This is a genomic window from Streptomyces sp. IBSNAI002, assembly GCF_052244475.1.
Lineage (GTDB): Bacteria > Actinomycetota > Actinomycetes > Streptomycetales > Streptomycetaceae > Streptomyces.
In genome coordinates this window covers 7,248,432-7,306,102 of the sequence record NZ_JBQPXG010000002.1, presented here as the reverse complement: position 1 = coordinate 7,306,102, position 57,671 = coordinate 7,248,432, and the positions used below count along the sequence as shown (strand labels likewise).

General features: G+C 73.1%; 41 protein-coding genes, 3 pseudogenes and 1 riboswitch (2 of these 45 cut by a window edge). Of the genes and pseudogenes, 21 read left to right on the top strand and 23 right to left on the bottom strand.

Translation table 11 applies throughout. The features are described from left to right. The 4 genes in view from egtA to egtD are tightly spaced (each overlapping or abutting the next) and all read left to right on the top strand, a layout consistent with a single transcriptional unit that may run on beyond the window. Window positions 1–58 carry the final stretch of an ergothioneine biosynthesis glutamate--cysteine ligase EgtA gene (gene egtA / locus ACTVZO_RS34125; protein ID WP_443302000.1) on the top strand. 1,253 nt of this gene lie to the left of the window's left edge, so the window shows 58 of its 1,311 coding nt (coding positions 1,254–1,311); its start codon lies beyond the left edge, outside the window; the stop codon is at window positions 56–58. Further along, window positions 55–1,359 (top strand): ergothioneine biosynthesis protein EgtB, encoded by a 1,305-nt coding sequence (gene egtB / locus ACTVZO_RS34120; protein WP_443301999.1) that lies wholly within the window; start codon window positions 55–57, stop codon window positions 1,357–1,359. Before egtA ends, egtB begins: the two co-directional genes overlap by 4 nt. After that, the gene (gene egtC / locus ACTVZO_RS34115; RefSeq protein ID WP_443301998.1) at window positions 1,359–2,135 is read left to right on the top strand and encodes an ergothioneine biosynthesis protein EgtC; all 777 of its coding nucleotides are present in this window, start codon (window positions 1,359–1,361) and stop codon (window positions 2,133–2,135) included. Before egtB ends, egtC begins: the two co-directional genes overlap by 1 nt. Further along, window positions 2,132–3,106: an L-histidine N(alpha)-methyltransferase gene (gene egtD, locus ACTVZO_RS34110; RefSeq protein WP_443301997.1), complete on the top strand. Its 975-nt coding sequence runs from the start codon at window positions 2,132–2,134 to the stop codon at window positions 3,104–3,106. The genes egtC and egtD overlap by 4 nt, the downstream gene beginning before the upstream one ends. On the opposite strand, the gene ACTVZO_RS34105 is transcribed toward egtD, so the two are convergent. From ACTVZO_RS34105 to ACTVZO_RS34095, 3 genes are all read right to left on the bottom strand, one after another. After that, a complete protein-coding gene (locus ACTVZO_RS34105; RefSeq protein WP_443301996.1) occupies window positions 2,989–3,918 on the bottom strand; it encodes a lysophospholipid acyltransferase family protein in 930 nt (309 codons plus the stop codon). The two genes, egtD and ACTVZO_RS34105, sit on opposite strands and share 118 nt — an antisense overlap. Beyond that, on the bottom strand, window positions 3,915–4,766 hold the full coding sequence (locus ACTVZO_RS34100) for a GNAT family N-acetyltransferase (RefSeq protein ID WP_443301995.1): 852 nt from the start codon (window positions 4,764–4,766) through the stop codon (window positions 3,915–3,917). The genes ACTVZO_RS34105 and ACTVZO_RS34100 overlap by 4 nt, the downstream gene beginning before the upstream one ends. Window positions 4,767–5,066: 300 nt before the next feature. Beyond that, on the bottom strand, window positions 5,067–5,840 hold the full coding sequence (locus ACTVZO_RS34095) for a response regulator (RefSeq protein WP_443301994.1): 774 nt from the start codon (window positions 5,838–5,840) through the stop codon (window positions 5,067–5,069). Window positions 5,841–5,951: 111 nt separating this feature from the next. Here ACTVZO_RS34095 and ACTVZO_RS34090 point away from each other — a divergent pair, with 111 nt between their 5' ends. Together ACTVZO_RS34090 and ACTVZO_RS34085 are read left to right on the top strand one after the other, a co-directional pair. Further along, window positions 5,952–7,553, top strand: a complete 1,602-nt coding sequence (locus ACTVZO_RS34090; protein ID WP_443301993.1) for a sensor histidine kinase — start codon at window positions 5,952–5,954, stop codon at window positions 7,551–7,553. Then, window positions 7,550–8,782 carry a PP2C family protein-serine/threonine phosphatase gene (locus ACTVZO_RS34085; RefSeq protein WP_443301992.1) on the top strand — a complete coding sequence of 411 codons (1,233 nt, stop codon included), beginning with the start codon at window positions 7,550–7,552 and terminating at the stop codon, window positions 8,780–8,782. Before ACTVZO_RS34090 ends, ACTVZO_RS34085 begins: the two co-directional genes overlap by 4 nt. Here ACTVZO_RS34085 and ACTVZO_RS34080 read toward each other — a convergent pair. Continuing rightward, the gene (locus tag ACTVZO_RS34080) at window positions 8,736–8,867 is read right to left on the bottom strand and encodes a hypothetical protein (protein ID WP_443301991.1); all 132 of its coding nucleotides are present in this window, start codon (window positions 8,865–8,867) and stop codon (window positions 8,736–8,738) included. The two genes, ACTVZO_RS34085 and ACTVZO_RS34080, sit on opposite strands and share 47 nt — an antisense overlap. A gap of 23 nt (window positions 8,868–8,890) precedes the next feature. Then, window positions 8,891–9,286, bottom strand: a pseudogene (locus ACTVZO_RS34075) (hypothetical protein); the annotation flags it as partial. Between the two features lie 291 nt (window positions 9,287–9,577). Here ACTVZO_RS34075 and ACTVZO_RS34070 point away from each other — a divergent pair. After that, on the top strand, window positions 9,578–9,973 hold the full coding sequence (locus ACTVZO_RS34070; protein ID WP_443301990.1) for an ATP-binding protein: 396 nt from the start codon (window positions 9,578–9,580) through the stop codon (window positions 9,971–9,973). A gap of 145 nt (window positions 9,974–10,118) precedes the next feature. Then, window positions 10,119–10,487, top strand: coding sequence for a PRC-barrel domain-containing protein (locus tag ACTVZO_RS34065; protein ID WP_443301989.1), 369 nt, complete (start codon window positions 10,119–10,121; stop codon window positions 10,485–10,487). Window positions 10,488–10,566: 79 nt separating this feature from the next. Here ACTVZO_RS34065 and ACTVZO_RS34060 read toward each other — a convergent pair whose 3' ends face one another. From ACTVZO_RS34060 to ACTVZO_RS34050, 3 genes and pseudogenes are all read right to left on the bottom strand, one after another. After that, the gene (locus ACTVZO_RS34060) at window positions 10,567–11,532 is read right to left on the bottom strand and encodes a pirin family protein (RefSeq protein WP_443301988.1); all 966 of its coding nucleotides are present in this window, start codon (window positions 11,530–11,532) and stop codon (window positions 10,567–10,569) included. Window positions 11,533–11,722: 190 nt separating this feature from the next. Continuing rightward, window positions 11,723–11,803 (bottom strand): annotated as a pseudogene (locus tag ACTVZO_RS34055) (tetratricopeptide repeat protein); the annotation flags it as partial. After that, window positions 11,799–11,993 (bottom strand): annotated as a pseudogene (locus ACTVZO_RS34050) (DUF6243 family protein); the annotation flags it as partial. The pseudogenes ACTVZO_RS34050 and ACTVZO_RS34055, both read right to left, overlap by 5 nt. A gap of 191 nt (window positions 11,994–12,184) precedes the next feature. Here ACTVZO_RS34050 and ACTVZO_RS34045 point away from each other — a divergent pair. Beyond that, window positions 12,185–13,621 (top strand): carotenoid oxygenase family protein, encoded by a 1,437-nt coding sequence (locus ACTVZO_RS34045; RefSeq protein WP_443301987.1) that lies wholly within the window; start codon window positions 12,185–12,187, stop codon window positions 13,619–13,621. 44 nt (window positions 13,622–13,665) lie between these two features. On the opposite strand, the gene ACTVZO_RS34040 is transcribed toward ACTVZO_RS34045, so the two are convergent. The 6 genes from ACTVZO_RS34040 to ACTVZO_RS34015 form a co-directional block, all read right to left on the bottom strand. Further along, a complete protein-coding gene (locus ACTVZO_RS34040; RefSeq protein ID WP_443301986.1) occupies window positions 13,666–15,033 on the bottom strand; it encodes a pyridoxal phosphate-dependent decarboxylase family protein in 1,368 nt (455 codons plus the stop codon). 52 nt (window positions 15,034–15,085) lie between these two features. Continuing rightward, window positions 15,086–17,530 (bottom strand): SpoIIE family protein phosphatase, encoded by a 2,445-nt coding sequence (locus ACTVZO_RS34035; RefSeq protein WP_443301985.1) that lies wholly within the window; start codon window positions 17,528–17,530, stop codon window positions 15,086–15,088. A 91-nt stretch (window positions 17,531–17,621) separates the two neighbouring features. Continuing rightward, window positions 17,622–18,476: a xanthine dehydrogenase accessory protein XdhC gene (gene xdhC / locus ACTVZO_RS34030; protein ID WP_443301984.1), complete on the bottom strand. Its 855-nt coding sequence runs from the start codon at window positions 18,474–18,476 to the stop codon at window positions 17,622–17,624. A gap of 1 nt (window position 18,477) precedes the next feature. Further along, window positions 18,478–20,853 carry a xanthine dehydrogenase molybdopterin binding subunit gene (gene xdhB, locus ACTVZO_RS34025; RefSeq protein WP_443301983.1) on the bottom strand — a complete coding sequence of 792 codons (2,376 nt, stop codon included), beginning with the start codon at window positions 20,851–20,853 and terminating at the stop codon, window positions 18,478–18,480. Next, window positions 20,850–22,337 (bottom strand): xanthine dehydrogenase small subunit, encoded by a 1,488-nt coding sequence (locus ACTVZO_RS34020; protein ID WP_443301982.1) that lies wholly within the window; start codon window positions 22,335–22,337, stop codon window positions 20,850–20,852. The genes xdhB and ACTVZO_RS34020 overlap by 4 nt, the downstream gene beginning before the upstream one ends. A gap of 417 nt (window positions 22,338–22,754) precedes the next feature. After that, window positions 22,755–23,192: a hypothetical protein gene (locus tag ACTVZO_RS34015; protein ID WP_443301981.1), complete on the bottom strand. Its 438-nt coding sequence runs from the start codon at window positions 23,190–23,192 to the stop codon at window positions 22,755–22,757. Window positions 23,193–23,378: 186 nt separating this feature from the next. Between ACTVZO_RS34015 and tsaD the strand changes: the two genes are divergently transcribed. Further along, window positions 23,379–24,437: a tRNA (adenosine(37)-N6)-threonylcarbamoyltransferase complex transferase subunit TsaD gene (gene tsaD / locus ACTVZO_RS34010; RefSeq protein ID WP_443303356.1), complete on the top strand. Its 1,059-nt coding sequence runs from the start codon at window positions 23,379–23,381 to the stop codon at window positions 24,435–24,437. Between the two features lie 6 nt (window positions 24,438–24,443). Here the strand turns inward: tsaD and ACTVZO_RS34005 are convergent, their stop codons facing one another. From ACTVZO_RS34005 to ACTVZO_RS33990, 4 genes are all read right to left on the bottom strand, one after another. Continuing rightward, entirely contained in the window at window positions 24,444–25,313 is an 870-nt protein-coding gene (locus tag ACTVZO_RS34005) for an ABC transporter ATP-binding protein (protein ID WP_443301980.1), read from the bottom strand. Further along, the gene (locus ACTVZO_RS34000; protein WP_443301979.1) at window positions 25,310–26,428 is read right to left on the bottom strand and encodes a FecCD family ABC transporter permease; all 1,119 of its coding nucleotides are present in this window, start codon (window positions 26,426–26,428) and stop codon (window positions 25,310–25,312) included. Before ACTVZO_RS34000 ends, ACTVZO_RS34005 begins: the two co-directional genes overlap by 4 nt. Beyond that, window positions 26,425–27,414: an ABC transporter substrate-binding protein gene (locus ACTVZO_RS33995; RefSeq protein WP_443301978.1), complete on the bottom strand. Its 990-nt coding sequence runs from the start codon at window positions 27,412–27,414 to the stop codon at window positions 26,425–26,427. The genes ACTVZO_RS34000 and ACTVZO_RS33995 overlap by 4 nt, the downstream gene beginning before the upstream one ends. A gap of 256 nt (window positions 27,415–27,670) precedes the next feature. Then, entirely contained in the window at window positions 27,671–28,114 is a 444-nt protein-coding gene (locus ACTVZO_RS33990) for an acyl-CoA thioesterase (protein WP_443301977.1), read from the bottom strand. Between the two features lie 68 nt (window positions 28,115–28,182). Further along, a riboswitch (cobalamin riboswitch) is annotated at window positions 28,183–28,408 on the bottom strand. Window positions 28,409–28,680: 272 nt separating this feature from the next. On the opposite strand from ACTVZO_RS33990, the gene ACTVZO_RS33985 reads away from it, so the two are divergent. Then, window positions 28,681–29,448 (top strand): 2OG-Fe(II) oxygenase, encoded by a 768-nt coding sequence (locus tag ACTVZO_RS33985; RefSeq protein ID WP_443301976.1) that lies wholly within the window; start codon window positions 28,681–28,683, stop codon window positions 29,446–29,448. Between the two features lie 53 nt (window positions 29,449–29,501). Here ACTVZO_RS33985 and ACTVZO_RS33980 read toward each other — a convergent pair whose 3' ends face one another. Further along, entirely contained in the window at window positions 29,502–30,449 is a 948-nt protein-coding gene (locus tag ACTVZO_RS33980) for a methionyl-tRNA formyltransferase (protein WP_443301975.1), read from the bottom strand. A gap of 306 nt (window positions 30,450–30,755) precedes the next feature. Here ACTVZO_RS33980 and ACTVZO_RS33975 point away from each other — a divergent pair, with 306 nt between their 5' ends. The 8 genes from ACTVZO_RS33975 (at window position 30,756) to ACTVZO_RS33940 (ending at window position 50,778) form a co-directional block, all read left to right on the top strand. Beyond that, window positions 30,756–32,111, top strand: a complete 1,356-nt coding sequence (locus tag ACTVZO_RS33975) for a lysine N(6)-hydroxylase/L-ornithine N(5)-oxygenase family protein (protein WP_443301974.1) — start codon at window positions 30,756–30,758, stop codon at window positions 32,109–32,111. A gap of 53 nt (window positions 32,112–32,164) precedes the next feature. Further along, window positions 32,165–33,223: a FecCD family ABC transporter permease gene (locus tag ACTVZO_RS33970; RefSeq protein WP_443301973.1), complete on the top strand. Its 1,059-nt coding sequence runs from the start codon at window positions 32,165–32,167 to the stop codon at window positions 33,221–33,223. Further along, entirely contained in the window at window positions 33,220–34,284 is a 1,065-nt protein-coding gene (locus ACTVZO_RS33965) for a FecCD family ABC transporter permease (RefSeq protein WP_443301972.1), read from the top strand. The genes ACTVZO_RS33970 and ACTVZO_RS33965 overlap by 4 nt, the downstream gene beginning before the upstream one ends. A 38-nt stretch (window positions 34,285–34,322) precedes the next feature. Continuing rightward, entirely contained in the window at window positions 34,323–35,162 is an 840-nt protein-coding gene (locus tag ACTVZO_RS33960) for an ABC transporter ATP-binding protein (protein ID WP_443301971.1), read from the top strand. Between the two features lie 113 nt (window positions 35,163–35,275). Beyond that, a complete protein-coding gene (locus ACTVZO_RS33955) occupies window positions 35,276–36,331 on the top strand; it encodes an iron-siderophore ABC transporter substrate-binding protein (protein WP_443301970.1) in 1,056 nt (351 codons plus the stop codon). Window positions 36,332–36,333: 2 nt separating this feature from the next. Next, complete coding sequence (locus ACTVZO_RS33950; protein WP_443301969.1) at window positions 36,334–38,121, top strand: ABC transporter ATP-binding protein; 1,788 nt, start codon at window positions 36,334–36,336, stop codon at window positions 38,119–38,121. Between the two features lie 59 nt (window positions 38,122–38,180). Continuing rightward, on the top strand, window positions 38,181–49,088 hold the full coding sequence (locus ACTVZO_RS33945) for an amino acid adenylation domain-containing protein (RefSeq protein ID WP_443301968.1): 10,908 nt from the start codon (window positions 38,181–38,183) through the stop codon (window positions 49,086–49,088). Continuing rightward, window positions 49,075–50,778 (top strand): ABC transporter transmembrane domain-containing protein, encoded by a 1,704-nt coding sequence (locus ACTVZO_RS33940; protein ID WP_443301967.1) that lies wholly within the window; start codon window positions 49,075–49,077, stop codon window positions 50,776–50,778. Before ACTVZO_RS33945 ends, ACTVZO_RS33940 begins: the two co-directional genes overlap by 14 nt. Window positions 50,779–50,837: 59 nt before the next feature. Here ACTVZO_RS33940 and ACTVZO_RS33935 read toward each other — a convergent pair whose 3' ends face one another. Continuing rightward, a complete protein-coding gene (locus ACTVZO_RS33935; protein WP_443301966.1) occupies window positions 50,838–51,956 on the bottom strand; it encodes an alpha/beta hydrolase-fold protein in 1,119 nt (372 codons plus the stop codon). 94 nt (window positions 51,957–52,050) lie between these two features. Here ACTVZO_RS33935 and ACTVZO_RS33930 point away from each other — a divergent pair, with 94 nt between their 5' ends. Both ACTVZO_RS33930 and ACTVZO_RS33925 read left to right on the top strand, forming a co-directional pair. Further along, on the top strand, window positions 52,051–52,263 hold the full coding sequence (locus ACTVZO_RS33930; RefSeq protein ID WP_443301965.1) for an MbtH family protein: 213 nt from the start codon (window positions 52,051–52,053) through the stop codon (window positions 52,261–52,263). A gap of 38 nt (window positions 52,264–52,301) precedes the next feature. Then, complete coding sequence (locus tag ACTVZO_RS33925) at window positions 52,302–53,879, top strand: amidohydrolase (RefSeq protein ID WP_443301964.1); 1,578 nt, start codon at window positions 52,302–52,304, stop codon at window positions 53,877–53,879. Between the two features lie 202 nt (window positions 53,880–54,081). Here the strand turns inward: ACTVZO_RS33925 and ACTVZO_RS33920 are convergent, their stop codons facing one another. The 3 genes from ACTVZO_RS33920 to ACTVZO_RS33910 form a co-directional block, all read right to left on the bottom strand. Further along, window positions 54,082–55,926 (bottom strand): SIP domain-containing protein, encoded by a 1,845-nt coding sequence (locus ACTVZO_RS33920; protein WP_443301963.1) that lies wholly within the window; start codon window positions 55,924–55,926, stop codon window positions 54,082–54,084. Between the two features lie 171 nt (window positions 55,927–56,097). Next, window positions 56,098–57,150 carry an ABC transporter substrate-binding protein gene (locus ACTVZO_RS33915; RefSeq protein ID WP_443301962.1) on the bottom strand — a complete coding sequence of 351 codons (1,053 nt, stop codon included), beginning with the start codon at window positions 57,148–57,150 and terminating at the stop codon, window positions 56,098–56,100. 12 nt (window positions 57,151–57,162) lie between these two features. After that, window positions 57,163–57,671: the 3' portion of an ABC transporter ATP-binding protein gene (locus ACTVZO_RS33910; RefSeq protein ID WP_443301961.1), read on the bottom strand. It continues 319 nt past the right edge of the window; 509 of the gene's 828 nt are visible here — the last part of the coding sequence; its start codon lies beyond the right edge, outside the window; the stop codon is at window positions 57,163–57,165.

The following is a 57,671-nucleotide window of genomic DNA, read 5'->3' as shown; positions in this document are numbered from 1 at the left end:
GGCCGACGACCCGCCCCGGCCACTGGCCGCGGCCGCCGGCAAGGAGGCCCGCCGATGACCCCCGGATCCCCTCCCGGCCTGCGGGAACGGGCTGCGGCCGCGCTGACCGCCGCGCGCGCCCGGACGGCCGCGCTCACCGACCCGGTGACCGACCGGGACCTCACCGCCCAGCACTCCCCCCTGATGTCGCCCCTGGTCTGGGACCTGGCGCACATCGGAAACCAGGAGGAGCTGTGGCTGCTCGGCCGCGTCGCCGGACGCGAGTCGCTGCACCCCGAGATCAACCCGCTCTACGACGCGTTCCAGCACCCCCGCTCCGAACGGCCGCGGCTGCCGCTGCTCGGTCCCGCCGAGGCCCGCCGGTACGCCGCCGAGGTCCGCGGCCGGGTGTTCGACCTGCTGGAGCGCACCCCGCTGGAGGGCAGCGCGCTCCTCGACGACGGCTTCGCCTTCGGGATGATCGCCCAGCACGAGCAGCAGCACGACGAGACGATGCTGATCACCCACCAGCTCCGGCAGGGCGAGCCCGTACTGACGGCCCCCGAGCCCGATCCCCCGTACGAGGCGCCGCTGGTGGCCGAAGTCCTGGTGCCGGGCGGTCCGTTCACGATGGGCACCTCCGCCGAGCCGTGGTCGCTGGACAACGAGCGGCCCGCGCACGCCCGGGACACGGAGCCGTTCTGGATCGACACGGTGCCGGTGAGCAATGCGGCGTACCAGGCGTTCATGGCGGACGGCGGCTACGGCGAGCCCCGCTGGTGGGCCCCGGCCGGCTGGGCCCAGATCCGCGAACACGGCATCGAGGCACCGCTGTTCTGGCGCCGCGAGGGCGGCCAGTGGCTGCGCCGCCGGTTCGGGGTGACCGAGCCGGTTCCCGGTGACGAACCGGTCCTGCACGTCAGCTGGTACGAGGCGGACGCCTACGCCCGCTGGGCGGGCCGCCGGCTGCCCACCGAGGCCGAGTGGGAGAAGGCCGCCCGGCACGACCCCGCCACCGGCCGCTCGCGCCGCTACCCGTGGGGCGACGCGGATCCGGACCCGGTCCACGCCAACCTCGGCCAGCGCCACCTGCGCCCGGCCCGCGTCGGCAGCTATCCGGCCGGCGCCTCGCCCCTCGGGGTGCGCCAGCTGATCGGCGACGTGTGGGAGTGGACGGCGTCCGATTTCCTGCCGTACCCGGGGTTCCGGGCCTTCCCCTACCGGGAGTACTCGGAGGTGTTCTTCGGCCCCGAGCACAAGGTGCTGCGCGGGGGCTCCTTCGCGGTGGACCAGGTGGCCTGCCGGGGCACCTTCCGCAACTGGGACCTTCCGGTGCGACGGCAGATCTTCTCGGGCTTCCGCACCGCGAGGAACGTCTGATGTGCCGTCATCTCGCCTATCTGGGACCGATGGTGGCACTGGGGCGGCTGCTGAGCGAACCCGAGCACTCGCTGGTGCGCCAGTCCTGGGAGCCGCGCCGCCAGCGCAGCGGCACCGTCAACGCCGACGGCTTCGGCGTCGGCTGGTACGCGGAGGACGACCCGGTCCCCGCCCGCTACCGCCGGGCCGGGCCGATCTGGTCCGACCTGGCCTTCGCCGACCTCGCCCGGGTGGTGCGCAGCGAGGCGGCGCTGGCCGCCGTACGCGATGCCACCCGGCCGGGGGCCGACGGGGAGGCCGCGGCGGCCCCGTTCGCGGACGGGCCCTGGCTGTTCAGTCACAACGGGGCGATACGGGACTGGCCGGACGCGGCGGCCCCGCTGGCGCTCGGCCTGCCGCCCGCGGACCTGCTCCAGCTGGCCGCGCGCACCGATTCGGCCCTGGTCTGGGCGCTGGTCCTGCACCGGCTGCGGGCCGGGGCCGGCCTGGGCGCGGCGCTGGCCGGGACGGTCCTGGAGCTGGCCGGGGCCGCTCCCGGCTCGCGGCTGAACCTGCTGCTGACGGACGGCACGGCCATCGCCGCGACGGCCTGGGGCGATTCGCTGTGGTACCTGCCGGATCCGCGGAGCGAGCGGATGGTGGTGGCCTCCGAGCCGTACGACGGGGACACCCGCTGGTGCGAGGTGCCCGACCGGACCCTGCTGACCGCCACCCGTACCCGGGTCGAGCTGACCCCCCTCAAGGAGACCCCGCTGGGGGAGAAGGAGCGAGCGTGAGTGACTTCCAGATGACCCGGACCCTCGACGAGCACACCGCGGAGACGGCGCTGCGCGCGGACGTCCTGCACGGGCTGACCCGGACCCCGAAGGTGCTGCCGCCCAAGTGGTTCTACGACGCGCGGGGCAGTGAACTCTTCGAGGAGATCACCCGGTTGCCCGAGTACTACCCCACGCGTGCGGAGCGGGAGATCCTGCTGGAGCGGGCGCAGGAGATCGCCTCGGCGAGCGGGGCGCGGACCCTGGTGGAGCTGGGCTCCGGCTCCTCGGAGAAGACCCGGCACCTGATCGAGGCCATGCCGGCACTGGACACCTACATCCCGGTGGACGTGAGCGAGAGCGCCCTGGAGGGCGCCTCGCGGACGCTGCTGGCGGCGCACCCGGGGCTGCGGGTGCACGCCCTGCTGGCCGACTTCACCAGGGCCCTGCGGCTGCCGGAGTCCCCGGGGCCCCGGCTGGTGGTGTTCCTGGGCGGCACGATCGGGAACCTGCTGCCGCCGGAGCGGGCGGTGTTCCTGGCGTCCGTACGGGCGATGCTCTCGCCCGGGGACACGCTGCTGATCGGCACGGACCTGGTCAAGGACGAGGCCGTGCTGGTGGCGGCGTACGACGACGCCCAGGGGGTGACGGCCGAGTTCAACCAGAACGTACTGGCCGTGATCAACAGGGAGTTGGGGGCGGACTTCCACCCCGCCGACTTCGCCCACGTGGCGGTGTGGAACCGGGAGCGGGAGTGGATCGAGATGCGGCTGCGGGCCCGGTCGGAGCTGCTGGTGAAGGTCCGCGCACTGGACCTGGTGGTGCCGTTCGCGGCGGGTGAGGAGATTCTGACGGAGGTGTCCGCGAAGTTCCGTCAGGAGGGCGTGCGCAAGGAACTGGCATCCGCCGGGCTCGAGCTGGTCCAGTGGTGGACGGATGCGGCGGGCCGCTTCGCCCTGTCCTTGTCGGTCGCCGACGGCGCGGAGCGCTGAGCGGGGATGCCGGGAAGGAATGAGGCGGAGGTGATCGCCGTCTGAGCCGCGGCCGCGAGGTCCCGCCGGTGCGCGTACCGGCCCGGCGGGATCCGCGGCAGCAGGGTGACCTCGGCCCGCACCCCGCGGGCCCGGGCGATCCGCCAGAGCGAGGCGGTCAGCGGGTCGTCCCCGACGAAGGCGGGTTCCCCGGCCGGCTCCCCGTCGCAGCGCAGGTAGGCGAGCCGGACGGGCTGTACGGGGACCCGCGCGTCCAGGGCCGACTGGAAGGCCGCCCTGCGGAAGGCGCCCTGGGCCCGCCCGCACCAGGTGGAGCCCTCGGGGAAGACGGTGACCCGGTCGCCGTCCAGCAGCGCGCGGGTGATGGTCTCGACGGTCGCGGGCAGGGCGCGGATCCGCTCGCGTTCGATGAACAGGGTCCCGGCCCGGCCGGCGAGGCGGCCGAGGACCGGCCAGGCCCGGATGTCGCTCTTGGCGAGCATCCGGCAGGGCAGGACGGCGGCGACCAGCGGGATGTCCAGCCAGGAGATGTGGTTGGCGACGACCAGGCGGCCGCCGCCCCGCCCGGGGCTTCCGTGCACGGTGATCCGGATGCCGAACGCCCGGACCAGCGCGGCCGACCAGCCCCGTACCACCGCGTGCCGGGGCCGGGCCGGCAGCAGCCGTACCGGCGGGGCGCCGAGGATCCCGGCGAGGATCAGCAGGACGGCTGCGGTGAGCCGGAGCACCGCGAGCGGGACGCTCGCCGTGCGCCCCTGGTGGCCGGCGCAGGCCTCGGGGGTGCAGGGCGAGGTGGGCAGCCAGACGCTCATGCGCCCGGGACGAGCGAGAGGAAGTGCTTGAGGTAGCGCGGGTTGGTGCGGCGCAGGGAGAGCAGCACGTACAGGTCGGCGCAGCCGAACTCGGCGTCGAGCGCGGGCTCGCCGCAGACCCAGGCGCCCAGGCGCAGGTAGCCGCGCAGCAGCGGGGGCAGCTCCATGCGGGCGGGGTAGGTGATGCCCTCGGGGTTCCAGGGGATGTGCGGGGTGACCCGGTACTCCTGGGGGGCGAAGGCCCGGGCCAGGGCCGCCTCGCGGGTGGCGGCGGCCAGCACCCCGCCGTCGGCGAGCGGTATCGAACAGCAGCCGGCGAGCCAGTTGTGCCCGGAGCGGTCCATGTAGCGGGCGAGGCCGGCCCAGATCAGGGCGATGACGGCGCCGTTGCGGTGGTCGGGGTGGACGCAGGAGCGGCCCTCCACCAGGTCCGGGCGGATGGGGGCGAGGGCGGAGAGGTCGAACTCGCCCTCGGAGTAGAGACGGCCGGCGACGGCCGCGCGCTCCGGGGGAAGCAGCCGGTAGGTGCCGACGACCTGCTCGGTCTCCTCGTCGAGGACCAGGAGGTGGTCGCAGTAGGCGTCGAAGGAGTCGATGTCGAGTCCGGGCTCGGGCCCGTCGAGGCGGGCGCCGAGCTCGCCGGCGAAGACCTGGTGGCGCAGCCGCTGGGCGGCGCGGACCTCGGCCTCGTCGCGGGCGAGGCGTACGGCGTAGCGGGGGGCGGGGAGGGCGCCGGCTCCGGCGGTGGGGGCGGGAGCGGGGGCGGCTCCGGCGGTGGGGGCGGGAGCGGGGGCGGCAGCCGGGGCCGCCGCGGGGAGGGGGGACGGGGACAGGGGTGCGATGGTCATGGCGGCTCCTGATCCGGGCGCGGAGGGCCTGGCCGGCAGGTGTGCGGCCTGGCTCCTTTACTTCTTCCGTGACCGGCTGGATTCGACATGACCGCTCAGCGGCACGCGGATGTGCGGACGCTGAACTCGGACGGGGACACGCCCCAGAGCTGACGCACGACCGCCGCCGCAGGGTGGCGCCGCGAGGGCAGGGCCCGGACCGAGATGCACGGTCCGGGCCCTGCCGCTCTCGGCCGGTTCGGAGAAGGTGCCCCCTGGACGGCCGGGGCGAGCGGAATCTGCTTCCAGGGCCGGTCCGTGTCACGTACGGGGCGGGTGGGTGGCGGTGTCCAGGTAGAAGGAGTCGATGCTCTGGACGGCCCGCTCGAACTCCTCCAGGTTGACCGGTTTGGTCACGTAGGCGTTGGCGTGGCTGCTGTACGCGCCGGCCACGTCATCGGGCGCCGAGGACGTGGTCAGGACGACCACGGGAATGGTCTGCAGGGACTCGTCGCTCTTCAGGACCCGGAGCAGGTCGCGGCCGTTCATCCGGGGCATGTTCAGGTCCAGCACGATGAGGTCGGGGCGCGCTGTGCCCGGGGTCCGGAGGTGTTCGAGGGCGGCCAGTCCGTCGGTGACCTGGACCAGGTTGCGGGCGCCGCGCCCGGAGAGGGCCTCCTCGATGAGCATGGCGTCGGCGGCGTCGTCCTCCACGAGCAGCACGTCGAAAGGGCGGGCGGGGCCGGTCATCATCGGATGCTCCGTGGGTGCGTCGTCGGTGTGGTGGAAGATTCCGGGCCAGCGGCGCCGGGCGCCCTGACGGGTCATGCCGCATGCCCGGCCGATCTGCGGGTATCCGGCACCCGCACGCGCTGCGTCCAGGGCCGCGTCCCGCTGGAGCCGTCCGGCTGCCTGCTGGAGCTGATCCAGCAGGTGCAGCCGGGCCAGGGCGCGGGCCCGGCCGTCGGCCGCCGGGTCCGCGAGGTCCTCCTGCAGATGGAGGGCCAGGCGCCGTGCGAGGTCGGAGACGGCCGCGTCCGCGACGGCGGCCGTCTCCGGCACCGTGGTCCGCAAAACGAAGTTCTTGCCTGGCATGGACCGCAGCTTAGGACGCAAACCGGAACGCGACAACAAACGTTGTCCGAAGCCCTCTACAGTGTGCGCTGCGCTTCCTTTCGAGGCGACGACCCAGGGGAGGGACTCACGATGACCGGCAACGCGGGGCGGCCACAGGGGCGGGGACTTCCCCCCTGGACGACCCGGCGATGGCTGCGGGTCGGGGTGGCCACCGCACTGTCCGTGCTGGCCCTCCTCGGGGTGACGGGGACGTGGATGCTGGGGCGCACGGCGTCCCTCAGCGAAGACCTCGTGGACGTGAAGTCCCCCGCACTGTCCACCGCGATACGCCTGGAGTCGGCCTTGCTGAACCAGGAGACCGGCATCCGCGGCTACGGCCTGACCGGCACCGCGGAGTTCCTCGGTCCCTACCGGCAGGGCCTGGCCGATCAGGAGAGGGACGGCGCCCGGCTTTCGGAGCTGCTGCGCGCCGACCCCGCGGGCCTCAGGGACCTCGGGTCGGTACAGGACGCCGCGAAAGCCTGGCAGGAGAGGATCGCCGGGCCGGTCGCCGCCGCTCCGGCCGGCGCCCCCTCGCCCCTGGCCGCGGAGCGCTCGGCGGAGGGCAAGAAGGCCTTCGACGAGGTCCGCGCGGCCCTGACCGCCCAGCAGGAACGGCTGCTCGCGGAGCGGGCCCGGGCCCGGGACGACCTCATGGCCACGATGAGGCTGCGCAACTGGGCCTTCGGGGCGATCGCCGTGGTCATCGCCCTTCTCGCGGGCCTGGTCTTCGAAGCCCTGCGCCGCGGCATCACCACGCCCCTGGAGCAGCTCGGCGCAGACGCGCGCGCCATCGCCGGCGGCGACTTCGACCGCCCCATCACCCCTACGGGCCCCGCGGACCTGCGGCGGCTGAGCGACGAGATCGACTCCATGCGCCGACGCCTCGTCAGGGAGCTCGCCTTCAGCGAAGAGGCCCGGCGGCACCTCGACGCGCAGACCGCCGACCTCCAGCGTTCCAACGCGGAGCTGGAGCAGTTCGCGTACGTGGCCTCCCACGACCTGCAGGAGCCGCTGCGCAAGGTCTCCAGCTTCACCCAGCTTCTCCAGCGGCGCTACGGAGGGCAGCTCGACGCCAAGGCGGACCAGTACATCGCCATCGCGGTCGACGGCGCCAACCGTATGCAGACCCTCATCAACGACCTTCTCGACTTCTCCCGGGTGGGCCGTGTCCACCACGACCACGAGAGCGTGGACCTCGAAGCGGTCATGGAGCAGACCGCGTCCGCCCTGAGCCTCGGCATCGAAGAGGCCGGGGCGACCCTCACCCACGACCCGCTGCCGACCCTGGTCGCCAACCCCACCCAGATGGGCATGCTCTGGCAGAACCTGATCGGCAACGCGGTCAAGTTCCACCGCCCGGACCGAACCCCGGACATTCACGTGACAGCCGAACGTGCCGGGGAGCTCTGGCGGTTCACGGTGACCGACAACGGCATCGGCATCGCTCCCGAGTACGCCGAGAAGGTATTCGTGATCTTCCAGCGGCTCCACACCAAGGACGCCTATCCCGGAAGCGGCATCGGCCTGGCCATGTGCAAGAAGATCGTCGAGTTCCACGGCGGCACCATCGCCGTCGACCCGGAGTACCGCGACGGAACGCGCATCGGCTTCACCCTCGCCGCCGCACCTCCCCCGGCCCCGGCGGCCACCGCGGAGACGGCCCGGGCCACCTCGGAGCCGACGCCATGACCGCAACCCTCACCCACGCCGACGGCATCGCCGCGGACGAGCCGGTCTACCGCATCCTCCTCATCGAGGACGACGCCGCCGACGCCCTGCTCGTGGAGGAGCTCCTCCACGACACCGAGCTGCGCTTCGAGCTCACCACCACCGTCTCGCTGGCCGGAGCCCGCTCGGAACTCGCGTCCCGCGCCGTCGACTGCATCCTCCTCGACCTGCACCTGCCCGACGTGTCGGGCACCGATGCGGTCACCACCGTCCGCGCAATGGCCCCGCACACCGCGGTGGTCGTCCTGACCGGCCTGTCCGAGAAGCAGGCGGGCTCCGAAGCGATGGCCGCCGGGGCCCAGGACTACCTCGTCAAGGGCAAGGTCGAAGCCGAACTGCTGCGCCGCACGGTCCGCTACGCCGTCTACCGGAGCCACACCGAGCGCGCGGCGGCCGAAGCCCAGGCGGCCCGGCAGCGCGCGGCGGAGAACGCCCGGCTGGAACGCGGACTCCTGCCCCGGCCCCTCCTCGACACCTCCACCGTCACGGTGACCACCCGCTACCTGCCCGGGGCCGAACAGGCCCTGCTCGGGGGTGACTTCCTCGATGTCGTCGAGGGCGACGGCGGCCTGCTGTACGCCGTCGTCGGCGACGTCAGCGGACACGGTCCCGACGCCGCCGCCCTCGGCGTCTGCCTGCGCATCGCCTGGCGCTCGCTCGTCCTGGCCGGACACCACGGCACCGAACTGCTGCACCTCATGGAACGCCTGCTGGTCGCGGAGCGCGGCACCCAGCCCCTGTTCGCCACCTGCACGCTCCTCACCCTCGACCAGAAGGCCGCCGCTGCCACCCTCTACCTGGCGGGCCACCACGAACCCCTGCTCACCACCTCGGAGAAGACCCTCCAGGTGGCCGCCGAGCACGGGATCGCCCTCGGCATCGACCCCGGCCAACACGACTGGCGCGCGACGGTCCTGCCCCTCCCCGACGCCGGAGCGCTCACCCTCTACACCGACGGCCTCACCGAAGGGCACAACGGCGACGCCGGCGGCCGGCTCGGGATCGAGGGGCTCCTGCCCCTGATCAACACGACGCCGTCCGCGGATCCCGCGGCGCACCTGGACAGCCTCATCCGCCAGACCAGAGCGCTCAACGCCGGCAGGCACACGGACGACCTCGCGGTGCTCCGCCTCAACTGGTCCTTCAGCCCGCCCCGGCCGCCGTGCGGGCCCGTACCTCCTCCGGGGTGAGGTACTGGTCCGTGTACTCGAAGTCGCGCAGCGTCCCCGGCTTGTGCGTCTGGAAGCCGGTGCGGACGAACTCGTCCCCGGCCACGGCGTTCAGGAGCCGTCCGTCATCACCCGGGTCTTGGCGGTCTCGGCACCCAGCGCGGCGATGAGGGGCTCGCGGCGACACCGGCCGTCCAGACGAGGGTGCGGCTGGGCAGCACGCGGCCGTCGGTGAGGGTGACGGCCTCGGGGCCCGCCTTGGCGACGGAGGCACCGAGCGGGACCTCGATGCCGCGGCGGCGCAGCACCTCCAGGGCTGCGCGGCCCGGCCGGTCGCCCGGCTCGGGCATCAGCTCAGGGATGTCGAGGGATGTCGAAGGTGCGGGTCACGCTCCCCGGCGCGAGCACCAGGTGGTCGTACGGCTGGTCCACCAGCTCCCCGGTGATCTTCCGGATGACGCAGATCTCGGCCCGGGTATCGACGCCCACGGCGCCGCCGGGCACGATCCGGGTCCGGTCGCGCCGTCGAAGAACGCGGCCTCGACGGCGTGCGGGGCCTCGGCGTCGTACGCGAACCGGGCGGGGAGCGGAACACCGCCGCTCGCCGCGTCGAGGCGGACGGCGATCAGAGCGGACGCGGACACACGGGACATCGGCAGGCCTCCGGGGTGGGCGCCACCTGTGCACGCGTCTGCCCTTCCCCACCCCTTCCACACCGGCCTGTTCGAGGGGGCCTGGCACGGCATGGGGACGGAACGGGTCGTTTGCCGCGGAGGGGGCAGGCGCGGTACAGGCCCATCAGCGGAAGGAGGCTCCATGCCCGCCCCCGTCCTCGATCAGCCCGTGCCCCGCGCCGGGCAGCCCGCCAAAGCCGCACGCGATGCCACCCGTGCCTTCCTGTCCCGCGCCGCCCAGGTCAGACCTCCGGTCCGGTCCTCGAACGCGGACAGCGTCCTCCTGGTGGTCAGCGAGCTCGTCACCAACGCCCTCCGCTACACCCGTGGACCCTGCGCCCTGCGCCTGGAGCTGCACGGAGATCACCTCGAGATCTGCGTCACGGACACCAGCCCGTGCCCGCCCCGGCCCCGGCCGCCCCACACGGACGGAACCGGCGGATGGGGGTGGCTGCTGATCAGCCACCTCACCACCCACGTCCGCATCGAACCGACCCCGGAGGGCGGCAAGGCCATCTGCGCCCGCTCCCCTTGGTAGCCTGTGTGTGTGAAGCCGGGAGGGCGGGGCAGGCGAAGTTCAGGCGGAGCGCGGCATTTCCGCCGAGCACGACGTACGGAACAAGGAGGACCGGGCGGGGAGTTCATTCCTGCCGGCCTCCGTTGACCGGAGGAGTTGTTTTCGCGTGACTGAGCATGTGTGGAGTTACCAGCCGACCTCGGGCCACCTGGCCGGTACGGATCTGACCGGCTACAAGGTCGAGGCGACCGACGGCAGCATCGGCAAGGTCGACAAGCACTCCGACGAGGTCGGTGACGCCTACCTGGTGGTCGACACCGGGGTGTGGATCTTCGGCAAGGAGGTCCTGCTGCCGGCGAGCACCGTCGTCCGGATCGACCCGGACGACGAGAAGGTCTACGTCGACCGCACCAAGGAGCAGATCAAGAACGCCCCCGAGTTCCACCGCGACAAGCACCTCGGCGACGCCGGGTACCGCGAGGAACTGGGCACGTACTACGGCACCGGCGCCCCCTTCGGCGGCCGCCCCGCCTGATCCCGCTCCCGCAGGACGACGCCGGTCCCGGCACCCGGAAGGGTGCCGGGACCGGCGTCGTCACGTGCTCAACGGCACCTCAGCGCACCCGACCCCGTGCCTTCAGCGGCCCCGGCGGGAGCTGTGGGGCCGGGATCGGGGGGCCGTCGTAGCCCTTCACCTCACCGAACCGGGTGCCGTTCGTCCAGTCCTCGCGGGCTTTGACGATGTCCTCGTTGGAGCGGCCGATCCAGTTCCAGAACATCACGATCTCCTCCTCGAACGGTTCGCCGCCCAGGAGCATCAGGCTCGCGTCCGAAGCCGCCCGCAGGGGGAGTTCGGTGCGGCCGCAGCCGAGGTAGAGCATGGAGCCCGGGAGGACGGGTACGTCGTCCACGTGGGCCTCGCCCGACATCGACAGGACCGCGTACTCGAAGTCCGGGTCGAGCGGGAGGCGGGTTTCGGTGCCCGCCGCGAGGGTCAGGTCCGCGCCGACGATCGGGCTGTACGTCGTGCCCGGCGAGGCCGCCGTGTCCAGGGTGCCCAGGATGACCGTCGCGGTCAGGCCCGGGGCCGTCACCCTCGGGAGTTCCCCGTGGTGCTCGAAGTGCGGGTCCACGTCGCGGTGGGCGTCCGGCAGGGCCACCCACAGCTGGGCGCCGTGCAGGAAGCGGGCGTGCGGGCGCGGGCTCTCCTCCGAGTGGCTGATGCCCCGGCCCGAGGTCATCAGGCCCAGCTCGCGCGGGCGGATGGTCGCCAGGCTGCCCACGCTGTCCCGGTGCAGCACCTCGCCCTCGTGGAGCCAGCTCACGGTCTGGAGCCCGGTGTGCGGATGCGGAGCGACCTGCATGCCGGGCTCGTCCGCGATGTCGTCCGGGCCGTAGTGGTCCACGAAGCACCAGGCGCCCACCATGCGGCGGCCCAGGTTCGGCAGGAGTCGTCGGACCTCGGTGGACTCACCGAGCTTGACCGTGCGCGGGCTGAGGAGCTCGCGAACCGGTTCGGCCACGACGAAGCCGCGGCCGCCGCAGACGGAGAGTGCGGGCTGGCGATCGAGATTGCTCATGCGGACAACCTAGCGGCGGCGGGGCGGCCTCGGTCAGTGGAATGTTCCCCCGGCCCTGCGTGTTGGAGGAGCGGACAGCGATGCGGACAGCGGGAAGGCGGGCGTGATGAGTTCGGTGGGGACGGCGTACATCGAGCACGGGACGGCGGCCGAGCGCTGGGAGCGGGCCCGGCTCTTCTTCGAGGCCTAGGTAGGCCCGGGCCAGCAGCAGGCGCGGCGCCAGCTGCTCCGGGGCCTCGGCCGCCAGCGTGTCCAGGATGCGGGCGGCCGTCGTGTCCGGTGGTCTCGGCCGCGCGGGCCTTCTCGCGCATCTTGCGGACCAGCTCCGCCTTCTTGTCGGCGGCGCCCTGGCGGTCGAGGTTGCGGTGCGGGCCGTTGTTCTGCCGTTCCGCGCGGGACAGCCTCTTGCGCTGGCCGCCGCCCTGGCCGACGGGGTTGTTGATGTTCTTGCTGTCGGTCACGGGTTCTCCCGGTGGTGATGTGAGGTGATCTGCGTCTGGAAGAACATGACAACGACGGTACCCGCTTCCCCCGGCCCCTCGCACCAGCCCGTCCGCCGCCCCGGCCCCGGCCGACGGCTGGCACCGGCCCGGACACCGCGTTTCACTGGGAAGTGCCGGTACGACCGAAGCCGGCACGCCGGGAGGTCCCCGTGAACACGCACACGCCGCCGCGCTTCGACCCCACCCGGGTTCCCCACCTGCTGGGCTCGTTCGCGCCGGTGAGCGAGGAGGTCGACGTCGGCGGCCTCGAGGTGACCGGCGAGATCCCGCCGGCGCTGGACGGGCTGTACCTGCGCAACGGTCCCAATCCCCGTTTCCCCCCGATCGGCTCGTACCTGTACCCCATCGACGGGGACGGCATGCTGCACGGGGTCTGGCTCTCCGAGGGCCGCGCCCGCTACCGCAACCGGTTCGTACGCACCCCGGCGCTGCGGGCAGAGGAACGGGCCGGGCGGGCCCTGTGGGGCGGCCTGGAGTCGATGATCATGCCGGACGCCGAACAGGTAGGGCCCGAACTCGCGGGCACTTTCCGGGAGATGCCGGACATCAACGTCGTACGGCACGGCGGCCGGCTGCTGGCCCTCGCCGAGTCCGCGTGCCCCTACCGGGTCGGCGCCGGCCTGGAGACGCTCGGCCGGGAGGACTTCGACGGCGCCCTGCCGAGGGGCATCACCGCCCACCCCAAGATCGATCCGGTCACCGGTGAGATGGTGGTCTTCTGCTACGGCCTGGAGGCCCCGTACCTGACCTGGTCGGTCATCGGGCGCGACGGTACGGTCACGCGGGGTCCCACGCCGGTCGACGGCGTGGACGAGCCGATGATGATCCACGACATGGCCCTGACCGAGCGCTACGCGGTCATCGTCCTCGCGCCCGCATTCTTCGACTTGGCCCAGGCCATGGCGGGCGGCTCGTTCCTCGCCTGGCGGCCCGAGCGCGGGACCCGCGTGGTGCTCGTCCCGCGCGACGGCGGAACGCCGCGCTGGGCCGCCGACGAGGCGTTCTGGCTCTGGCACACGGTGAACGCGTACGACGACGGACCCGGCCCGGACGCCCCGGTGGTCCTGGACTACGTGCAGTGGAGCCGGCTGACCGTCGGCGGGGAACCGGAGCCCGGCGCGGCCCCCGTGACCGGCGGACTCGTCCGGGCGCGCATCGACCCGGTGGCGGGCGGCATGGCCCGGACCCCGCTGGACGACGCCCGGGTGGAGTTCCCCCGCATCGACGACCGGCGCATCGGCCGGCGCCACCGCCACGTCGCGCTGGCCACCGGGACCGGCCGGACGGATCTGCTGACCGGCGAGTACGACGCCGTGCGGTTCCATGACACCGAGACCGGCACCGGCCGCGTCTGGGACGCCGGGGACCTGTCCGTCGGGGAGCCGGTCTTCGCACCGGTGCCCGGCGAGGACTCCGAGGAGCGCGGCTACTGGCTGACCTTCGCCACCGACCGCACCGACGGGTCCGCGTGGTTCCTGGTCGTCCCGGCCGAGGACCCTGCCGCCGGCCCCGTGGCCCGCGTCCGCATCCCGGTCCGGGTCCCGCTCGGCCTGCACGGCTGCTGGCTGCCGACGGGCGGCGGCTGAGCCACGCGGCGCCGGCCGGGTCTTCCCGGCAGGCGCTCAGGCGCTCAGGCGCCGGCGGACGCGCGGCGGATCGCCGTCAGGGAGCGCGTGACGTCGGCGTCGGTCGTCGACCAGTTGCTCACCGAGATGCGCATGACGCGGCGCCCGTGCCAGGTGGATCCGCTGATCCATGCCGTGCCGTCGTCGAGCAGCCGGGCGAGGACCCGGTCCGTGCGGTCGTCGTCGCCGAACCCGGCGCAGACCTGGGTGAACACCACGTCGTTGAGTACGGTCGCACCGTCCGTCGCGGCGAGCCCGGCCGCGAACGCGGTGGCGTGCCGGCACAGCCGGTCCACGAGGTCGCCCACGCCCGAGCGGCCGAGGGACCTGAGCGCCGCCCACACGGTGAACGCCCTGCCGCGCCGGGAGAGCTCGGGGACCTTGTCGACGGGGTCGCCCTGCTCGTCGTGGATGAGGTAGTCGCCGCGCAGCCCCATCGCCGCCCGGACCGCGGACGGGTCGCGCACGAGGGCGAGGCCGCAGTCGTACGGGACGTTCAGGGTCTTGTGGGCGTCCGTCGCCCAGGAGTCGGCGTCCGCGCAGCCCGCCGTCAGGTGCGCGTACCGGGGGGACGCGGCCGCCCACAGGCCGAAGGCGCCGTCGACGTGCACCCACGCCCCGGCCTCGCGAGCCGCACCGACCGCCTCGGCGAAGGGGTCGAAGGCCCCGGAGTGGATGTCTCCGGCCTGCAGGACCACGATCGTGGGCCCGCCCTCGCCGGCCGCCAGGGCCTGCCGCAGGGCGGCCGGGTCGATGCGTCCCTGTCCGTCCGCCGTCACCAGCTCGGGCCGGCCCAGGCCCAGGTAGCGCAGGGCCAGGTCGACGGCCATGTGGCGGTCCTCGCCGGCGAGGACGCGTACGGCGGGGCCGCCGGTGAGCCCGTCGCGGGCGGCGTTCCAGCCGGCGCGCCGCAGCTCCGCGTCGCGCGCGGCGGCGAGGCAGGTGAAGTTGGCCATCGTCGCGCCCGTGGTGAAGCCGACGGCGCTGTCGCCCGGCAGGCCGAGCAGGTCCAGCAGCCAGGCGCCGGCGACCTCCTCCACCGCGGCGTACGCGGGTGACGCGGCACGCATCACGGAGTTCTGGTCCCAGGCGCTGACCAGCCAGTCCGCGGCGAGCGCGGCCGGTTCGGTGCCGCCGACCACGAACCCGTAGAAGCGGCCGCAGGGGAACGCGGTGAGCCCCGGCTCGCAGGCCGAGGCGAGCAGGTCGACGACATCGGCGGGTGCGCTGGGGGCGTCGGGCAGCTCGCGGCCGAGCGCGCGCACGATCTCGTCGACCGAAGCGCGGGCGGGAACCCGGCGGTCGTCCAGGCTGGCCAGCCAGCGGACGGCATGGCCGTGAGCCTGTCGGAGCGCTGCCTCGCGCGCGTCCATACCTCGGACTATGCGCCGGGGGCCACCGCCCCGCAAGCCGCCCCGGGCGGGCTCACGCGAGGGGCAGGCTCTGTTCGGACCAGACGGTCTTGCCCCCCGCGGTGTAGCGGCTGCCCCAGCGGTGCGAGAGCTGGGCGACGATGTACAGGCCGCGGCCGCCCTCCTCGGAGTTCCGCGCCCGCCGCATCCTCGGCTGCGTATTGCTGGAGTCCGAGACCTCGCAGGTCAGGGTGTCCGCCCGGATCAGCCGGAGGCGGACCGGGCCGCCCGCGTGGCGGATGGCGTTGGTGACCAGCTCGCTGACGATGAGCTCCGTGCTGAAGGCGAGCTCGTCGAGGTCCCAGGCCGTCAGCTGGTCCAGCACGAGATGGCGCGCTTCGGCGACGACCGCCGGGTCGGCGGCCAGGTGCCAGGTCGCGAGGGCGTCCTCCGCCACCATGCGGGTACGGGCCAGCAGCAGGGTGACGTCGTCCCTCAGCCTGCCCGGAGGCAGCCCTTCCACGATGTCGTGCCGGGCCTGGCGCAGCGGGCGGCCGAGTACGTCCGCGCGCAGCAGCCGCGCCGCCAGGTCCTCCATGCCCTGGTCGATGTCCCCCTCCCCGCGTTCGATCAGGCCGTCGGTGTACAGGGCGAGGACGCTGCCCGCCGGCAGTTCGCGTTCGACCGGCTCGAAGGGCCAGCCGCCGACGCCCAGGGGTGGGCCGGGGCTCAGTTCCACGTACTCCACGGTTCCGTCCGGGCTGACCACGGCCGGCGGCGGGTGTCCGGCGCTCGCCATGACGCAGTTGCGGGTGACCGGGTCGTAGACGGCGTACAGGCAGGTGGCCCCGGCCGGTCCGCCGGGCACCGGCGGGCCGGGGTCGCCGTCCTCCGCGTCGTCGCTCTCGGCCTCGGCGACGACCTGCAGGACCATGTCGTCCACGTGCGCCAGCAGTTCCTCCGGCTCCAGTTCGAGGTCCGCCATGGCGCGTACGGCACTGCGCAGGCGGCCCATCATGGCCGTGGCGTGCAGCCCGTGCCCGGCGACGTCCCCGACGACCAGGGCGACCCGGGCCGACGACAGGGGGATGACGTCGAACCAGTCGCCGCCCACCCCGCTCTCCGCGTCGGCGGGCAGGTAGACGCTGGCGGCTTCCAGCGCGGGCGTCTCCGCGGTGGCCGGCGGCAGGAGGCTCCGCTGCAGCCCCACGGCGGTGCGCCGCTCCTTGGTGTAGCGGCGTGCGTTGTCCACGGCGACGGCGGCGCGGGCGGCGATCTCCTCCAGGAGCGCCAGGTCGTCCTCGTCCAGCGGGGGAGCGTCCCCCGTGCGCCAGAGCGTGAGCCGCCCGAACCTGATGCCCCGGGCGCACAGCGGCGCCGTCATCGCCGAATGCGCCCCCGGGACGGCGCCGGCCCACTCGGGGGCCTCGTCGTGCCCGGGCCCCGCGGGCCGGTCGCCGAGGCCGGTGGCCAGCTCCCCCCGGCACTCCCGCGCCGCGGGCGCGGCCGGGGACGCCGGGAAGTGGGCCGTACCCGTACGGAGCGCGTCCGCTTCCGCCCCGGCGACGGCCATCCGGATCAGCGGCAGCGTGAGGGGGGCGCCGGCGGGTGGTTCGCCGCCGGTCAGCACGGTCTCCGCGACATCCACCGCGGCGCAGTCGCCGAACGCCGGAGCCAGTACGGCGACCAGGTCCTCGACGGTGCGCGGTACGGACAGCGAACCGCCCAGCGCCCCGGTCGCCCGGTACAGCAGGTCGAGGCGCCCGCGGGCCCGCTCGTGGTCGGTGACGTCGGTGAACACCGTCGCGACACCCATCGGATGCCCGTCGGGTTCCTGGAGCCGGAACGCCTGGATGGTGACCACCCGGCCGCCCCTGGGATCGTCCAGGGTGCGCGCGGTCGTGTTGAAGCCGATCAGCGGGTTGCCGCCGTGCAGCACCTCCCGCAGCCGGTCGTCGATGATCCGGGCGTCCTCGGCCCACAGGAAGTCGCCCAGGCGCCGGCCCTTCAGGTCGACGGGGACCCCGGTGTACGGCAGCAGGTGCGTGTTCGTCCGCAGCAGGCGCAGGTCGGCGCCGAAGACGGCCAGTCCCACCCGGCCCTGCAGGAACAGTTCATGGGTGAAGGCGTGGTCCTGCCGCCACTGGGCGACCAGCTCCAGGGGCGCGCCCAGCACGAGGCAGCGGGCCGGGCCCCCGCACGCGCCGTCGTCCAGCGGCACGGCGCGGAAGCCGATCTCCAGCTCGCTCCCCGAGCCGCGGCGCAGCGTGGCCCGGCCCTCCCACCCCTCCTGACCGTCCTGCCCGCCGTGCCCGCCCTGGGCCAGGACCGCTTCCCAGCTGCCCGCGTCCGCCAGGAGCTGCCGGGCGGGGCGGCCGCACACGTCCGCCGACCGGCGTTCGAGCAGGGCCTCGGCCGCCGGGGTCCAGCCGACGACCGTCCCGGCATCGTCGAGCAGTGCCGCGGCCGTGTTCGTGACAGCGAAGGGATAGTCCTGGTTGCTCTCGGTGGCGCGCATGCGTGCCCATCTCGTCCGCCGGTCCCGCTGACCCCCATGCTGGTCGATGTCCGGAGCGGGAGCCAGAGGCGTTGCGCCATCCGGCACCGCTTCAGGCGTCAGTCACAGTGTCCCGCGCGCGGGCCCCGGACGGGGGGTCGTACGCCTCGCTCTCGAAGGTGCGCAGCAGGTCCGCGGCGACGCTCACGGCGATGGTCGCCGGTTCCTTGCCGGTGATCTCGGCCAGCCCGATCGGGGTCTTGATCCGGCCGAGGGCGGCCTCGTCGTGACCGCCCTCGGTGATGAGGCGCCCCCGGAACCGGACCCATTTGGCCGCCGACCCGATCAGCCCGATGGAGCCGAGATGGGAGGTGCGCAGGGCGGTGTCGCACAGCGCGGCGTCCTCGGCGTGGTCATGGGTCATGATCAGGACGTGCGTGCCGTGCGGCAGCTCCTCCAGCACCTCCTCGGGCAGCAGCGGCGTGTGGTGCACGTGCACCTGCGCCACCGCGTCCGACAGCACGTCGAGCCGTTTCCCGGTGAGGACGTCGGAGCGGGTGTCGACCAGATGGAGGTCGAGGTCCTGACGTGCCAGGATCCGCGCCAGCTCCAGCCCGACGTGCCCGACGCCGAAGATCGCGACCGCCTGGACCACCGGCAGCGCTTCGAGCAGCACCGAGACCGTGCCGCCGCAGCACTGCACGCCGTGCCGGTTGGCCACCTTGTCGTTCAGGGCGAAATCGATCAGCTCCGGCTCCGGCTTGGACGCGGCGATCATCTCCCGGGCCCGGTCGATCGCGACGGCCTCCACGTTGCCGCCGCCGATCGAGCCCCAGGTCTCGGTCCGCCCGACGACCAGCTTCGCACCGGCGTCGCGCGGGGCGTGGCCGCGCACGGTCGCGACGGTCACCAGCACGCCGGACTCCCGCCGTGCCCGCAGCCGTGCGACCGCGGTGACCCACGTCATGTCAGGCACCGCTCAGCGCTTCCGCCCCGGTACGGGCGCTCCGGGGGGCTTCGCCCCGGCGCGCCGCCTCGATCGCCCAGTACACCGCCTCCGGCGTCGCGGGCGAGGCCAGCTCGACGCCGACCCCGCTCGGCCCGAACGCGGCGGCGGCCTGCCGCAGCGCCTCGCGCACCGAGAACGCCAGCATCAGCGGGGGCTCGCCGACCGCCTTGGACCCGTAGACGGCGCCCTCCTCGGTGGCGTTCTCCATCAGCCTGACGTTGAACTCCTCGGGCATCTCCGAGAAGCTCGGCAGCTTGTAGGTGCTCGCCGCCTGGGTCAGCAGACGCCCGCGGTCCGGGCCGTCTCCGGCGTCCCACCGCAGGTCCTCCAGGGTCAGCCAGCCCGCGCCCTGCACGAAGCCGCCCTCGACCTGGCCGATGTCGATCAGCGGGGAGAGGCTGTCGCCGACATCGTGCACGATGTCCACCCGCCGGATCCGGTACGCGCCGGTGAAACCGTCCACCTCGACCTCCGCCGCGGCGGCGCCGTACGAGAAGTATTTGAACGGGGAGCCCTGGAAGGCCTTCGCGTCCCAGTGCAGACCCTCCGTCCGGTAGAAGCCGGCCGCCGACAGCTGGACCCGCTGGAAGTACGCGGTGCGCACCAGCTCGTCCCAGGCCAGCTCCTGGTCGTTGCCGAGGACACGTGCGACGCCCTCGACGATCCGCACGTCCGAGGCGTTCGCGCCGAGCCGGGTGCCGGCCACCCGGAGCAGCCGCTCGCGGATCTGCTCGCAGGCGTTCTTCACCGCCGCGCCGTTGAGGTCCGCGCCCGCGCTGGCGGCGGTGGCGGAGGTGTTGGGCACCTTGTCGGTGCGCGTCGGGGCCAGCCGCACCCGGTGCAGCGGGATGCCGAGCGTCGTCGCGGCCACCTGCAGCATCTTGGTGTGCAGGCCCTGGCCCATCTCGGTGCCGCCGTGGTTGATCAGGACGGAGCCGTCCTTGTAGACCAGTACCAGCGCGCCGGCCTGGTTGAAGGCGGTGAGGTTGAACGAGATGCCGAACTTGATCCCGGTGAGCGCGAGCGCCCGCCTGGTGTGCGGGTGCGCGGCGTTGAAGGCCGCGATCTCGCGCGTGCGGGCGGCGATCCCGGCGTCCTCCTTGACCTGCTGCCAGACGGCGGAGATCCGCTCGGCGTGGAGGACCGGCTGTCCGTACGGGGTCGACTGGCCCGGCCGGTAGAAGTTGCGTTCGCGCAACTCCATGGGGTCCAGGCCGAGCAGCGGCGCGCACCGCCCCATGATGTCCTCGATCACCAGCATGCCCTGCGGGCCGCCGAAGCCGCGGAAGGCGGTGTTGGAGACCTTGTTGGTCCTGGCGATGCGGCCGGTGATGCGCGCGTTGGGAAGCCAGTAGGTGTTGTCGATGTGGCACAGCGCGCGGGCCACCACCGGCTCGGACAGGTCCAGGCTCCAGCCGCCGTCCGCGGTCAGAGTGGCGTCCAGGGCCCGGATGCGGCCGTCGGCGTCGAAGCCGATCCTCCACGTGGCGTGGAACCCGTGCCGCTTGCCGGACATGGTGAGGTCCTGGGTCCGGTTGAGCCGTACCCGCACGGGCCGCCCGGTCAGCCTGGCGCCGAGCGCGGCGATGGCCGCGAACCCGTGCGGCTGCATCTCCTTGCCGCCGAAGCCGCCGCCCATCCGCAGGCACTGCACGGTCACCTCGTGGCTGTGCAGGCCGAGGACGTGCGCGACGATCTCCTGTGTCTCCGAGGGGTGCTGGGTGCTGCTCTGGACGAACATCTGCCCGTTCTCGTCGACGAGGGCCAGCGCCGCGTGCGTCTCGAGGTAGAAGTGCTCCTGGTCGGAGAACTGGAACTCGCCCTCGAACACGTGCGTCGAGTCCTCGAAGCCCGCGTCGACGTCTCCGGTGAGCATCACGGGCCGGGCGCCGTGGAAGCTGTCCGCCTCGATCGCCTCCCGCAGCGTGATCACGGAGGGCTTCTCGTCGAGTTCCACCTCGACGGCCGCCGCACCGAGCCGGGCCGCCTCCAGGGTCTCGGCGAGCACCCAGGCGACCGCGTGGCCGTGGAACATGACCTCGTCGGGGAACAGGGGTTCGTCGTGCTTCATCCCGGCGTCGTTGACACCGGGTACGTCGGCACCCGTCAGCACGCGGACCACACCGGGCACGGCGAGCGCGGGCCCGGTGCGCAGCGCGGTGATCGTGCCGTGGGCCCGCATCACCTGGACCGGGTGGGCGTGCAGCACGTCCTTGGTGCGGTGGACCAGGTCGTCGGTGTAGAGCGCCGTGCCGGTGACGTGCAGGGCCGCGCTCTCGTGCGGCATCGCCACGCCGACGACCGGCTTTTCGGGACGTTCGGACAGCTGGCTCATGACGGCACCGCCTCGGTGGTTCGCGCGTACAGCTTCAGCAGGCTCTGGCCGAGCATCGCGGAGCGGTAGCCGGCGCTGGCGCGGTGGTCGTTCATCGGAGTGCCCTCGGCCCGCAGGACAGCGGCCGCGGCTGCGACGGTCTCGGCCGCCCACGGCCTGCCCTCCAGGGCCGCCTCGGTGGTGAGGGCGCGGATCGGGGTGGCGGCCACGCCGCCCAGGCCGATCCGCGCCGTGCGGACGGTCCCGTCCTCGATGTCGAGGGCGAAGGCGACCGCGACACTGGAGATGTCGTCGAAACGCCGCTTGGCGATCTTGTGGAAGGCCGTGACCGGCGACAGCGGCAGCGGGACGCGGACCGCGCGGATCAGCTCGCCGGGGCGGCGCACGCTCTGCCGGTAGCCGGTGAAGTAGTCGGCGAGGGGGACCTCGCGCTCACCGTCGGCGTCGGCGAGCACCACCGACGCGTCCAGTGCGAGCAGCACCGGTGGGCTGTCACCGATGGGGGAGCCGGTGCCCAGGTTGCCGCCGAGGGTGGCGCCGTTGCGGATGAGGCGGGACGCGAACTGCGGGAACAGCTCGGCCAGCAGCGGGACTTGGCCGTCGAGACGGCGTTCGATCTCGGTGAGCGTCAGCGCCGCCCCGATCTCGATGTGGCCGGGTGCGACGCGCAGCTCCCGCAGTTCGGGCAGCCGGTCGACGGCGACCACGCAATCCGCCCGCCGGGAACGGATGTTCACCTCGACGCCCCAGTCCGTGGAGCCGGCGACGACCACCGCGTCGGGCCGTTCACGCAGCAGTCGCAGCGTCTCGGCGAGGGTGCTCCTGCGGAGGAACGTGCTGTCGTCCCGGGTGTACTGGGTGGCGACCGGTGGGGGCGGGTCCTGCTCGCGGCGCCGCGCCAGCGGGTCCTCGTCGGTGGGCGTGCCGACGGCGTACGCGGCATCGCGAATCGGCCGGTAGCCGGTGCAGCGGCACAGGTTCCCGCTGAGCGCGTGCAGGTCGAAGCCGTTCGGACCGTGCTCGGCGTCGGTGCCCTCCGCCGCGCCCGTGCCCGTGCGCGAGTCCGGGGCCGCGTGCGCGCAGCGGTCGGGCCGGTAGTACTCGGCGGCCATGCTGCAGATGAACCCCGGTGTGCAGTAACCGCACTGGGAGCCGCCGCGGACCGCCATCTCCTCCTGCACCGGGTGCAGGGAGGGAGGCGTGCCGGGCTCGCCGGGGGTGGCGAAGCCCTCGGAGGTGACGACCTCCTGGCCGTCGAGCGCCGCGACCGGGACCAGGCAGGCGTTGACCGCCACCCAGTCGGTGGGCTTGTTCACCCCGGGTCGGGCGACCAGGACCGAACAGGCGCCGCATTCACCCTCGGCGCAGCCCTCCTTGGTGCCGGTCAGCCCGCGCTCGCGCAGGAAGTCGAGCGCCGTGGTGTGGGGCGCGGCCGGGGCGATCGGTGTTTCCCGTCCGTTGACCGTGATCCTCGCCGCCGCCATCACAGGCCTTCGTTTCGGAGCGTGACGGGTCGGTGCATCATGTTCGCCAATGTCAGGCAGCTTTCTGTGTTCGGGCGCGCCACAGGGCAGGAGCGGGCGCAGCCGGCACGCGAGAGCGACGTGCCGGCAGATGGTGACGAATCAACGCGGAACGCGCCACGAAGGGCACGTCAGGGCGGCGTGTCAGCAGCCGTGTGCGATACGACCCGAAACCCACACCGTGCAGTGGGCGAGGCGGGCCAGGTCGGAGCAGGTGGACATCCGGTGGTCGCCTCCTTCGGTGGTCACGGGTCGATGTCCACGCAAAGTAATGGCTGGGGGAACCGCGGTCAAGCGTCCGGCCCCGGCCATGGGCCGGGGCAGGCTGCCGGTCACCTGGGGGACCGCCACCCTGCCCCGCACCGTACGCGCCGCGGTCTAGCCGCAGTTCAGGCCGGAGCGCGCCTCGGTGACGGCGGTGTCGAGCTTCTCGGTGTGCTGCTGCAGCGCAGCCACCGTCTCCCGGCCGGTGGTGTCGCCCGGCAGGGCCTCGTACGCGGTCTTCATGTTCTCGGCCGCCGTCTTCACGGCGTCCTTGTGGGACGCCTTCCAGGTGGCGGTGGACTCCGCCACGTCCTTCCAGTCGTCCTGGACGTCCGAGTGTGCCTCCTGGATCTGGTCCTTGGTCGCGTTCGCGGGATCCAGCGCCCTCAACTTGGCGATGTCCGCCTTGAGTTCGTTCAGGTTCGTGCACAGCTCCGCGGCGGCCGCGGTCGGATCGTCCGTGGGTCCCGCGGCCAGGGCGACGGAGGCGCCACCGGCGGACAGCACCAGCGCGGAGACGGTGCCGACTGCGGCTGAAAGAACACGGTTCATAGGATTTCACCCTTCCGGGGAAGTGACCCCCACTCGCTCCAAGCTGGCACACCATCCCGTGACGCGCACATCGATTCGCACACATATGCGATTCAGGTGTCACGGAACCGCCTTCGGCCGCGTACCTTGTTGCATGTATTTAGCAATTGCAGATCAGGTGCGAAAGGGGTCGTAGTGGCTTCTCCTGTGGTGTTGGGCATCGAGTCCTCCTGCGACGAGACCGGGGCCGGGATCGTCTCCGGCGGGCGGCTGCTCGCGCACGTGGTGGCGTCGAGCATGGACGAGCACGCGCGGTTCGGCGGGGTGGTGCCGGAGATCGCCGCGCGGGCGCACGTCCAGGCCTTCAACCCGGTCGTGCGGGAGGCCCTCGCGCAGGCGGGGATGCGGATCTCGGACATCGACGCGGTCGCCGTGACGACCGGTCCGGGGCTGTCGGGTGCGCTCCAGGTGGGCCTGGCCGGGGCGAAGACGCTGGCCTACGCGGCCGGCGTACCGCTGTACGGGGTCCACCACCTGGCCGGGCACGTCGCCGCCGACACCCTGGAGCACGGGCCGCTGCCCGACCCGTGCATGGTGCTGATCGTGTCGGGCGGGCACACGTCCCTGCTGTTCGTACGGGACCTGGTCCGCGATCCGATCCTGCACCTCGGCGACACCGTCGACGACGCGGCGGGGGAGTGCTTCGACAAGGTGGCCCGGGTCTTCGGCCTGCCCTACCCGGGCGGGCCGGCCATCGACCGGGCGGCCCGCGGCGGGAACGGCCGCGCGGTGGCGTTCCCGCGCCCCCTGACCCGGCCGGGCGACGCCCCGTACGCCTTCTCCTTCTCCGGGCTGAAGACCGCGGCCGCCCGCTGGGCCGAGCAGCACCGCATCCAGGGCGAGGAGATCCCGCTGGCCGACGGGGCCGCCTCGCTCCAGGAGGCCGTGGCGGACGTGCTCACGCGCAAGGCCCTGGCCGCCTGCCGCGAGTACGGAGTGCGGACGCTCGTCGTCGTGGGCGGGGTCGCCGCCAACTCCCGGGTGCGGGCGCTGGCGGAGGAGCGGTGCGCCGCCGCCGGTGTCGAACTGCGCGTGCCTCCGCTGACGTTGTGCACCGACAACGGGGCGATGATCGCCGCGGTCGGCGACCTGCTGGTGCGCGCGGGAGCGGATCCCGCCGGGCTCGAGGTGTCCATCGACCCTTCGGCGCCGCTGGAGTACGCCGCCCTGCGCCCGGTCGCCCGCCCCGCCGTCGGAGTCGCGTGAGCCGGTTCAGCCGCGTGAGCCGCGAACGGCCGGTCCGCCCCCTCCCTCCAGCACCCCGGCGCCGGACGGCCGTTCGCGCCCGGGCAGGACGCTGACGAAGGGGACCCCTGTGCGGGGATGCCCGATGACCTCCGCCTCGACCTCGTACACCTCGGACAGGAGCGCGGTCGTCAGGACCTCCTCGGGCCTTCCGGTGGCGACGACGCGGCCGCCGGCCATGACGCAGATCCGGTCGCAGAAGGCCGCGGCGAGGTTCAGGTCGTGCAGCGCGACGACGGCGGTGACGCCCAGCCCCCGCACCAGCCGCAGCGCGTCGAGCTGATGGCGCAGGTCCAGGTGGTTGGTCGGCTCGTCCAGGACCATGGTCCCCGTGCGCTGCGCGAGGGCCCGGGCGATCAGCACCCGCTGCTTCTCCCCGCCCGACAGGCGGTCGAACGGCGCGTGGGCGAGGGCGTCGACGTGGAGCTCCGCCAGCGACCGCGTGATGATGTCCCGGTCGTCGGCGTCGTCACCGGCGAAGGCCCGCTTGTGCGGGGTGCGGCCCATGGCGACCACGTCGTACACGGTCAGTTCGAAGTCCCCGGAGGTCTCCTGCAGTACCGCCGCGAGCCGCCCGGCGAGCCGCTTTCCGGGCATGCGCCAGACGTCCTCGCCGTCCAGCAGCACCCGGCCGGACGTGGGCCGCAGCGCCCGGTAGAAGGTGCGCAGCAGGGTGGACTTGCCGGCGCCGTTGGGGCCGACCAGGCCCATCACCTCGCCGGGCGCCACCTGCAACGAGGCCTCGTGGACGAGGGCCTTGCCGTTCACGACGACGCTGACGCCCTCCGCCGCGAGGGTCGCGGGCCCGTCGGCCGGCCGGTTCTTCGTCTTCGTCACCGGGCGGCCTTCCGTCGCATCAGCCAGAGGAAGAAGGGTCCGCCGACCAGGGCGGTGAGGATGCCCACGGGAATCTCCTCCGGGCTCATGAGCGTGCGCGCGGCCAGGTCCGCGGTGATCAGGAAGGCCGCTCCCAGGAGGGCCGCGGCGGGCAGCGCGCGGCGGTGGTCGGCGCCCACGAGCAGCCGCACCACGTGCGGCATGATCAGCCCGACGAACCCGATCTGCCCGCTGACCGCGACGATCGTGCCGATCATCAGGGCCACCAGCGTGAACAGGGCGCCGCGGAAGCGGTGGACGTCGAGACCGAGGGCCGCGGCGGCCTCCTCGCCGGCCAGCAGGAGGTTGAGCGGACGGCTGACGCCCAGCAGGACGGCCGTACCGGCCAGGACCGCGCCGACCGGGATCCACACCGTGGTCCAGGTGGTGCCGGCCAGTCCGCCCAGCATCCAGCGCAGCGCGGACTGCGTCTTGTGGGGATCGTTGGAGGTGACGACCAGGAAGCTGGCCACCGCCGACAGCACCTCGGCCGTGGCCACGCCCGCCAGCACCAGCCGGACCGTCGTCATCCGCCCGCCGGAGCGGGCCAGGAAGTAGACGGCGACCAGGGCGGCGAGGGCGCCGCAGAAGGCCGCGACGGGGAGCGTGAACAGACCGAACACGGTCAGGTTCAGGACCAGGACCAGCACCGCGCCGACCGACGCGCCCGAGGACACGCCCAGCAGCATCGGGTCGGCCAGCGGATTGCGGACCAGCGCCTGGAGTGCCATCCCGGCCACCGACAGACCGGCTCCGACCACGCCGGCCAGCAGCACCCGCGGCAGCCGGACGTCGACGACGATCGTCTCGCGCACCGGGGTCCACGTCGGCTCGGCGAGGGCCGGGTGCACGCGGTGCAGCAGGATGCTCCACACCTGGTCGGCCGGGACGCTGATCGAGCCCACCGCGATCGCGGCCGTCGCGGCCCCGGCCACGAGGACTCCGAGGAAGGCCAGCACCAGGCCGTACGGGATCCCGGGGCGGCGCGCGGAGACCGGCGGCCGGCCCTCCCCCTGAGGGCCGGCCGCCTCACGAGGGCCCGCCTCCTCGGCCGCCGGGGCTTTCGCCCCGGTCACCGGACGCGGCCGGGGTGGAGCTGCTGCGCGAGCGACTCGACGGCCGCGGGCATCCGTACGCCGAGCACCGTGGAGGACAGGGGCAGTACCGCGAACCGCTGGTTCTTGATCGCGGGCACGTCCTTCAGCGCCGGGTGGGCGAGCAGGAACTTCTTCTTGTCCTCGACGGACTGGTCGCCGTAGTCGTAGATGACGATGGCCTCGGGGGCGCGCTGGGCGACCTGCTCGAAGGAGACGTCACCGAAGGCCTTGTCCAGGTCGGCGAAGAGGTTCTCGCCGCCGGCCCGCCGGATCATGTCGTTGCCGATGCCCTTGCCGCCCGCGGTGAAGGCCGTCTTGTCGCCGCTGTCGTACACGAAGAGCTTGACCGGGGTGACGCCGGCCAGCTGCGTCTCGACCTTGTCGAGGGTGGCGTGCAGGGCCGCCAGCCGCTCCTCGGCCCGCTCGGGCACGGCGAAGATCTTGCCGAGGGTGCGGATCTCCTCGTCCATGGAGGCCGCGTTCACCGGGCCGGTGGGGCATTCCTCGGTGTTGAGGTGGGTGTTGATCCCGGCCTTGGTGAAGGCGGCCCGGCTGCGCCCCTCCTTCTCGTCGAAGGTGGACTTCCAGCCGCCGTAGACGAAGTCGGGCTCGGCCTCCAGGAGCGCCTCGAAGGAGGGGTACTCCTTGGAGAGGACCTTCACGCTGTCGTAGGCGCCCTGGTACTCGGGGAGGATCTTGTCGTCGAGGTAGCCCGTGCCCACCATCGACTTCTCCAGGCCGAGCGCCAGCATGACCTCGGTCGCGTGCTGGTTCAGCGAGACCGCACGCTGCGGCGGGCGCTGATAGGTGGTGCTCACGCCGCAGTTGTCGACCGTGAGCGGAAAGCCCTTGGCGGCCGCGTCCGCCTGCGGGGCGGCGGAGGGCGTCGCGGCGCCCCCGCAGCCGGATATCAACAGGGCTGTGGCGAGGGCGGACAGCAGGGATTTCGAGGGAATGCGGGGCATGGGTGGTGGTCCTCTCACCGCGGGTGGGTCGGATGCGCCGGCCGGCTCGGGAAGGAGCGTGCGGCCGGGCAGTGGGGAACTGCGGGGAACCGAGGGGAAGTCGGTGTGGGGTGGGGAGGGCTCGCGGGGGCGCACGGGGGGCGCGTACGGCGGCTCGTGCCACTCGGTCCCGGGGCGACGGGGCACGTCGGTCCCCGGCCCCCGGCCCGTCGGCGGGCCGGTGGTGTCACGCGTCGCCGGGCTCGCGGCCCCCGGCCTACGGGGCGAGCGCCCCGGGGGTGTCGAGGGCCGGTACCGGACGCGGCTCGCCCTCGGCGTTTATCGCGACGAAGGTCAGTCGTGCGGTGGCCACTTCCGTGGTGGGGCCCGAGGCGTTCCAGCGCTCGGCCCGGACGCGTACGCCGACCGTCATCGACGTCCGGCCGGCGCGTTCCAACTCGGCGTCGACGCTGAGCAGGTCGCCGGCGCGCACCGGTGCCAGGAACGCCATCCGGTCCACGGCCACGGTGACGGCGGGGCCGTCGGCGTGGCGTCCGGCCGCGGCAGCGGCGGCGTCGTCGATGAGCTTCATCACCACACCGCCGTGGATGGTGCCGTAGAGGTTGGTGTCGTGCTCGCTCATGATGTGGGCGAGGGTCACCCGGGAGTCGCCCGGATTCTTGGGAACGCACTCCACGGTGGCAGCGGTCGGGTCGGCCACGTCAACTCTCCTTCGCGAGTCGCGGCAGAAAGGCCCCGCAGAGTGTTCTTCGGGACCCCGCATGACGTACCGGCATGCGGGCAGTGGCAGGTCTTCGGACTCGCGGACACGCCTGCCGGTCTCCCGGCGGGCACCTAGTGGCCGTCGCTTCCCGGAACCGGTTCCGGTTCCAGTGCGTATGACGGCGGTCGTTCCCGCTCACCGCTGCGGGGCAGTCCCGGATTCCCACCGGGTTCCCTCTTACGACGCATCCCGCCTGGCGGACGGGGCGAACCAGCTGCGCTCACAGCCTACCCGGGCGCATGAGGGCTCTGACCAGCCCCGGGTCCGGGTGGTGCGCGCACGGACCGGTCCGTGCGCTCCCGGCGGGCGGATCCCCGGCGGGACGGCCGTCCACCGGGGCGGGGCACGGGCGCAGGGGCGTACTCCGGTGCGCCCCGTGCGCTCCTTCGACGGCCCCGCGTACGGTTCCGGGCCATGAGCGGATACGCGAGGAACCGGCCGCGTCCAGGGAAATCGGTACCGAGGCACTGCCTCCGCACGACCAGTGGTCCACCGCGCCTGTGGTGGCGGCGCCGGTCTGCCGTTTCGAGAACTTCCTCGGCGCGGAACGCGCCGGCACCCTGCTGGAGTACGCGATTTCCCGGCAGGCCGACTTCAACGCGGGAACGGTCCTGGACCCGCTCTCGGGCCAGGTCTCCCACAAGGGCCGCAGCTCGCTGGTGCTCCCCGTGACCAGTGCCGTGTTCAGCGCGCACCTGGCGGACTGCCTGCCGCTCGTGCAGGAGGTCCTCGGACACCGGGCCGCGCTCACGCACACCCGGACGGTCCTGACGGCGCACGGTGAAGGGGGCCACTACGGCATGCACACCGACGCCTCACGGGTGCGCGACGTCAGCACGGCCGTGTCCGCCGTGTACTACCTGCACCGCCGGCCGCGCGGCTTCGACGGCGGCCGGCTGAGGCTGTACGACACCCTGCTCCACGAGGGCGGGGCCCGGCCGGCGGAGTCGTACCGCACGATCGAGCCCGAGCACGACACCATCGTGTTCTTCCCGGCCAGCGCCTTTCACGAGGTCGTCGCGTCCACGTGCCCCAGCGGGCTGTTCGCCGATAGCCGGTTCACCCTGACGACGTGGATCAGCGGTACCGGGTCCGCGCCGGAGCCGCCCGCCGCGCCGTTCGGGATCTGGCCGTGGATGGCCCGCGCCGCCGAACGCACCCGCCCGCTCGCGGACGCCGAGCGCGATCACGACGGGGCCCGCCCGATCGCCCTGCCGCTCGCCGACCCCGCGACCAGGCTCACCCTGCCCGAACCCCGCACGACACCGTGACGGCGTGACCGCCGCGTGCGCGCGGGGCGCTCGGCCGGGGAACCGGCAGGCGGTCAGGGGCGCTGGGTCAGGTATCCGCCCATGGAGGTGAAGTACTCGGCCGCGGGCAGCTCCCGGCCTTCCTCGGTCCGCACCCGGGTGATGGCCAGCCCGTGGTTGCGGCCGGTGCGGGCGTCGGCGCCCGCGACGATCACCACTCCGTCGCCCTCGCGGTAGAAGATGCGGCCCGGAGTGCCGCCGTAGCGGCCCTCGGACACCACCGCGGCCAGTACTTCGAGCCGCTTGCCCTTGTGGAAGGTGTAGGCGCTCGGGTACGGCTCGGACTGGGCGCGGACCAGGCGGTCCAGGTCGGCCGCGGGCCAGGACCAGTCGATGCGGCTGTCCTCGACGGACCGCTTGTGGTAGAAGCTCGCCTGGGAACGGTCCTGGTCGGTGAACTCGGCCCGGCCGGAGGCGATGCTGTCCAGCGCGCCGACGACGACCGGGGCGATGAGGTCGACGGTCCGGTGGAAGAGGTCCGTGGCGGTGTCCCGCGGTCCCACCGGCACGGCCTCCTGCCGCACGATGGCGCCGGCGTCGAGCTCGTCGTTCATCATGTGGGCGGTGACGCCCACTTCCGTCTCGCCGTTGATGAGGGCCCAGATCAGCGGGGAGAAGCCGGCGTACTTCGGCAGCAGCGCGTCGTGCACGTTCAGCGTGCCGTGGCGGGGGAGGTTGAAGACGCGCGGGGGGAGCCAGGTCCGCCAGTTGTTGGCGACGATGATGTCCGGGTCGGCCTCCTTGAGGCGCTCGAACAGCTCGTCGTCGTCGGGACGGTTGCGGATCACCACCGGTACGCCGTGCTCTTCGGCGAGGTCGGCGACGGAGTCGCTCCAGATCTTCTCGTACGCGTGCTCGCTCTTGGGGTGCGTCACGACCAGCACCACGTCGTGCTCGGAGTCCAGGAGGGCTTGCAGGGTGCGGTGGCCCCAGGTCTGGTAACCGAACATGACGACCCGCATGGGGTTCCTCCTCGGAGCAGGGGTTGGCTGGTGTCGAGTAAAGCAAGGCTTGCCTAAGTTTGCAACGGTGTCTTTTTGTAAGCGAGTTGGCGGAGCCCCTGATGTCGGCTGCCCGATTTGTCTATCGACAGCCGGCTCGGGATGAGCTTAGCCTTGCCTAAGTTCCGGGTCGCGGCTCCGTCGGCGTGCCCATCTTCCGCCCTTCCGCCCTTCCGCCCTTCAGCCCTTCAGCCCTTCCCGACGATCGACCCGACCGGCTGCCGGCCTGCCCGGCGCGGCGGCTGCCCCCCGCACGATGGGAGTGACATGGCTCAGGTCCGTCCTGGCGACGCCCCGTTGATCCACGACCTCATTGGCATCGGCTTCGGTCCGTCCAACGTGGCGATGGCGATCGCGGTCAGCGAGCACAACGCTCGCGCCGGAAGGCAGGAAGCGTTCACCGCTCACTTCTTCGAACAGCAGCCGCGCTTCGGCTGGCACCGGGGCATGCTCATCGACGACGCGACCATGCAAGTGTGCTTCCTCAAGGACCTGGTGACGCTCCGGAACCCGGCCAGCGAGTTCAGCTTCCTGTGCTACTTGAAGAGCAAGGGGAGGCTGGTCGACTTCATCAACCACAAGACCCTCTTCCCGCTCCGGGTGGAGTTCCACGACTACTTCGAGTGGGCCGCGGACCAGGTCGACGGCATGGTGTCCTACGGCCACGAGGTCGTCGGCGTCACGCCGGTCGAACACGACGGAGCGGTCGAATACCTGGACGTCACGGTCCGGTCGGGGGAGGGGCTGGCCGTGCACCGGACCCGCAACCTCGTCATCGGCACCGGCCTGCGCCCCCTCATGCCGGACGGCGTGGAGCGCACCGACCGCGTCTGGCACACCTCCGACCTGCTGACGAAGGTGGACACCCTCGAAGGCGCCGACCCGGCCCGGTTCATCGTGGTCGGTGCCGGGCAGAGCGCCGCGGAGAACGTCGCCTACCTGCACCGGCGCTTCCCCGCGGCCGAGGTCTGCGCCGTCTTCTCCCGCTACGGGTACAGCCCCGCGGACGACAGCAGCTTCGCCAACCGGATCTTCGACCCGGACGCGGTGGGCGAGTTCTTCGCCGCGCCGGCCGGAGTCAAGCGCCGGCTGATGGACTACCACGGCAACACCAACTACTCCGTGGTGGACGTCGACCTGATCGACGACCTCTACCGCCAGATGTACCAGGAGAAGGTCCTCGGCACCGAGCGGCTGCGCTTCCTCAACGTCTCGCGGCTGACCGCGGTCAGCCAGACGCCGGACACGGTCCGCGCGACCGTGCAGTCCCTGGTCACCGGGGAGGAGACCCCCCTGGAAGCCGATGTCGTGGTCTTCGCCACCGGGTACCGCCCCGCCGACCCGCTCGCCCTGCTCGGCGAGGTCGCCGGGCGGTGCCTGCGCGACGACGAGGACCGGGTCCGCGTCGAGCGCGACTACCGCATCGCCACCGACCCCGGACTGCGCTGCGGGATCTACGTGCAGGGCGGTACGGAGCACACGCACGGCATCACGTCGTCCCTGCTCTCGAACACCGCCACCCGGGTCGGTGAGATCCTGGACTCGCTGCTCGACCGGGGTCTGAAGTCCGATGCCGACGAGGTCCGGACCGTCGCCGACGGGTCGGGAAGCACCGCACGCTAGCCGGTCCGCCGACGAGGTTTCGCCGGTGGAGCGAAGGGATAACGTACAGCGACATGGGCACGATTGCAGTCCAGCTCCCCGTGCCCAAGGGCACAACCGAGCTCCGTCGGCGGCGAGTTGTGGGTTCGCTCACCCTCTTGCTGATCCTCCTCGCGGCGGTGGTGGTGTCGTTGGCCGTCGGAGCCCGCGCGCTGAGTCCGGCTGAGGTGTGGCACGGGCTGACCGCGCCGCCGGACGCCGACCGGCGGCTCACCGAGATCCGGCTCATCGTGGAGACCGTGCGGGTGCCCCGCACGGTGCTCGCGGTGGCGGCCGGTGTGGCCCTGGGGGTCGGCGGGGCGCTGATCCAGGGGTACACGCGCAATCCGATCGCCGACACGGGCCTGCTCGGGGTCAACTCCGGCGCCTCCTTCGCCGTGGTCACGGTGATCGCGGTGTTCGGCTTCGCCGACCCTCTCCAGTACGTGTGGTTCGCCTTCCTGGGGGCCGCGGTCGCCGGGGTGGTCGTGTTCGGCCTGGCGAGCATCGGGCGCGGGGCCGGAAACCCGCTGACGCTCGCGCTGGCCGGGCAGGGGGTCACGGTGTTCCTCGCGGCGATGACCACGGCGGTCGCCCTGTCGGACAAGGCCTCGCTGAACGCGCTGCGCTTCTGGAACGCGGGCTCCGTGGCGGGCGTCGGCTTCGGCGTCATCTGGCCGGTGACCGCCTTCATCGTGGTGGGCCTGGTGCTGGCGCTGACCACGCTGCCCGCCGTCAACCTGCTCAACCTGGGCGACGACGTGGCGCGGGGCCTGGGGGTCAACATCACGCTGATCCGGACCGTCGGCATCATCGCCATCACCCTGCTGGCGGGAGCGGCGACGGCGGCCTGCGGCCCCATCGCGTTCCTCGGGCTGATGGTGGCGCACGTGGCCCGCTACCTGACCGGGCCGGACTACCGCTGGCTGGTCCCGTACGCGGGTCTGCTCGGCGCCATCGTCCTGCTGGTCTGCGATATCGCGGGACGCCTGCTGGTGCGGCCCGGTGAGCTGGACGCGGGCGTGGTCGTGGCGCTGCTCGGCGCGCCGTTCTTCGCTGTCCTGGTGTGGCGCGGAAAGTTCAAGAACGCATGAACGGGGCCGACGTGAAGCCAGTGGTGCTGGCGCCGGGTGTGCGGCTCGGCAGGGTGTCGTTCGTGTGGCGGCCGTGGATGGTGTGCGTCACGCTGCTGCTCGCCGCCGCGACCTTCCTCGTGTTCTGCCTGTCCATCGGCGTCGGGGACTTCCCCATCGGCCTGCCCCAGGTGGTCACCACGATCCTGGGACAGGGCGAGCAGGTCGACGAGTTCGTCATCATGGACCTGCGGATGCCGCGCGCCCTGACCGGGGTGGTGGTCGGCGTCGCCCTGGGCGTGGCCGGGGCGATCACCCAGTCCGTCGCGCGCAACCCGCTGGCCAGCCCGGACATTCTGGGGATCACCGGCGGCGCCGGCGCGGTCGCGGTGTTCCTGGTGACGGTGTCGGGCGGGACGGCGGCCGCGGTCGTCAACTCCGTGGGCCTGTCCGGGGCGGCCCTCGCGGGTGGTCTCGGCACGGGGCTCCTCGTCTACTTCCTGGCGTGGCGGCGCGGGGTCGACGGCTTCCGGCTCATCCTCATCGGCATCTCGGTGAGCGCCGTGATGGAGGCGATCACGACCTGGCTGCTGGTGCAGGCGGACATCAGGGACGTCGCCCGGGCCCAGGCGTGGCTGATCGGGTCGCTGGACGGCCGGTCGTGGGACGACGTCCGGGTGGCGCTGTGGTGCACGGTCGTCCTGGTGGTCGTCGTGGCGGGTGCCGCGTTCCAGTTCAAACCGCTGCACCTCGGCGACGAGGTGGCCGCGGGCCTGGGCGTGCGGTACACCCGCGTCCGGGCGGTGCTGCTGCTGTGCGCGGTGCTGCTGGCCGGCGTGGCGGTGAGCGCCGCGGGCCCGGTGCCGTTCGTGGCCCTGGTGGCGCCGCAGGTGGCGATGCGTCTGGTGAGGTGTCCGACTCCGCCCATGGCGGCCTCCGGCATGGTGGGGGCCCTGCTGCTGATCGGGGCGGACCTGATCGCGCGTACGGCGCTGCCGATCACCCTTCCGGTCGGCGTGATCACCGCCGTGATCGGCGGCCCCTTCCTCATCTATCTCCTGGTGCGGGCCAACGTCCGTTGACCGGTTCACATTCACACAGGCCTGTATCAGGGGGAGTTGTGGCCACATCTCACATCGCCGGGACCGAGCGCGGGGCGGATGTCTCCGCACGGCTGGCGGCCAGGGGCGTCACGGTCGGGTACGGCGGCCGGAGCGTCATCGACGACCTGCACGTGTCGATCCCGCCGGGAGTGATCACCACGATCATCGGCTCCAACGGCTGCGGGAAGTCGACGCTGCTGCGGACGCTCTCGCGGCTGCTCAAACCGACCAGCGGGACGGTCGTCCTCGACGGTGAGGACATCGCCACCCTCAAGACCAGGGACGTCGCCAGGAAGCTGGGACTGCTGCCGCAGGCCCCGGTGGCGCCGGACGGGCTCACGGTGGCCGACCTGGTCGCCCGCGGGCGCCATCCGCACCAGAGCTGGCTGCGGCAGTGGTCCTCGGACGACGCGGGCGTCGTGGAGCGGGCGCTGGCCATGACCGGGGTGTCCGACCTGGCGGACCGTCCGGTCGACGCGCTGTCGGGCGGGCAGCGCCAGCGCGTCTGGATCTCGATGACGCTGGCCCAGGGGACCGACCTGCTGCTGCTGGACGAGCCGACGACCTACCTGGACCTGGCGCACGCCATCGACGTGCTCGACCTGGTGGACGACCTGCACGAGTCGGGATGCACGGTGGTGATGGTGCTGCACGACCTCAACCTGGCCACGCGCTACAGCGACAACCTCGTCGTCATGCGGGCCGGCTCGATCCTGGCGCAGGGGCACCCGCGGGACGTGATCACCGCGGAACTGCTGCACGAGGCGTTCGGACTGCGTGCCAAGGTGATCGAGGATCCGGTCGGGGACCGGCCGCTGATCGTGCCGATCGGCCGCACCCACGTGCGATCCGACTAGCTCAGACACAGATACGATGCAAGTAAGGCTAGGCTAGCCTCACTTGGTCACGGTAGGGTTTGGGTGCCCTCGGGCGGAGTTGCAATGGCTGGCACAACAGCAAGGGAATGCGGATGCTTCTCCAGCAAACGGCACGTACGAACTCCCGGCGGCGGCTGGCGGTGATGCTGTCCGCCGCGACCCTCGGGGTCGGCCTCCTCGCGGGTTGTTCCGACCCGGCGGACACGGCCGACAAGAAGAACGACGGCGCCGCGTCCGCCGCGGCCGGCACCTTCCCGGTCACGGTGGACCACGTCTTCGGGTCCACCAAGGTGACCAAGGCCCCCCAGCGGGTCGTCTCCGTCGGCTACACCGACGACCAGGCCGTCCTGGCCTTCGGCATCAAGCCCGTCGGCATGGTCGACCAGTACCCGAACCCGCCGGGCACCAGCCCCGACATCAACACGCAGTGGCCGTGGGTGAAGGACGCGTGGGGCGACACCCGCCCCGAGGTCGTCATGAACAACGGCGACACCGGCCCGAACTACGAGAAGATCGCGGCCCTGCGGCCGGACCTGATCATCGCGGTCTACTCCGAGATCGACCAGGCCGCCTACGACAAGCTCTCCAAGATCGCCCCGACGGTGGGCCGCACCAAGGCCGAGAAGGAGCCGTTCAGCGCTCCGTGGCAGGACAACGCCGTCCACATCGCCAAGGCGCTGGGCCAGGAGTCCAAGGGCACCGAACTGGTGAAGGGCATCCAGGACAAGCTCGACGCGGCCAAGAAGGCGCACCCCGAGTTCGCGAACCAGACCGCCGTCGCGCTGTCCTGGTACAAGGACGCGGCGGCTCCGTTCACCTCCACCGACGTCCGCGGACGCCTGGTCACGGGCACCGGCTTCACGTACCAGACCGAGATCGACAAGATCGCGGACGGCAAGTTCTACACCACGCTCTCCCCCGAGCGCATGGACCTGATCGACGTGGACCGCATCTTCGTCATCAACGACAAGGCCGACACGGAGGCGCTGAAGAAGTTCGAGCTGTTCGCCAACCTGCCCGCGGTCAAGAACGGCAAGGTGTCGTACCTCCTGGACAGTGAGGGCCCGGCGGTCGGCGCGGCCATGTCGCAGGGCACCCTGCTGTCCCTGCCGTACGCGATCGACGAGCTCGTCAAGTCGGTCGGGTAAATGTGAGCATCACCGAAACGCACGCCGTCCCGTCGACCCTGCGCACGACGACCGGACGGGAGGCCACCCGCTGGGTCACGGCACACTGCCGCCAGATCCCGTGGCTCACGTCCGCCGCCGTGTTCACCACGGTCGCCGGGGCGGCGCTCCAGGTACTCCCGCTGCTCCTGCTCGGCCGCGTCGTCGACGCGGTGGTCGAGGGCGAAGCGCGCTCGGTCCTGGTCACGACGGGCATCCTGATGGTCGCCGCCGCGCTGCTCGGCGCGGCGGCCACCGCCCTGTCGACCTACCTGATCGGGCGGCTCGGCGCGGACCTGCTCGCGCGGCTGCGCGAAGGCGCCGTCCGGGCGGTGCTGGGCCTGCCGAGCGCACGGATCGAGCAGGTCGGCCGGGGAGACGTGCTGTCCCGGGTCGGCGACGACGTGGCCGTACTGTCCCGGGGCATCCGCACGGCCGTCCCCACGGTGTTCTCGGCGGGCGTGCTCGTCGTCATCGCCACGCTCGGCATGTTCGGGCTGGACTGGCGGCTCGGCCTGGCGGGCGCCTGCGCGCTGCCGGCGTACGCGCTGGCCCTGCGCTGGTACCTCCCCCGGTCCGCCCCGCTCTACCGCCGGCAGCGGGCGGTCCAGGCCGACCGCGCGCAGGCCCTGATCAGCGGACTGAACGGCATCGACACGGTCCGGGCCTACCGGCTCGAGGGAGCCGTCCGCGAGAAGGTCACGCAGGAGTCGTGGCGGGTGCGCGAACTCGGCATCGAGGTGTTCCGGCTCTTCGGCCGGTTCGTCGGCCGGGAGAACCGCGCCGAGTTCATCGGACTGGTGCTGATCATCGTCGTGGGCTACGTCCTGCTGGAGGCCGACGCCGCCACGCTCGGCGACGTCTCGGCGGCCCCGCTGCTGTTCCACCGGCTGTTCACCCCGCTCGGCTCCATCATGTTCACCTTCGACGAGGCCCAGAAGTCCGGCGCGAGCCTGACCCGGCTCGTCGGGGTGCTCGGGGAGGACGCGGAGGACCGCCTGGTGGGCGCACCGGCCGTCGCACGGGCGGCCGACGTGCCGTACCCGGTGACGGTGGAGGGGCTGACGTTCGGCTACCCCGACTCCGAGGAGCCCGTCCTGCGGGACGTCGACCTCACGATCCCGGCGGGCGGCTCGCTCGCGCTGGTCGGGGCGACGGGCGCGGGCAAGTCGACCCTGGCCGCGCTGATCGCCGGAATCGGCGTCCCGCAGGCCGGGTCGGTGCGCATCGGGACGCACGACCTCGCGGGTCTGGACGAGGCCGGGGCGCGCGCCCTGGTGAGCATCCTGACGCAGGAGACGCACGTGTTCTCCGGTCCGCTCGCGGACGACCTGCGGCTGGCCGCGCCGGAAGCGACCGACGCCGAGCTGATGGAGGCCCTGCGCACGGTCGGGGCCGGCGCATGGGCCGAGGCGCTGCCCGGGGGGCTGAACACGCCCGTGGGCGAGGGCGGCGAACGCCTGGACGTCACCAAGGTCGCCCAGATCGCCCTGGCCCGGCTGGTGCTGGGCCGGTCGCCGGTGGTGGTGCTCGACGAGTCGACGGCAGAGGCGGGCAGCGAGGGCGCGGCCGAGCTGGAGCGCGCCGTGACGGCCGCCTGCGCGGGCCGGACCACGCTGTTCGTGGCCCACCGGCTGACACAGGCGATGGCGGCGGACCGGATCGCCGTGCTGGACGCGGGACGCGTGGTCGAGCAGGGCACCCACGAGGAACTCGTGGCCCTGGGCGGCCGGTACGCGCGCCTGTGGCGGGCCTGGCGCGAGGGCAGCTAGCCGGTCCGCCCTGATTCACATGGTCAATTTATGGATTTGGAAAGGGCGTTGAGTCTTCGATGACGGAATCGACCGCTCGTCTCGTGCGGCTTTCTCCGACACGCCTGGCAGGCGTGCGCCGCCGGACAGGTGACTACTCCGACAGGACCATCGCCGAAGCGTGCTCCATCGGGCTGTCCTACTGGGCCACGGGCACCGGCCCCGACGGCATGGACCTCACCCCCGGCACCCTGTTCGCCGACGTCCTCGGCTGGGTGGACAGCGGCGGCGCCGGCGCCGCGGCGGCCGGCTGGGAGGTCGGCGCCGACGGCCGGAGCATCGCCGTCCCGCAAGCCGTCGCACCGGCGGACGCGCAGCTCGCGCTGGACGACCTCGCCGACTTCCCGGACCGGTCCCTCGCCACCATCGGCCCGTCCAGCGTGGCGGCGCGGCTCGAGACCCTGGCCCAGTGGAACGCCACCGGCGCGGACCGGGTCCGCCCGACCATCGTGGAGCTGTTCCTCGAACAGGCCCGCAGCAGGCCGGAGGCCGTCGCCGTCGTCGACGAGCACCGCTCGCTGACGTACGGCCAGGCGGCCGAGCTCTCCAGCCAGCTGGCCCACCACCTGATCGAACGCGGCATCACCTCGGAACAGGTCGTCGGCATCTCGCTCGGCCGCTCCGCCGACATGGTGATCGGCCTGCTCGGCGTGCTCCAGGCCGGCGCCGCCTTCGTGCCGCTCGACCCGCAGTGGCCGGCCGCCCGCCGGGCCGTCGTCATCGACGACGCCCGCGTCGTGCTCCAGCTCAGCCGCTCCGGCGAGCACGGCCCGGACGAACCCGCGGCCGTGCCCGTCGACCTCGGCGACTGGCGGTTCGGCTCCTACCCCGGCGGGGGGACCGGCATCACCGCCGACGGCGGCGCCCTCGCCTATGTGATCTTCACGTCCGGCTCGACCGGCAGGCCCAAGGGCGCGATGATCCGCCACGAGGCGATCAGCGAACGCCTGCTGTGGCAGGTCGACGAGATCCTGGGCTTCGGCCACGACGACGCCTCGCTGTTCAAGGCCCCGCTGTCCTTCGACATATCCATCAACGAGATCTTCCTGCCCCTGGTGTCCGGCGGCAGGCTGGTGGTCCTGCGGCCCGGCGGCGAACGCGACCCGCACCACCTGCTGAGCGTGATCACCGAACAGCGCGTGACCTTCACCTACCTGGTGTCGTCCATGCTGGACGTACTGCTGGAGATGGCGGGCGACTCCGGCCGGCTGGACAGCCTGCGGCACGTGTGGTGCGGCGGCGAGGTACTGACCCCGGAGCTGTACGAGCGGTTCCGCGCCCGGCTCGACATACCCATGTACCACGGCTACGGCCCGGCCGAGACCACGATCGGCGTCTCGCACGTCATTTACCGCGGCGCCGCGGAACGCATGTCGACGTCCATCGGCAAGGCCAACCCCAACACCCAGCTGTACGTACTGGACGACGAACTGCGCCCGGTCCCGGTGGGCGTAGGCGGAGAGCTGTACGTGGGAGGCTTCCTCCTCGGCCGCGGATACGTGGGCGCGCCCGGCCTGACGGCCTCCCGGTTCGTCGCCAACCCCTTCGCCGCCGACGGCTCCCGGCTCTACCGGACCGGTGACCTCGCCCGGTTCGCCCCGGACGGCTCGCTGGACTTCCTCGGCCGGGCCGACAACCAGATCAAGATCCGCGGCATGCGGCTGGAGCTCGAGGACGTCGAGGTCGGTCTCGCGGAACACCCCGGGGTACGGCACACCTGCGTCGTCGCGCGCAAGAACGCGGCCGGCGGCACCTACCTGGTCGGCTACGTGATCCCGGCCGCGGGCAGCGAGGACCTGCGGGCCGACGAGGTCAAGGCGTGGGCCGCCGGGCACATGGTGGAGTACATGGTGCCCGCCCACGTCGTCGTCATGAAGGAGTTCCCGCTCACCGCGAACGGCAAGCTCGACCGCGGCGCGCTGCCGGAGCCCGAGCTCGCGACGGGCGCGGCGGCCGCGCCCTCCACCGAGAACGAACGCCTGGTCTGCGAGGCCGTCGCGGGCCTGCTGCGACTGGACGAGGTCGGCGTCGACCAGGACTTCTTCCAGCTCGGCGGAGACAGCATCCTGGCGATCTCGCTGCTGAGCGCCTTGCGCGAGGTGGGCCTGCACGTCACGGCTCGGCAGATCTTCACCCACAGCGTCGTCGGGGCGCTGGCGGCGGTGGCCGGCCGGGAAGGCGCCGTCGCCGTGGACCACGCCGACGTCGCGACCGGTTCCGTCGTGGGATCCCCCATCGTGCAGTGGCTCGGCGAGACCACGGACGCGATCGACGGGTTCGTGCAGTCCGTGGTGCTGGGCACCCCGGCGGAGCTGACCGCCGGGGCCCTCGACGAGATCCTCACCGCCGTCGTCGCACGGCACGACATGCTGCGCGCCCGGCTGGTGCGCGGCGGGCGCTGGAGCTTCGACATCCCGGAGGCGGACCGCGCCGTCGCGCACTGGCAGGAGAGCGACGCGCCGCTCGACGCCTGCGTCGACCTCGCCACGGCCGGGCTGGACCCGGCGGGCGGCGTGATGCTGCGCGCCGTCTGGCGCCGCGCGGCACGGCAGCTGGTCCTGGTCGCCCACCACGTCGTGGTCGACGGGGTCTCCTGGCGGATCCTGCGGGAGGACCTCGCCACGGCATGGCGGCAGTCCGTCTCGGGCACGCCCGTCGAACTGCCCCCGGCGGGCACGTCGTTCAGGCGGTGGACCCAGCTGCTGGAGCGCGCCGCCTTCGAGACCGACCTCCCCCACTACCGGCGCCCCCTGCCCGGGGCGGACGCACCGGTGGGCAGGCGCGCCCTGACCGCGGCCGACACCGTCGCCCGGGAGCGCACGACGACCGTCACGGTCGGCTCCGAGACCACGGCCGCGCTGCTCGGCGAGATCCCCGCGAAGTTCCACGCGGGCGTCAACGACGTGCTGCTGACCGCGCTGGCCGTCACCCTCGCCCGCCGGCAGCGCGACCTCGGGCGGCAGCAGACGTTCGCGCACGTCGAACTGGAGGGCCACGGCCGCGAAGCACGCTTCGTGGCGGACAGCGCCGGATTCGAACCGGACCTGTCGCGGACCGTGGGCTGGTTCACCACCCTGTTCCCGGTGACCGTGGACCCCGGCCCGGCGGACGACCCGACCGATCCGCGGTACCTGGCCGCCGCCCTCAAGGCGGTCAAGGAAGACCTCGCCCGGGTACCGTCCAACGGCCTGTCCTACGGCGCCCTGCGCCACCTCGCCGGCACCGCCTTCGAGGCCCCGGCCCCCCAGGTGCTGTTCAACTACCTGGGCCGGTTCGACGCGGGAGCCACCGGGGACTGGGAACTGTCCGGCACCACCGGACAGTTGGGCGAGAAGCGCGACCCGCGGATGCGGCTGCCGCGCGCCCTGGAGTTCAACGCGATCGCCGAACCCGCCACGACCGGCGCGTACGAGCTGATCACCACCATCTCCTGGCCCGACGGGATGTTCACCGACGAGGACATCACGGCCCTCTGCGGATACTTCCGGGAGGCCCTGACCGGGCTCGCCGCACTCGACCGCGGCGGCCACTCGCCCAGCGACTTCGACCTGGTGGAGCTCACCCAGGCCGACGTCGACGAGCTGGACGGCCCGGCCCTGCGCGACGTCCTGCCGCTGACCCCGCTCCAGGAAGGCCTGTACTTCCACTCGGTGTTCGACGACGACTCCGCGGGCAGCTACGTCGAGCAGCAACTGCTGACGCTGGACGGCGAGGTGGACGCCGACCGGCTCGCCGCGGCGGCCACCCGGCTGCTCACGCTGTTCCCGAACCTGGCCGCACGGTTCACCGCCCTCGCCGACGGCCGCGTGGTCTCCGTACTCGACGGCGGTGTGCCGGCCCCCTTCACCACGCTGGACCGCCCCGGCATCACCGACGAGCAGATCCGCGACCTCGCCGAGCGGGACCGGCGCGCCGGATTCGACCTGGCCACCGGCCCGCTGATGCGCTACACCCTGATCCGCGCGGGCTCCGGCCGCACCGTCCTGGTGCAGACCGTCCACCACATCATCGCCGACGGCTGGTCGGTGCCGCCGATGCTGCGGGCCCTGCTGGCCGAGTACCACGCGCCGGGCACGGTGTACCCGCTCGGCGGATTCGCCGACTACGTGCGCCGGCTCGCCGGACGCGACGAGGACGAGAGCGACCGGGTGTGGCGCGAGGAGCTCGCCGGCCTGCCCGGCCCCTCGCTGGTCGCCGAGGGGCACACCCCCTCCGACCGGTTCGCCGACACCGCCGTGGAACCGGACCAGGACATCGACGCCGCCGCCCGGGCGGCGGGAGTACCGCTGAGCGTGGCCGTGCACAGCGCCTGGGCGGTGACGCTCGGCGGCGTCCTGCACGGCAGGGACCTCGTGTTCGGCTCCACGGTCTCCGGGCGCGACATGGACGTCCCCGGCATCGAGGACATGGTGGGCCTGTTCATCAACACCATCCCCGTGCGCGCCCGGTGGGACCCGGCCACCACGGCCCGCGACCTGCTCGCCTCCGTACGGGAGCACCAGAGCGCGGTGCTGGCGCACCAGCACGTCTCGCTGGCGCGCATCGGCCGGCAGACCGGCGCCGGCCCCCTCTTCGACACCCTGGTGGTCTTCGACGTCGCCACCGACGTGGCCGGCCTGCGCCGGCCCGGCGACACGCTCGCCATCGCCGGCATCGTGAACGAGGGCGCCCCGCACTATCCGCTCACGCTCGTGGTGGAACGCGCGCCCGACGGCCGGGCCCGCTTCAACCTGATCTACGACGGCGTGCTGCTGCGGGAGGAGAGCGCCCGCACGGTATTGGAGACGTTCACCCGCACCCTCACCGGCCTGCTCACCCGGCCCGACGCCCTCGTCGACGACCTGGCGCCCCGGGCCGCAGGGCCCGCACCGGTCGCCCCGGCGACGCTGGGCGCGCTCTTCGACGCCGCCGCCCACCGGGACCCGGGCAGGGCGGCCGTCACCCAGTGCGCCCTCGACGGCGCCACCCGCTCCCTGACCTACGGTGAACTGGCCGTCGCGAAGAACGAGCTGGCCTCGGTCCTGCGCGCGGCCGGGGTCGGGCCGGGCGAACGGGTCGCCGTCGCCGTGCCCCGCTCCGTCGAACAGGTCGTCGCCCTGGTCGCGGTCGTCACCGCGGGCGGCGCGTACGTCCCGCTCGACCTCGCCTACCCCGACGACCGGCTGGAGTACGTCCTCGCCGACTCCGCCCCGCAGGTCGTCCTCGTCGAGCGCGAGCACCGGGAGCGCTTCACCCGGCTGCTGGACCGGGCGGGGGTGGCGGCCCGCGTGCTCGTGCAGGGCGAGGAACCGCCCCACGACGACGCGGCCACCGCCGCCGGGGCCGACTGGCACGATCCCGCCTACGTGATCTACACCTCCGGCTCGACCGGCAGGCCCAAGGGCGTGGTCGTCCCGCACTCCAGCGTGGTGGCCCTGCTCGCGAACACCCGGCCCGGCATGGACTTCGGTCCGCGGGACGTGTGGGTCCAGTTCCACTCGTACTCCTTCGACTTCGCGGTCTGGGAGCTGTGGGGCGCGCTGGCCCACGGCGGTGAGCTGCTGGTGCCGGAGTACGGGCTGACCCGCTCCCCGGTGGACTTCCACCGGCTGGTGCGCGAGCGCGGAGTGACGGTGCTCAACCAGACCCCGTCCGCCTTCTACCAGTTCATCGAGGCCGACCGGCAGGCGGACCAGCCGCTCCCCGCGCTGCGCCGGATCGTCTTCGGGGGCGAGGCACTGGACCTCGGACGGCTCCGCGACTGGGTCGCCCGGCACGGCGCCGGCACGCCCGAGCTCGTCAACATGTACGGGATCACCGAGACCACCGTCCACGTCACCCACCGGGTCCTGACCGAAGGGGACTTCGCCCACGGCGACGAGGTCAGCCCGATCGGCGGCCCGATCCCCGGGCTGACCACCCACCTGCTCGACGAGCGGCTGCGGCCCGTGCCGCCCGGCCGGGTCGGCGCCATCTACGTGGCCGGCGATCAGGTGTCGCTCGGCTACCTGGGCCGGCCGGCGCTGACCGCGGGCCGGTTCGTGGCGGACCCGTTCGCCGCAGACGGCTCCCGGATGTACCACACCGGCGACCTGGCCCGCCGGACGCTCGACGGCGAGCTGGAGTTCGTCGGCCGCGCCGACGACCAGGTGCAGCTCAAGGGCTTCCGCGTCGAGCTCGGCGAGGTGGAGTCCGCGATCAGGGAACTCGACGGCGTGGTCGACGTCGCCGTCACCGTGGCGGACAGCGGCGACCACCTGGTCGCGCACGTCGTGGGCCGGGTGCCCGCAGACCTCACCGGCCCGCTGTCCGCGAAGCTGCCCGCGCACATGGTGCCCGGCCGGGTGCTGACCGTCGACGCCCTGCCGCTGACGGTCAACGGGAAACTGGACCGCAAGGCCCTGACCGCACGGGCGGGCGCCCTCCGCGAGGAGCACGGCCATGCCGCGGCGGCGCCCGGCTCCGCGCTCACCGCGCTGGTGGACATCTTCACGCGGACGCTGCCCGGCGCCTCCGTGGACGCCGACTGCGACTTCTTCCGGGCCGGCGGCGACAGCATCCTCGCCATCACCGTGGTGAACCGGGCCAGGGCGCTCGGTCTCGCGATCGCCCCGCGGGACGTGTTCCTGCTCAAGACACCGCGCGCGCTCGCCGGGCACCTGGCGGCGAGCACACCGCTGCCCGCCGCGCCCCCGCCCGCGCCCGCGGTCCGCGAGGACGGCCCCCTGGCGCCGACCCCGATCGTCCTGCGCCAGCGGGAACTGGGCGGCTCCCTCGACCGGTTCGCCCAGGCGAGGACGTTCGTGGTGCCCGAGGGCGCCGGCTTCGCCGACGTCCGGCGCGCCGCGAACACCGTCGTCGCCGCGCACCCGGCCCTCAGGCTGCGGCTGCGCGTCGAGCACGGGGTGTGGGCCCTGAGCACCGAACCCGTCCGCGAGGTCACGGTCGTACGGACGGAGGCGGCCGACGCGACGGCCGCGGCGAACGAGGCCGCCGGACGCCTCGACCCCGCGGCGGGGGACGTCATCGCGTTCTCCTGGCTGGAGGCGAGCCGGACCCTGGTGGTCACCGCGCACCACCTCGCCGTCGACTCGGTGTCCTGGCTGGTCCTCCTCGACGACCTGGCCGCCGCCGTTCAGGGGACCGCCCTGGCCCCGCCCACCACCTCCTACGCCGAGTACGCCGCCGCCCTCGCCGATCCGTCCGCCCACGTCGTCACCGACCTCGGGCACTGGGCCGGCACGCTCCAGGCGCCGCCGCTGCTGAACGAAGTCGGACGGCTGCGCGAGACCGCGGTCGTGCTCCCGCCGGAGACGAGCGACCTGGTGACGCGCACCGCGCCCGCCGCCCTCGGCACCGGTCTCACCGAGCTGCTGTGCGGTGCGCTGCGCACCGCACTGACCGCGGTCCAGCCCGCCCCGGCCGATCTCGCGATCGACCTGGAGCGGCACGGCCGGGTCCCGGCGCTGGCGCACCACGACTACACCCGTACGGTCGGCTGGTTCACCTCCATCGCGCCCGTCCGGCTCACGGCGCACACCGATCCCGTCGCGGCGGCCCGCGAGGTCGCCGAACGGCAGCCGGACGAGCAGGCGCACGTCGCGTACGGACGGCTGCGGTACCTGAACCCGCAGACCGCCCCGCTGCTGACCGCCCGCCCGCAGGTGCTGTTCAACTACCTCGGCCGGGGCGGCGAATCGCAGGTCCCGCAGATCACCGGCGGCGACCAGGGCAGCCCGTACGCCGTCGAGGTCAACGCGTGGACCGACGCGGCCACCGGCAGCCTGCACGCGGCCTTCACCCTCGCCGAGGGCGTACCCGACGAGATCACCGACCACTGGCGGGGCGCACTGGAACGCCTCGCGGAGGCCGCCACCACGGCCGAGCGGACCGCACCGGTCACCCCGCTCCAGCGCGGCCTGTTCTTCCAGGCCCAGATGGCCGGCCCGGCCGGACACTACGTCGCACAGAGCTGGTTCACCTTCGACCGGCGCCTGGACACCGGGGCGCTGGCCGACGCGATGGCCTGGGTGATCGCGCGGCACCCGGTCGTGGGCGCCGGCTTCACCACCGACGAGGACGGCAACGCCGTCCAGGTCCTCGCGGCGGGCCGGCGGGTCGGCGTCCGCACGCTCACCCTGACGACGCAAGGCGAGGTCGACGCCCTGCTCGCCCGGGACCGCGACACGGGCTTCGACCCGGACCGGCCGCCGCTGATCCGGCTGACCGTGGTGCGCCTGCCCGACGGCCGCGACGGCCTCCTGCTGAGCTACCACCTGCTGCTCTGGGACGGCTGGTCCCGCGAGATCGTGCTGCGGGACCTGTTCGACGCCTACCAGGCCGCCCTCGCGGGCGAGCTGGCGCCGACGGCCGCGGCCGTCCCGGGCTTCGAGGACCACGCCCGCGACCTCGCCGCCAGGGACTCCGCGGCTTCGGAGCGCTTCTGGGCGGAGCACCTGACCGGCCTCGCGGGCCCGACCCTGCTCGCCGGACCGGCCCCGGTCCTCGTCGACGACCTGCCGCGCACCCTCGTGCACACGCTCCCCGCCGCACAGTCGGAGCTGCTGAGGGACACGGCCAGAGCGCACGGCGTCACCCTGAACTCGGTGCTGACCGGCGCGTTCGGCCTGCTGCTCGGGGCGCACACGGGCCGCTCCGACGCCGTGTTCGGCGTGACCGTCTCCGGCCGCGAGGGCGAGGGCCTGTCCGACATCGTCGGCGTCCTCCTCAACACCGTGCCCATGTGGACGCGGCCCCGGCCTGACGACACGGTCCGGGAGTACCTCTCGGCCGTACAGGAGGCCAGGGTCGCGGCGATGGAGCACGAGCACCTCGGACTCGGCGAGATCCAGCGGGCCAGCGGCCACGACGCCCTGTTCGACAACCTGTTCGTGCTCCAGAACTTCCTGGACATGGACGCCTTCGCCGAGATGAACGCACGCCACGGCATCACCGCGGTGCGCGCTGACGACTCCACCCACTACCCCTTCACCTGGGTCGTCACCCCCGGCGAGCGGCTCACCGTCAAACTGGAGTACCGCGACCACGACACCGGGGCCGCCCGGCGGCTCCTGGACGGCTACCTGCGCGTGCTCGACGACCTCGCCCGGTCCACCGGCCCGGTGGGCGCGCTGCGCGGCCTCGGCCCGCAGCCCGGCTCCGCCGACCGCACGGACATCGGCACGGACACCGTGGTCGACCGGTTCGACCGGGCGGCCGACCGGGACCCGGAGCGGGTCGCGCTCGTCGCCCACGGCCGGACCATGACCTTCGGCCGGCTCCGCGACCGCAGCCGCGACGTGGCCGGAGTGCTCGCCGGACGCGGCATCGGCCCCGAGAAGACCGTGGCCCTCGCGATCCCGCGCAGCCTCGACTGGATCGTGGCGCTGTTCGCGGTCCTGCGCACCGGGGCCGCCTACCTACCGCTGGAGCTGGACCACCCGGACGAGCGGATCGCCGCGATCGTCGAGGACGCCCGGCCCGACGTGATCCTCACGGTGAGCGACGTGTCGCCCCGGCTGTCCGGCGAACTGATCGAGCTGGACCGGCCGCTCCCCGCGGCCGAGCCGTTCACCACGTACGCCCCGGACGACCCGGACCGCCTGCGGCACCCCGCCTACACGATCTACACCTCCGGATCCACCGGGCGGCCGAAGGGCGTGGTGACCGAGTCCGCCGGACTCACCAACATGCTCGTCAACCACCAGCGCCGGATCTTCGAGCCGGTGCTGGCCGAGCACGGCCACCGCACCTTCCGCATCGCGCACACCGTCTCCTTCGCGTTCGACATGTCGTGGGAGGAGCTCCTGTGGCTCGCCGACGGCCACGAGGTGCACATCTGCGACGAGGAACTGCGCCGGGACGCACCCCGGCTGGTCGAGTACTGCCTCGAGCACGGGATCGACGTCATCAACGTGACGCCGACCTACGCCCAGCAACTGGTCGCCGAAGGCCTCCTGGACGACCCCGCACGGCGCCCCGCGCTCGTCCTGCTGGGCGGCGAGGCCGTCACCCCGACGCTGTGGCAGCGGCTCGCGGAGACCGAGGGCACGGTCGGCTACAACCTGTACGGGCCCACCGAGTACACCATCAACACCCTCGGCGTCGGCACCTTCGAATGCGAGGACCCGGTGGTCGGCGTGGCCATCGACAACACCGACGTGTACGTGCTCGACCCGTGGCTGCGCCCGCTGCCGGACGGAGTCCCGGGCGAGCTGTACGTGGCGGGCATCGGCATCGCGCGCGGCTACCTCGGGCAGCCCGCGCAGACGGCGGACCGGTTCGTCGCCTGCCCGTTCGGTGCGCCCGGCGAGCGGATGTACCGCACCGGCGACCTGGTGGCCCGGAGGCCCGACGGGAACCTGATGTACCTGGGCCGCACCGACCAGCAGGTCAAGATCCGCGGCCACCGCGTCGAACTGGGCGAGGTCGAGGCCGCGTTCGCCGCGCACCCGGCGGTGCGGTTCGTCGCGGCGGTCGCCCAGCCCGACCCGCAGGTCGACGGTGCCCACCGGCTGGCCGCCTACCTCGTCCTGGACGACGCCGACCTGGCGGCGGTCGCCGGCGCCGTCGGCGCCGCACTGCCGGACTTCCTGCGTCCGACGCACTACGCGCAGGTCGACGCCATCCCGCTCACCGTGAACGGGAAGGCCGACACCAAGGCGCTGCCGGAGGCCAAGCCGCTCGGCGCGCTGACCACCGCGGGGGAGCGCGGGCCGGAGACGGAGACCGAGCAGGTGGTGTGCGAGTTCTTCGCCGAGGCACTGGACCTCGACGACGACGAGGTCAGCGCGGTGAGCGATTTCGTGTCCCTCGGAGGACACTCCATGCTGGCGGTGCGGCTGATCGGTCTGCTCCGCCGCGAGTACGGTCCTGTGATCACGATCCGTGATCTGTTCATGTTGCGAACCCCGGAAGCGATTGCCCGCCACCTCGATGAAAACTCCTGACGCGCAGCGGCCCCAGTCGGGGTCCGACATCCTCCGCACCGCCCTGCGCCGCAACATCGGCGCCATGGCCGGCGGCACCGTCCTCATGGGCCTCTACCAGGCAGGCGAGACGGCCTTCCCCATCGCGCTCGGCCTGATCGTCGAGCACACGATGCAGGGGGAGCGCAGCCTCGGCGCGCTCGCCGCGTCGATCGGCGTGCTGGCCGTGATCATCACGACGGTGTCGCTGTCGTGGCGGTTCGGCATGCGCATCCTGCAGAAGGCCAACACGACCGAGGCGCACCGCTGGCGGGTGAAGGTCGCGGACTGCGGGCTCCAGCCGGTGGCCAGGGACGTCGACCTCAAGTCCGGCGAGGTGCTGACCATCGCCACCGAGGACGCCGACCAGACGGCCGACATCATCGAGGTCGTGCCGCTGCTGATCAGCTCGCTGGTCGCGGTGCTGGTCGCGGCGGTCGCCCTGGGGCTGGCCGACCTCCGGCTCGGCCTGCTGGTGATCGCGGGAACGGCCCTGATCCTGTCGATCCTGAGCGTGATGTCCAAGCGGATCGGCTCCAGCACCCGCGAGCAGCAGGCCAGGGTGGCCCGGGCGGGCGCGAAGGTCGCCGACCTGATCACCGGCCTGCGCCCGCTGCACGGCTTCGGCGGCAACCACGCGGCGTTCCGCTCCTACCGCAAGGTCAGCACCGAGGCGAAGCAGCAGGCGGTCACGGTGGCCGTGGCGAACGGGGCGTACGCGGGCACCGCCATGGCCCTCAACGCAGCCCTCGCCGCCGCCGTGACCCTGACGGCGGGCTGGCTGGCCTTCGACGGCCGGATCACCATCGGGGAACTCGTCATGGCCGTCGGGCTGGCGCAGTTCATCATGGAGCCGCTCAAGATGTTCTCGGACATGCCCAAGTACGTGATGATGGCGCGGGCTTCGGCCGAGCGGATGGCCCTGGTGCTGGTCGCGCCGCCGGTCACGACCCCCGGGCCGGAGCGCCCGGCCGCGGGCGGTGACCTGGACCTGGACTGCGTCCGGTACGGCGCCCTGCGCGCGCTCAAGTTCCAGGTGCCCGCCGGGGAGTTCGTGGCCGTCGCCGCCTACCAGCCGCGCGCGGCGGCGGACCTCGCCGCGGTGCTGTCCGCGAAGGTGCCGCCCGAGGCCTACGAGGGCGTGGTGCGGGTCAGCGGGCAGGAGATCGCCGACCTGTCGATCGAGGCGGTCCGCGCGCACATGCTGGTCAACCCGTACGACGCGGAGATCTTCGCGGGCACCCTGCGGACGAACATCGACCCGTCGGGCACCAGCGGCACGGTGGACGAGGCCGTCGCGGCGTCCATGCTGACCGATGTCGTAGCCCTGCACCGGGAAGGGCTCGACTACGCCGTCCGCGACCGCGGGGCGAACCTCTCCGGCGGCCAGCGCCAGCGGCTGTCGCTGGCCCGCGCCCTCGCCGCCGACGCCGACGTCCTCGTCCTGCACGATCCGACGACGGCGGTGGACGCGGTCACCGAGCAGCTCATCGCGCGCAACATCGCCGAGCTGCGCCGCGGCCGCACCACCCTCGTGATCACCAGCAGCCCGGCCCTGCTGGACGCGGCCGACCGCGTCCTCGTCCTGGACGACGGCGTCGTCACCGCCGAGGACACCCACCGCAACCTCCTGGCCACGGACGAGGCCTACTGCCTGGCGGTGGCCCGCTGAACAGGCCCGGCCCGGCGGTCGGATGACCGCCGGGCCGGGCCTGCCGGTTCCCGGTCGGGTCAGTCCAGTGCCCAGGCGACGTCCCGGAGCAGGGCGTGGCGCCAGCCCGCCCGGTCGTGGCCGGACGGGGAGCGGGAGACCCGTACGGCCGCGCCGGCCCGTTCGGTCAGGGTCTCGACCTGCTCGCAGTGGGGGAGCATCCGGGTCTCGTGTTCGCCCACGTCGAAGGCGATCCGCAGACCGGACGGGGCGGGGCGCTCCCGCAGGCGCGCGGCGAGGGCGCCGCCGGCCGGGCCGCCCAGGGGGTCCGCGAGGTCCATGGCTCCGGGGGCCCACCAGAACGACCCCGACTGGCAGGCGACCCGGGACACCAGGTCCGGGAACTCCAGGGCCGCGTACAGCGCGCTGAGCCCGCCGAGGCTCTGCCCGGCGACCACCAGGCGGTCCGCGTCCGCGGGCAGCCCGGTCCCGGCCAGCAGCGGCAGCAGTTCGTCCCGGACCGCCTCCCACAGCGCGGGCCGGCACGCGAACTCGGCCTCCCGGTCCCGGACCGGCAGGAACACGAGGGTGACGGGGGGCATCTCGCCCGCGGCGACGGCCGAGTCGAAGGCGGTCATGGCCGGGTGCAGGTACAGCCAGTCGTCCCCGTCGAGCAGCAGGACCACCGGTCCGCCGCCGCCCGCGGGGTGGACCCGTACGGTGCGCCGTCCGCCGAGCCGCTCGCTGCTCCAGCGGATCCGGGTACGGGGCAGGGGCAGTACGTCCGCGGCGCCGATGGCGGGCCAGTGCGGCTGGGCCGGGGCGTCGGGGGTCGCGGCGATGGACCGGTCACCGCCCGCCCCGGCCGGGTTGAACGGGTCGGCGTGCGCGGCGCCGTCGACGAGGAACTGGTAGGTCACGCGCAGCCGTTCGGGCATCGGGACCTCGGCGTACCAGCAGTCCGTGCCGCCCCACCGGCGCAGCGGCACCGGCTCCGACCAGCTCTCGAAGCCGATGTTCGCCGGCGCACCGCGCCACAGGAACAGGGTCACCCAGCCCCCGCCGTCGGCAGGGACCGACGCGGGTGTCCGGGCGGCCGCCCAGAACTCCTCGGTGCCCGGCTCGCCGGGCAGTCCGTACGCGGCGAAGGCGTGCTCCGTGTCGGCGCCGCGGCCGGAGACGGGATCGGTCAGGCGCATCGGGATCTCCTTGTGAGCGGCAAGGGGAAGAGACTAAGCTCGTCGCAATTAGGCGAGCCTAACCTAATCATGACGTTCCCGGGAGGCACCCACCGTGAGCACCAACCCGTTCGACGACGCCGAAGGCCGCTTCCTCGTCCTGGCGAACGACGAGGGGCAGCACTCGCTCTGGCCGTCCTTCGCCGAGGTGCCCGGCGGCTGGACGGTCGTCCTCGACGAGAACACCCGGGAAGCGTGCCTCGACTTCATCGAGGCCAACTGGACGGATCTGCGCCCCCGTTCCCTCGCCCGGTCGACGGACAACTGACCCGCACCCGCCGACACCCACAGGGGACGACACCGCCGATGCTCTGCACCAAGCTGACCAACGCCCGCTTCCTCACCATGGACCCGGACCATCCGGTCGCCCGCGAACTCGGCATCTGGCAGGGCCGGATCTTCGGCCTGGACGAGGCCGTGGCCTCGCTGCCCGCCCGAGAGGTGATCGACCTCCAGGGCGCCACCGTGCTGCCCGGGTTCATCGACGCCCACGTGCACCTGCCCTGGACCGGCTTCAAACAGAACACCGCCAGCATCGCGGGCCGCACCCGGGTCGACGACGCCCTCGGGGCCGTGGCGCGGGCCGTCGCCCGCAAGAACACGCCCGGCGCCTGGGTGAGCATCGTCGGCTACGACCAGCGGGCCCTGGGCCGCCACCTCACCGCCGCCGACCTGGACAGCGTGAGCCGCGGGCACAAGCTGTACGTGCTGCACGACTCCGGCCACGGCTGCGTCGTCAACACCGCCGTCCTGGACCTGCTCCCCGCCGACGTACCCCACGAGAACGGCTTCCTCGCCGAAGGCGCGATGGGCGCCGCCCGCGCGCTGCGACTGCCCTACTCCCAGGAGGAGCTGACCGAGGCGATCGGGCGCGCCGCCCGGACCTGCCTCGCCGAAGGCGTCACCGCCTGCGCCGAAGCGGGCATCGGCGGCACCCTCTTCGGCCACAGCCCCGTCGAACTGGGCGCCTACCAACTCGCCCGCGACAAGGGCCTGCTGCCGCTGCGCGTGCAGCTGATGGTCTCCGCGGACCGGCTGCGCACGGTCGCCGCCCACGAGGCCGACGGCATCCCCAAGGCCCTCGACCTCGGCCTGCGCACCGGCTTCGGCGACGACCGGCTCTCCGTGGGCGCGCTGAAGATCTTCACCGACGGCGGCATGATGGCCCGTACCGCCGCCTTGAGCGCCCCGTACGAAGGACTCGACCACGGCGGCCAGTTGCAGGACGACCCCGAGGTGCTCGCGCAGTCGATCGTGGACGGTCACCTCGCCGGCTGGCAGCTCGCCGTGCACGCCATCGGCGACCGCGCGGCCGACGTGGCCCTGGACGCCCTGGAACGGGCCCAGCGCCTGCGGCCCCGCCCCGGCGCCCGCCACCGCATCGAGCACGCCGGCCTGATCCGTCCCGACCAGCTCCCGCGCATCGCCCGGCTGGGCGTCAGCGCGGTCGTACAGCCCAACTTCCTGCGCTACTTCGGCGACGACTACGCGGCGATCATGGGCGAGGAGCGGGCGCCGTGGCTGTACCGGGGCCGGGGGTTCCTCGACCACGGCATCACCCTCGTCGGCAGCTCCGACCGGCCGGTGACGGACGGCTCGCCGCTGCGGGCCATCCAGTTCATGGCCGAGCGGGCCTCCGAATCCGGCCGGCTGATCGGCCCGGACGAGGGCATCACCGTCGACGAGGCCCTGTACGCCTACACCGTCGCCGGCGCCTACGCCTGCCACTGGGAGGACACCGCGGGCAGCCTCACCCCGGGCAAGCGCGCCGACCTGGTCGTGCTCGGCGACGACCCGCGGCGCGTGGAGGTCTCGCGCATCGGCGGCATCGAGGTGGTGGCGACGTACGTCGACGGCCGCGTCAGCGGGAAGCCGGCGGTCTAGGGCCTGTCGTCAAACTCCCGTCGTCGCCCGGAGGGCGGCCCTGCGGCGAGAGCGCGTGCCAGGCGTCGCGGGGCAGACGGGAGTTTGCCGACAGGCCCTGGGCGGACGGAACCGGGCGGCACCCCCACGACGCTTCCGTCGCGCAGGTGCCGCCCGGTCCGCTGTGCGGCGTGCTGTCCGCAGTGCCCTGCGGCGTTCTCCGTCAGGCCCGCGGGGCCAGCACCCACAGGCGGTGGTCCCAGCCGATGTCGCGGGAGGCGCGGACCTCGAGCCCGGCACGCTGCGCCAGACCGGTCACGTCCTCGGCCGCACGCAGCCCCGAGCCGAACGCCGCGGTGAGCCGCAGGTGGTGCAGGACCGCGTCGATGTCGTCCGGGTCGGCCGCCTCCACCTGCTCGACCAGCACCAGCGCCCCGTCGGCCGGCAGGGCCGCCGCGGCCTCGGCGAGGGTCAGCACCGCGTCCTCGTCCGGCAGCCACTCCAGCAGCCTGCACAGCAGCAGAGTCCGCGCACCGGAGGGCACCGGGTGGGACTGCGGTACGAGCTCCACCCGGGGCAGCACCTCCGGATCGAGGATCTCCCCGCCGAGGACACCCAGCACCGACGGCAGGGCGGCGAGCCGGACCCGCAGCCCGGGGAACTCCTTGACGAGCGCGTTGACCACGGTGCCGGCGCCGCTGCCCGACGCACCGAGCACGTCCACCGCGGACCAGTCGTAGGCACCGGCCACCCCGGGGGCGACCCAGCGCGCCTCGTCCTCGATCGCGGTACGGGCCGAACCGCCCAGGCGCACATCGGTGCGCAGCGCCTCGGCCAGCGTCTGGCCGGACGCCGTGCGGCAGCCGTTCCCGCCCGTGCGCAGCCGCTCCGCGAGGCCGGCCAGCGACAGGTCGAAGGCGGCCTGCGCGCCGCGCAGGTCGTACTCCTCCAACGAGTGGTCGTCCTCCACCAGTTCCTCGCCGACGGGCGTGAGCCGGTACCCGTCGTCCGCGAGCTCGAACACCTCGATCTCCACGAGGTACTTCAGCAGCGCGCCCAGCGTGCGCGGATCGGTGCCGCTGCGCCGGGCCAGCTCCGCGGCCTCCCGTACGCCCTGGTAGACGAGGTCGACCAGCCCCAGCGTCACGGCCACGCGGATCGCCAGCCCCGGGGCCAGGTCGGTGAGTTCGTGCAGTCGGCCGTGCGCGTCCTCGCCCTCGAGCACGTCCGGGTCGGCGGGCTCGGCGAGGCCGGGCGCGACCTCCGCCCGCCTCCAGTAGCCGGTGATGTGCGTCTGCTCGCGCGGGACTGCGCGGTCCACCGTCAGATGGCGGCGGATGCCCTTCAGGGTGACGGCCTCACCGGCCGCCCAGACGAAGACCGTGCCCGGCAGCCACTCCATGTCCCGTACCGCGCGCTCCAGCAGGTCGCTGCGGCCGGCCGGAACACCGTCGCGGACCAGCCAGGTGACCTCGGCGTCCGCCTTCGTCGGCAGCTCCTGGCGGTGGCCGTCCTCGCCGACCTCGACGAACACCCGGGCCCGGGCCCCCGCCGGCATCTCCGCGAGCCACCGGCCGATCGCGGGCAGGGCCGTCTCGTCCCCGATCACCAGCAGCCAGTCGGCGCCGTCGGGGTGGCCGTGCGACATCTTCGGCCCGGCGATCCAGGTCACCTGGCCGGGAGCGGCCTGCTGCGCCCAGGCCGAGGCGATGCCGCCGTCGTGCCGGACGAAGTCGAAGTCGATCTCCCCGGCCACCGGGTCGAACCGCACCGGCGTGTAGTCCTTGGAGATCGGGCGGCCGTCCGAGGGCCAGTCCAGGCTGCTCACGTTCTGCCGGGGCAGCACCGGGTCCCGGCCCTCCTCGGCGAAGAAGAACTTCACGTGGTCGTCGAAGCCCTCGGTGCGCAGCGGCGGGAGGGACAGGCCCGCGTGCTCGAAGGCGTGCAGCTGGGGCCCGCCGAGCGTCACCCGCCGCATCCCGGGTGTCACGTCCGAGACGCGCAGCACCGTCAGCTCCCTGAGCACGATGGGGAAGGTGACGACCGAGCGGGGACTGCGGGTGGACATCTGACTGCTCCTTCACATCCGTCCGGTACATCCGGGATGCGGCCACGCTATGCCGGGCCGCGCGCCCCGCATCCAACGCGAGGGCCACGATGCTGACACCGTGAGTGCGATCCGGGCCCGCCTCCGCGGGGAGACGGGCCCGGATCGCACGCGGGTGAGGGGGCGTTGCGGCTACTGGCCGGCGACGGCCTTGGCCAGCAGCGGGGTGAGCTGCTCGACCACCCAGGGGGCGCTCAGCGGGTCCGGGTAGGCGATGGCCGAGGACAGCGAGTTGTCGGACGGGATCACCGTGAAGTGCTTGTCCTTCACCGCGTTCAGCGACTGGAACAGCTTGTTGGACTCCAGCTCGCTCGCGCTGATCACGCCCCGGTCGCCGAACGGGTAGGTGACGAGGAGGACGTCGGCGTCGAGCTGGTCGAGGTTCTCCAGGCTCACGGCGTTCTTGTCCGGGGCGTAGTTCTTCGCCTTGTCGGTCTTGGTGAAGCCGAGCTTCTCGAAGACGCCCGGGTCCTGGGCGGCGTAGGACATGAAGCTGATCTGCTCGGGGTGGACGACCGTGTAGGTGTACGTCTTGCCCTTGAACTCGGGGTGTGCGGCCGCGGCGTCCGCCGTGGCCTTCTCGTTCGCCGCGATGACCTCGTCCGCCTTGGCGCTCAGACCGAGGGCCTTCGCCGCGGTCTTCAGCCGGTCCTGCCAGGTGAGGGTGTCGGCGTGGGCCTTGTCGGTGAAGGTGACCACGGGCGCGATCGGCTGGAGCTTGGCGTAGTCGGCGTCCATCTCCCAGGTGTTCATGCCGAGGATGACGTCCGGGGCTTCGGCGGCGATGGCCTCGTAGGCGGTGCCGTCGGTGTCGTCGTACGTCTTCAGCTTGCCGGCGCCCAGCTTGTCGATGGCGCGCTGCTTGTACTCGGGGACCTTGCTGCCGTCCTCGACGTCCGGCGTGATCACCGGGACGATGCCGAGGGCCAGCGCGATGGCGGTGTCGCCGTCGGAGACCGTCGCCACCTTCACCGGCTTCTTCTTGACCTCCGTGGTGCCCCACGCGTTGGTGAGCGAGACCGGGAAGCCGGCGGGGGCGTCGGCGCCGGCGGCGGCCGGCTTGTCCTTCGCGGCGGTCGAGTCCTCACCGCAGGCGGTGAGCAGGCCGAGGCAGGCGGTGGCCGCGGTCAGGGCGGCGAGGGCGCGGGCGGCAGGGCGGCGGCGCGGTCTGTTCGGGACGGACATGGCGGTTCTCTCCTATGCGGGGGTACGACGGCCCAGGGGGAAGATCTGGGGGCGCCGGGATCGGGGATGGGGGACGACGAGGCAGTCCAGGCCGAAGACCTCGGCCACGGTCCGCTCGGTGAGCACCTCTTCCGGGCTGCCCTGGCACACGATCCGGCCGTCGCGCATGGCGACGATCGTCGAGGCGTACAGGGCCGCCTGGTTGAGGTCGTGGGACACCAGCACGATCGTCTTGCCGGCCTGCTCGTTGAGGTCGGCGAGGAGGTCCATGACCTCGATCTGGTGGGCGATGTCCAAGTAGGTGGTCGGCTCGTCCAGGAGCAGCGTCGGGGTGTCCTGGGCGAGCGCGAGGGCGATCCACACGCGCTGGCGCTGGCCGCCGGAGAGCTGGTCGACGGGGCGGTCGATCAGTTCGGCCGTGCCGGTCGCCACGAGCGCGTCCGCGATGACCTCGTCGTCGGCGGCGGTGCGCCGCTGCCCGAACCGGCGGTGCGGATGGCGGCCGCGCCAGACGAGGTCGC

What these genes read in the sequence shown, in the direction of transcription:
- ACTVZO_RS33915 (WP_443301962.1), bottom strand. Translation starts at nt 57,150, where the DNA reads ATGTCCGTCCCGAACAGACCGCGCCGCCGCCCTGCCGCCCGCGCCCTC.
- xdhC (WP_443301984.1), bottom strand. Translation starts at nt 18,476, where the DNA reads ATGACGTGGGTCACCGCGGTCGCACGGCTGCGGGCACGGCGGGAGTCC.
- ACTVZO_RS33940 (WP_443301967.1), top strand. Translation starts at nt 49,075, where the DNA reads ATGAAAACTCCTGACGCGCAGCGGCCCCAGTCGGGGTCCGACATCCTC.
- ACTVZO_RS33925 (WP_443301964.1), top strand. Translation starts at nt 52,302, where the DNA reads ATGCTCTGCACCAAGCTGACCAACGCCCGCTTCCTCACCATGGACCCG.
- ACTVZO_RS34020 (WP_443301982.1), bottom strand. Translation starts at nt 22,337, where the DNA reads ATGGCGGCGGCGAGGATCACGGTCAACGGACGGGAAACACCGATCGCC.
- egtC (WP_443301998.1), top strand. Translation starts at nt 1,359, where the DNA reads ATGTGCCGTCATCTCGCCTATCTGGGACCGATGGTGGCACTGGGGCGG.
- ACTVZO_RS33945 (WP_443301968.1), top strand. Translation starts at nt 38,181, where the DNA reads ATGACGGAATCGACCGCTCGTCTCGTGCGGCTTTCTCCGACACGCCTG.
- ACTVZO_RS34070 (WP_443301990.1), top strand. Translation starts at nt 9,578, where the DNA reads ATGCCCGCCCCCGTCCTCGATCAGCCCGTGCCCCGCGCCGGGCAGCCC.
- egtB (WP_443301999.1), top strand. Translation starts at nt 55, where the DNA reads ATGACCCCCGGATCCCCTCCCGGCCTGCGGGAACGGGCTGCGGCCGCG.
- ACTVZO_RS34095 (WP_443301994.1), bottom strand. Translation starts at nt 5,840, where the DNA reads ATGCCAGGCAAGAACTTCGTTTTGCGGACCACGGTGCCGGAGACGGCC.
- ACTVZO_RS34100 (WP_443301995.1), bottom strand. Translation starts at nt 4,766, where the DNA reads ATGACCATCGCACCCCTGTCCCCGTCCCCCCTCCCCGCGGCGGCCCCG.
- ACTVZO_RS34040 (WP_443301986.1), bottom strand. Translation starts at nt 15,033, where the DNA reads ATGGACGCGCGCGAGGCAGCGCTCCGACAGGCTCACGGCCATGCCGTC.
- ACTVZO_RS33935 (WP_443301966.1), bottom strand. Translation starts at nt 51,956, where the DNA reads ATGCGCCTGACCGATCCCGTCTCCGGCCGCGGCGCCGACACGGAGCAC.
- ACTVZO_RS34060 (WP_443301988.1), bottom strand. Translation starts at nt 11,532, where the DNA reads ATGAGCAATCTCGATCGCCAGCCCGCACTCTCCGTCTGCGGCGGCCGC.
- ACTVZO_RS33995 (WP_443301978.1), bottom strand. Translation starts at nt 27,414, where the DNA reads ATGCCCCGCATTCCCTCGAAATCCCTGCTGTCCGCCCTCGCCACAGCC.
- ACTVZO_RS33965 (WP_443301972.1), top strand. Translation starts at nt 33,220, where the DNA reads ATGAACGGGGCCGACGTGAAGCCAGTGGTGCTGGCGCCGGGTGTGCGG.
- ACTVZO_RS34015 (WP_443301981.1), bottom strand. Translation starts at nt 23,192, where the DNA reads ATGAACCGTGTTCTTTCAGCCGCAGTCGGCACCGTCTCCGCGCTGGTG.
- ACTVZO_RS34085 (WP_443301992.1), top strand. Translation starts at nt 7,550, where the DNA reads ATGACCGCAACCCTCACCCACGCCGACGGCATCGCCGCGGACGAGCCG.
- xdhB (WP_443301983.1), bottom strand. Translation starts at nt 20,853, where the DNA reads ATGAGCCAGCTGTCCGAACGTCCCGAAAAGCCGGTCGTCGGCGTGGCG.
- ACTVZO_RS33970 (WP_443301973.1), top strand. Translation starts at nt 32,165, where the DNA reads ATGGGCACGATTGCAGTCCAGCTCCCCGTGCCCAAGGGCACAACCGAG.
- ACTVZO_RS33980 (WP_443301975.1), bottom strand. Translation starts at nt 30,449, where the DNA reads ATGCGGGTCGTCATGTTCGGTTACCAGACCTGGGGCCACCGCACCCTG.
- ACTVZO_RS33920 (WP_443301963.1), bottom strand. Translation starts at nt 55,926, where the DNA reads ATGTCCACCCGCAGTCCCCGCTCGGTCGTCACCTTCCCCATCGTGCTC.
- ACTVZO_RS34035 (WP_443301985.1), bottom strand. Translation starts at nt 17,530, where the DNA reads ATGCGCGCCACCGAGAGCAACCAGGACTATCCCTTCGCTGTCACGAAC.
- ACTVZO_RS34105 (WP_443301996.1), bottom strand. Translation starts at nt 3,918, where the DNA reads ATGAGCGTCTGGCTGCCCACCTCGCCCTGCACCCCCGAGGCCTGCGCC.
- ACTVZO_RS33955 (WP_443301970.1), top strand. Translation starts at nt 35,276, where the DNA reads ATGCTTCTCCAGCAAACGGCACGTACGAACTCCCGGCGGCGGCTGGCG.
- ACTVZO_RS34090 (WP_443301993.1), top strand. Translation starts at nt 5,952, where the DNA reads ATGACCGGCAACGCGGGGCGGCCACAGGGGCGGGGACTTCCCCCCTGG.
- ACTVZO_RS33975 (WP_443301974.1), top strand. Translation starts at nt 30,756, where the DNA reads ATGGCTCAGGTCCGTCCTGGCGACGCCCCGTTGATCCACGACCTCATT.